Source organism: Microcystis sp. Msp_OC_L_20101000_S702, from assembly GCF_007095705.1.
Lineage (GTDB): Bacteria > Cyanobacteriota > Cyanobacteriia > Cyanobacteriales > Microcystaceae > Microcystis > Microcystis ichthyoblabe_A.
Map to the genome: position 1 here is coordinate 1 of NZ_SFBO01000121.1, position 54,689 is coordinate 54,689.

Here is a 54,689-nt window from a genome sequence, read left to right on the forward strand (position 1 = left end):
TATGGGATAGAGAGGTGCGTAGTTCACCCAAGGAGAATTAATCTCTCGAAGTAAAAGTGAAGGGAATTTCTGAAATGGAATTCAGTCTGTCTATATTTGACTATACTTTTACTAACTATAGTTACTTTAACAAAATAGTCCTAAAAGTCTTTCCCAGTAAACATTTCACGATTCCATAGGCAAAAATTATCACAAAAAGTCGAGAAGATCCAAACTTTTTCAGCAAACCCTAATTAGTTGTCGTAACAATTGTCGTCAGAAGCGGGTAACGCGACTCGAACGCGCGACATTCACCTTGGGAAGGTGACGTTCTACCACTGAACTATACCCGCAAAACTATTCCTAATCATAGCATTGACCCCCCGACGAGAGCAACTGCTCTAGGCTGTTTTTCATCATCGCGCCGGTTTGTCCAGAAACGCTAAACTGTAAAGCTTCCCGATAGACTCGCCGCCGGATGATCAAGAATATTCACCGTCCCACCAGAAGACTCGACTTCCCCTTTGACAAAAGACCATAACCTCTGCTGTAGGAGGGGTTAAGACAATTTCTGATGCTCCGTTACTGGGTACCAATCAACGCCTTCTGTTGCGGAGAAGTCGGTCGAGTTATCTTAGAAAAACGATAACTTCCCTCTCTAATCGCACATTCTACCATATTCAGGTAAATCGTCTCTAAGTCCCCCAATAAAGTCCGAAAACTATTTCTAGGGATCTTCCCTTGATTCTGTTCTTTTCTCTGTTTAGATTGCACCGATTCACTGCGCCTCGGTTTAATCACATTCAGGGAACTATCATCAATTTATTCATCCTCAAATAGTCAAGGAGCTAGAGATTGTTTGCAATGCCATTTGTCGATAATATCACCGGGTAATTTTGAGAAGTTGGCAAGGTTTCTTTTAAAATGCCTCTGAGCTTGGACAGGAATTTAGGGGGTATTTTCTGACAAAGAATCACTATAATTAAATAAAAATGGTACGCTATTTTTTCCCGATCCATCCATGACTAAAACCCGGGGCATTTGCGCTCCACCTTCGCGCCAAGCTTCGATCGCTTCTTTCTGTAAAACTAATCCTCCCCCCTGTTCTTTTAAAGTTTCTGCTAATAGTCTTTGTGCCTCAGCTTTCCCTTTAGCGCGATTGATTTCTGCCTGGGCCTGTTGTTCGGCTTCTTGGGTGATATAAACGGCTCTTTGGGCGCGTTGTTCCGCGATTTGTTTATCTTCGACAGCCCGAGCAAATTCCGGAGAAAAATTCAAATCTACCACACTGGTATCTAAGACTAGAATACCATACTTTTCTAACCGAGTCGATAGGGCATTATCAAAGTCTTCTTTTAACTCACTGCGTCGAGTAATTGCCTCCTCTACTGTTCTTTTAGCGGCGGCAATTTTAAAGGATTCTTGGGTTTGAGGGGCGATAATTTTAGCGACAATATTTTGTAGGGTACCTTGGGTTCTTCTAATTGCCACTACTTGAGTCGGATCAAGACGAAAATTAATCGCAAAACTAGCGGATAAATTTTGTAAATCTTTAGTGGAACTTTGGGCGGGAACTTCAAATTTTTGCACCGTAAGATCGTAGATATCGACACTAGAGACAAAGGGAGGTTTAAAGTGCAATCCCTCCAATAAAACCCCGTCCTTAGCCTTTCCTAAAACACTTAAAACCCCCGCTTGTCCGGGAGTGATAATCACATAGGCATTAAAGGCCGCTAAAATTACAATAGCAGCTAATAATCCCCCGATCAGGGAAAGTAAATTAATAGCATCTTTTTGGTTCATAGTTTATACTCCTTGACGAGGGACTAAAGCGAGAATTTTTGTGGCGATCACTTGATTGACAGGCATCACTGACAGACGATTTCCTGTCCTTACTAATAATAATTCATCGGCGGTAAAATTTTGTTTTAAAATTCCCAGGGGCAGCATTTGGGGAAAAAGGCGATCAAACTCAACTTTAACCGTCCACCAGCGTGGGGAATCTGGAGAGGATTTGGGATCATAGTAGGGACTATCGCGATCGAATTGTGTGGGATCGATCATATCGGTTTCCACTACGCGCATCAAGCCGACAATCGCCGGCGGGGTGGTATTAGAATGGTAAAAAAAGGCTAAATCTCCCCGCTTCATCTGACGGAGAAAATTGCGGGCCTGATAATTTCGCACTCCCTCCCAAATAGTTTGACCATCTTTTTTTAAATCCCCGATACTATAGACATTGGGTTCCGATTTCATTAACCAGTAATTTAAATTCATCATTTATAGTTGTTATTAATTCAAATAAGCTCAAAAATATTTTTAGCCGTTCCTATCAGCCTTGTTGCCATAGGGTTAAATATAATTCACTTTGGCTGCTTTTGTAGTTCTACTCAAACAATTATTGGGAAGAATGTATCTAAAAATACTTTTGTTAGCGGCAATTTTTAAGGACTATGAGCCTTCAAGTCTAGCTATTCTTGGCAACCGTCAGTTTTTCCCTATGGCTAAAAATAATTTATCCTCCACTATTAAATCGCTCAAATAAGCTGTAAAATAAGATACATTGCCCTAAAAATCTCTAGCCAATAAATAGATTATCGGTGTTCCAAGCCACTCGCCGCCGTTTAGCCTTATGGTACACTGTTGTCACTGCCATACTACTGCTTTTTCTCGCTACGGGAATGTATTTTTATGTGCGGCATACCCTAGTGGATCGCATTGATGATACCCTTAAACACATCATTGAGGTGGTAAATCGTTCCCTCGTGATCGAATCGATTCCCCCGAACCAAGGACGTTATCGCGTCGATCCCCTCGCAAGTTTTCCCAGTCAGGGTAAATCCGTGGAGGACGATCATATAGATTTGGAATGGTTCGATCCCCAAGGTAATCTAGTTTGGTCAACTCTGCCCGAATCCTTAGATATTCCCCTCCATCCCCACCGTCAGGGGGAAACTATTCGCTTATCCGATGATCGTCTGCTGCGACAAATAACCGAAAGGGTGGAAATCGATCATTATGTTTTGGGATATCTGCGGGTAAGTCATCCTTGGTTTGAGGTGACAAAACCAATTAGACAGCTATTATTGGATTTAATCGTCGGAATTTGCCTGATGATTGCCAGTGTCGCCGGGATTGGTTGGTTTTTGTCCGGTTTAGCCATTCAACCGGTAAAAGAGTCCTATCAGAGTTTAAAACAATTTACCGCCGATGCTTCCCATGAATTACGCAATCCGATCGCCACTATCCAAACTAACGTGCAAATGGCGATCGCTTATCCTCAAACTGGCGATCAACGCTTGCAGGTGATCGAGCGTTTAACGGAAAGATTGGGCAATTTAGTCAATGATCTGCTTTTTTTAGCCCGTTCTGATAGTGGCATCGTCCAACCGATCGAGCAAGCTGTACCTTTGGATGCTTTATTGATGGAAGTGGTGGAAGAACAGCGTTTAATCGCCGATAAGCAGGGAATTTGCCTCTCTTTGTCGATTGTGGAACCAGACCAAGAGGATTTTTCCTACAGCGATGAAATGTTTACTATGCAGGGAGATTGGGATCAATTAGCCCGTTTATTCACAAATTTAATCTCTAATGCCCTGAAACACGCTTTTTTGCCCGAATCTGAGCCTAAAAATGTGGCAGTGGAATTGGAAAAAAGTAAACGCGATCGACAATCGGTGTTACTGGTGCGCGTCAAAGATAACGGAATCGGTATTCCCGAGGCTGCTTTGTCCCATATTTTCGATCGCTTTTATCGTCTCGATCCCGCACGGCAAAATTCCGCCACTTCCGGGGGAACAGGATTAGGATTAGCGATCGCTTTAGCGATTACCCTCAGTCATCATGGACAAATTAGCGTCGAAAGTCAGATCGATCGAGGAACAATTTTCACCGTCACCCTACCGAAAAGCCATCAACGGGAGAAAAAAACCGAGAAGTCAGAAGCTTAACACCTCTGACTTTTTTTATACCCCCAAGGGAATTCGAATCCCTGTCGCCTCCGTGAAAGGGAGGTGTCCTAGGCCACTAGACGATGGGGGCTTGGATTTCAGACCTTTTTAAATATAACAATAATCTTTCCTAGAGTCAAGGGTTTTAGCAAAAATTTTTTTTATCCCGCCCTTGCACAATAGGATAGTCTAAATGAAGATGTTATCGCCCAAAATCCATGGCTGCCGATCCCTATAAAAGCCGACTGTTTAACCTGATCAACCGTCGCTTGATCCGTCTGAAAGATAACCTCGGCCGCGTTTCCCGTCGCGGTCAAAATGCGATCGCTCTTGCCCTGCAAATAGCCATCTATCCCGTCTATTTACTGATACAATCGCTGCGGGTGACGGCTAATCAATTGGGGAACAGTCTCCAGAAACAATTATCACCCCCCGGCAAAGAGGGGACGGATGCGATCGAAGAATTTCTACAGAGCTTATCCGACCAAGAAACGCCATTTATTGGCATAGCAGCCGATCTAGAGGATCAAGCTTTAGTTTTCGTCACTAACGATCACCAGACCGTTAAAATCACCGATAATCAAACCCAAAGACAAATAGAAAAACAAATTAGGACGGCACTGGCTAACTACGCCCTCGAAAACCGGAAAATTAAGCGATTAAATCCTCAATATCCGCCTTTATTACCGAATTTTACCGATAAAAATCCTGTCTTGCCTCCGATACGTTGGTTTTGGAACCTACTACGCTGGGAACAACAGGGACAAATAGCGATCGCCATAAATCTCTTCCAGGAATCCCATCTCGTCAAAACCCCGACACCACCCTCCTTACCACTGCCTAATTTAAATTCTCAAGCGATTTTAGAAGTTATTGACGAAAAATTAGCAATTTTCGAGGCTAAATTTCTCGCTATCTCCCCCGCAATCCCCAGCAGTGTTAGCCACACCTCTAAACCCCCTTCCGATCTCGTTAACCAGTCCCCGAATCTGGAGAAAAATTCCTCCTATCTCTGGCGACTTTATTGGTTAATTTATGCTGCGATCGAGCATTTCTGGGCAAAAGAGAAGAATAATTTAGAATATAGTGCTGATTCCCCCGCTTTATCGGCAAAATATCCCCTAAGTCTTCCTAATTCTCTGCTGATCACCTTCAAGCAACGTCTCCAGGATTGGCTAGAAAAACAAACCCAAGCGGATCCCTTCACGATCGGCAAACTCATCCAAGCGGCGATCGATCACTTTTTTTCCTCTCGCCAATCCCTGACATTTGCCGCCGTCAGCGAGCAAAATTGGCTAGAATCCGCCGATATCTTGGCTATTTCTCCCCAAGACTCCGAAAAACCCCGCCTTAATCCCGCTTATCCCCTTCCCCAGTCCCCAGTCACCACAGCCGAGCCTAATATCACAAAAAAAGCTTTTAGTCAAGAAAAACAAAATAAATCTTTACAAAAAATCCCCCCAGCCGCCGCTGAAATTACTGCCAGAGAATCTCCCCCCGCCACCCAATTAGATCCCCGCTATGCTAAGGAGATAATTCAACCAATTAACGAGGAATGGTTAGAAACCGAATCAACCCCCGTCGGCTACGTTAAACACCCCTTAGAACGGATTTTAGAGGGATTAGATGCGATCATTTTATGGGTAGAGGAATTGGTTATTAAAATTTGGCGTTGGTTGCGGTATGGTCGACGCATTTCTAAATTACTCAAACGCAAACGCTAAATCGATCGAGCGATTTTGGGTATAGTTGATCGGGTAGTCTTTCTGTTGTGAGAAACTTGAGACTATCTTTAGGGACTTACACCAATTTTCTAAACTAGCGGCAGAGATGGCTAGTTAAAAAAGGCACTCAACTGACCGATATTATCCTATGGGAATGCACCACCGTTTTACTGCTTTTGATAGTCCCTTCGATTAGTCCCAAACCCTATCAAACACCGAAACCAACTTTAAAGTAACCAGAAAACTAGGCTTAGGAAAACAATAATTAAGGGTGATGCTAAATCTGGTTATTTAAAGAATTATTTATTGCTCCTATTGCCTATTGCCTGTCCTGATATGTAGCCTATACTCAACAGATTTAGTATCAGTTATCTTAAGGGTGAGTTACGAAGTCTCTGGTTTTAGGGAACGGGCAACGGGGAACATGAGCCAGTCGTCTAGAGATGAGACAAATTAGGTTACACTTCATCTGTAGAAGAAACGCTGTAACCTAATTCCGATGATGGCTGTACTTTCTGACCTATTTTCGGTTCTGTGCCTGCCAACAATCTTTTAATATTACCCTGATGACGAACAATCACATAGATTCCCCCCATCAAACTAAATAAAATATAGGGGAGAGGTTGACCCAAAACAATCATTAAAATATTGACCACCAGCGCCCCAATAATTGAACCTAAAGAAACAATCCGGAAAAGTGCCAGAATAACTAAAAAACTCGCCAAAGTTCCGCAAGCCACTAGGGGATTCATCACTAATAAAACCCCTAAACTGGTGGCGACGGATTTACCACCACTAAAATTCAAGAAAATCGATTTACTATGACCGATGATTGCTCCCAATGCTGCCCCGATAATTAACCAATAATACCAACTTTCTGGGAGAAGATTGACATCAATAAAATATAGTCCTCGTGCCAGGGCTACCGCCGCCATTCCTTTTAACATATCAATTAATAACACCGTCGCCCCGGCAGTTTTTCCCAGAGTTCTCAACACATTGGTGGCCCCGGTGGAACCGGAACCATAGTCACGAATATCGATACCTTTGCTGTATTTACCGATTAAATAACCCGTGGGAATTGAACCGAGCAGATAGGATAAAAGTAAGATAGTAACACTGATAAGAATCGGAATAAGCATAAATTAAACCCAATTTTTAGCAAGAGCGAGCGCCGTCATCAGTGTATCAGTCCGAAGACAAAAAACACTCACAGGGAACCATAGACGGGAATTGCCGCCCCGCGCAAGTCTTTCGCCCCTTCCCCCGCTAGAAAACAGATCACCTCGGCTAGAGATTGGGGACTTACCCAGTCCTTGGCCTTTGCCTCTCCCATCGCTTCCCGGTTGCTCGGAGTATCGATAACACTTGGTAAAACCACGTTAGCGGTAATATTAGTCTGTTTGGTTTCTTCTGCGATCGCTTGGGTTAAAGCCACTACCGCCGCTTTCGAGGCACAATAGGCGGCCAAATTTGCCCCCGGTTGTACGGCACCACGAGAACCGATAGTGACGATACGACCATAATTATGAAGTTTCATCGAGCGCAAACAGTGTTTACACAGTAAAAAAGTGCTATGGAGGTTTAAATCAAACATTTTTAGCCAATCTTCATAGCTAAACTCCTCCGTCGCCCCCATGGTAAAACCCCCGACTAGATGAATTAAAACATCGACCCGACCGAGATCATCAATTAATCTAGCCACGGCAGTTTCTTGGGTTAAATCCACCCTGACAAAGCGAATACGCTCAAATTCCGCCGCACTCAGCCGAGATTTCAGACGACCTACCTCCCTTTCCTCCCGATAGGTCATGGTTAGATGACCGCCATGGTGTAAAACCGCCGGAGTGACTCCTAAACCCAGTCCCCCCGTACCGCCGGTCAGCAATACCCGTTTATCTTTCATATTGATTGATAGATAGTCGATCGCTCCAATTATAGATGATTTAACGGGACAATTGGGCAATATTACCGCCTTTCTCGCCGGTCTAGGATTCCTTCATCGCTTGTTTTTTCTCCGCCTTCAGGTCGCGACTGCTGGCGGCGGCAATTTCCGCATCCATCAGGGTGCGTCCGGTGGCCGCCAGATAGACATCATCGAGACTAGGACGGGATTGGGCCATGCTAAACACGGGTAATCCCGATTCGGCTAGGGTTTGTTCAATTTTGCTTAAAGGATTGCTATTGGCCGTGACGATGAGATTCAGGGAGTTACCCTGGGCGGTATTAACGATTACTTCCTCGACAAAAGGCAGACGGGATAATAATTCTTTCGCTTGGAAAGCTTCTTCCTCTGGGGAAAATTCCCGCACTTTCAGGGTAATGCGATCGCCACCCAGTTGCTCCTTCAGTTGTGAGGGGGTACCGCGAGCGATGACGATACCATTGTCGATAATTGCCAAGTTATCGGCCAAAGCGTCGATTTCTTCGAGATAATGGCTGGTAATTAATACACTGGTTCCGGCCGCCCGCAATTGTCGCAGAAAATCCCAGACAATCAAACGACTTTCGATATCGAGTCCCACAGTCGGTTCATCCAGCACCAAAACCTCCGGCTGATGCAGTAATCCCGCAGCTAAATCCAGCCGTTTTTTGATGCCGCCGGAATAGGTCCCCGTTTTTTTGTCCGCGTATTCCTCTAATCCTAAAAGATTTATTAATTCTTTAATTCGATCTCTTGACTTTTGAGCGGGAATGTGATAGAGAGCCGCTTGTAGTTGCAACAGTTCCCGGCCGGTGAGCATTTTATCGAGGGCGACTTCTTGGGCAACGTAACCCAGGCGTTTACGGGCGGATTTGGGGTTATTCAGGGCATCGACACCCCCCACCTCGATTTTGCCGCCATCGGGTTTAGCAAGGGTGCAAAGACAGCGGATCGTGGTGGTTTTCCCCGCACCATTGGGACCGAGTAAACCGAAGATTTCTGCCGCTGCCACGGTAAAGGAGATATCTTTAACCGCTGCTGTCTGACCGTAGGATTTTTTTAAGTTTTTGATCGCCACCGCAAGGGTCATAAGCTGATTTTCGCCCACTTGAGCGAGACAATTTTTTTGTTAACTTTCTCGGTCTATTTTAACCCAGATTCCCCACTGCAAAACCTAACACAGCCTTGTTGATCTTTTCCGATCAAGATAAACTTTGACGGGATTTGGCCTCATTCCCAGAGAACCTGCTGCTGTTCCACCGTTGCCTGTTGGCCCGGGCAACTTATTCCGACAGCATTGTTCACGTTAACTTAAATTAACTTTTTTGGCAAAAGTGAATCGGAACAAGGGTTTTTCGCTAAATTGATAATGATTATCATTCTAATTAATAAGAGAAATCATGGTTCTACAGGTCTCTAGGGTAGGATTAGTTTGTGATGCGAATAAAATCCGCAAAAAAAGCCCTACATCTCCATTTATCGCCGTTAGCTTCATTTTATCGCTTTCTTTCGCCCTGGTAACTGTGGCTAAGGCTGAAGAGCCTGCCATTGGTCAGAGTTTGCCCGAATTTTATATCGGGGTGGATAATCAAATCACCTTAACTCGGGGCATCTATGAGGGATTAGCCAATCCTAACTATAACCGGTTAACTCTTCTGGTTGCTCACCGAGAGGGAACCCCTCATTTTCACGGTATCGGCACTTACAGTTATTCCGGACCGTCTAGTAATCCAGTAGTTAATCCTACTAACAGCAATAATCGCATTCCTGAGACTTCTACAGGATTGCCTCCTCTCTCCTTAATTGCGGGAAAAGGAATTTTTCAGAATAGTTTTGTTAGTGCTGCCACTGGGGAGGAATATAGCAATCTACTGATGCAATCAGTGGCAACTATTAATAATTCCTCTGACTTGGGAGAACAAGCTCTTTTTAACAGTTCTGGGGGACGGTGGAATCGGTCTTTAGGTAATGCCAACCTATCCTTACAACTGTTAGAGATTAGTGATGGATTAACAGTAGCTAACTCTTTAGGACAGACAATTTTAGCTAATGCTGGCGATATCTATGCGATCGGTACTGGTGATAACTTCTCCTTTTTACCGAAGTTTCTTGCCTCTCGACCTGGAAAATATTCAGCCAGTTTTAAGCTGGTAGATCTTAGCTTTTCTTGGGGAGAGTCAGGAATTTTCAACCTAGATTTTCAAACAGTTCCCGAACCATCAACTCTGATCGCCTTAATACTGTTCGGGTCAATTGTATTAACTCGATCGAGGAGTAAAAACTAAAACCAATCGGTTTTGGAGAGAGCAAAATTATCCCCAAAACCGCTCCAGATCGAGATCGGCTTTGTTGAAATGGAAAACAGGGATTATTCCCTGAAAAACTGGCAACTTTTTTGACTATAATAACGACAAGATTATCGGTATAGTTTTAAACTATCCTAGGATAAGCCCTATCTCGATCGCAATATATATTTATGAGATTTAGTGAAATTGCCCAAAAATTAAGCCCTTTAGTCTCTGCTCACAGTTTAACTGCCTATCCCGACAGAAATCCCGAAATTAAAGCCATAACTCCCATCGAAACCGCCCTAGTCGATACGATTAGCTATATCGAAGGGGGAAAATTTGCTGCCTTTGTCGCCAAAACTGAGGCTACTGCCCTAATTCTGCCCCTGGATGCCAATTTACAACAACAGGCCGACGAACGCGGCATCCCTTGGTTAGCTAGTGCCAATCCCCGACTTTTATTCGCCCACGCCATCAAATTATTCTATCAACCCTTTCAGCCCCAACCCTACATTCACGCCACTGCCGTGGTGCATCCATCGGCTAAAATCGGCCATAAAGTTGCCATCGGGGCCCATGCTGTGGTAGAAGCGAATGTCATCCTCGGTGATGGGGTGTGCATTCATCCTAACGCCGTTGTTTACCCCGGGGTGCATATTGGTGATCGCACAACTCTCCACGCTAACTGTACCATTCACGAACGGGTACAAATCGGCAATGATTGCGTTATCCACAGTGGCGCTGTTATTGGTGCGGAGGGCTTCGGTTTTGTGCCAGTTCCCGAAGGCTGGTTTAAGATGGAACAATCGGGTATCGTGGTCTTAGAAGATGGGGTAGAAATTGGCTGTAATAGTGCCGTGGATCGTCCGGCAGTGGGAGAAACCCGCATCGGTAGCCAGACTAAGATCGATAATCTCGTCCATATTGCCCATAATTGCCAAATTGGCCAAGCCTGCGCCCTAGCAGGACAGGTGGGCATGGCAGGAGGCGTAAAATTGGGCGATCGCGTTATTTTAGCAGGACAGGTGGGCATTGCCAATCAAGCAGCGATCGGGGACGGTGCGATCGCAACCGCTCAGGCTGGCATTCACAACGATATCGGTGCAGGAGAAGTGGTTTCTGGCTCTCCTGCTATGCCTCATAAACTATTCCTCAAGGTAGCAGCCGCTTACAAGCGTTTACCCGAAATCTATCAAGCGGTTAAGCAATTGAAAAAATAGCCCTATTCAGGAGACAGGAGACAGGAGATTATTTCTATTTATTCTTCCGACACCCCACACCCTCTTTCAAGTCAGTAGGATTATTGATTAGGGATTTTTCGATAATGGGTACAACTTGCAGGCGTAACCCAAGTGCTTGCAAAACCTTAAGAACTGTAGCAAACTCACCGATTACCCCGATTCGACAAAGATTTATAGAGACTCTCCCGTCCCAAACCCGTCTCACGAGCAATATGAGTCATCCCTTGAAAACGAGCAATATCGCCTAATGCTGCCACTACTAAGCTACGATCGCCATCTTCGAGGGCAGCTTCCAGATAAGCAGCGATATCTTCTTTTGTTTTCAAATGATCTGCTGAATCCCAAGGATAAGTCTGAATTGTAGCCATAGAGAACCTCCTATAAGTATTGGGCTAAATCTAATGCTGTTTTGATGTCCCGTTCAAAATCAATCGAATCTAAATTTTAGCCGGCGCTTAAAAGAGGGTGGCTTTCATGCTCCCGTGTTACTATCGGTAATTAGTAATCGGCCAACATAGTGGTGTGAGCTTGTTTACTTATTATCGTTTACTGTTTACTTTCGAGATACTCATGTTGCTCTTGCGTTATGGTATTACCGTGAGTGCGGTGCTTGGGTTGATTTTCTTGGCTGAATCCTCGGTTAAGGCACAAACTCAGTCCGCTGCCGATTTATTGAAGAAACCCCGACCTACTGCCAATCCAGTGTCTCAATTACCTGGTCCCTCGGCGGCACCGGCAACCACGGAAGCGGATCCCAAGGCCCCTAATTATCTTAATCCTAGTGGCAATCCCCTGATTTTTCCCACCAAACCGGATGAGGTGAATATTAGGGTAGTACAACCGATCACCTTAAATCAAGCGATCGAATTAGCTTTAAAAAATAATCAGACCTTACAGACATCGCGGATTAATTTGGAAATCGCTCGCGCCCAATTAAAGGAACAACAGGCGGCCTTATTACCCACGGCCCAAGCGGAAACCAGTCTCACTCAAGATCAATCGGCAGCTGCCCAAAGACAGAATAACTTGGCTCGTCAACAGGGAATCCCAGCCGTTACACCAGAAGATAGTACCAACTTTCAGGGTAGTGTTAGCATCGTCTATGGGGTTTATACAGGGGGTGAACGGGCAGCCCAGATCAAAAGGGCCGAAAAAGTCATCCGGCAACAGGAATTAGAGGTGGAACGAGTCTCGGAACAAACTCGTTTTGATGCCACCGATGCCTATTATGAATTACAGAGGGGTGATGCCCAAGTTGCGATCGCCCAAGCTGCGATCGAAGATGCTAGTCAAAGTTTACGAGATGCTCAATTATTGGAGCAAGCAGGACTAGGAACCCGATTTGCTGTCCTACAGGCGGAAGTTGACCTAGCTAACGCTAACCAAGACTTAACCCGGGCGATTTCTACCCAGCGTATTTCCCGACGGCGACTGGCACAGATATTGAGTGTCGGTCAGCACATCGAGTTAACCGCTGCCGATGAGATTCGCGAGGCGGGAACTTGGGGCTTAAGTCTTGATGATAGTATCGTTTTAGCCTACAAAAATCGCGCGGAATTAGAACAACAACTCTTACAGAGGGAAATTAGCGCAGAAGACCGCTCGATCGCTATTTCGGCGGTGATTCCCCAAGTGGACCTTCTGGGCCAGTATAATGTCCTTAACGATCTCAGTGATGAAGCTGGTTTTGGCGATGGTTTTAGCGTCGGTGGCCGGATTCGCTGGACTTTCTTTGATGGTGGTCGTGCTTTTGCTCGCGCTCGTCAAGCGGAAAGAAATATCGATCGCGCCGATACGGAATTCTCCCTCCGTCGCAATGAAATCCGCCTTCAGGTGGAGGAATCCTACTATAGTTTGATTTCTAACCAAGAAAACATCAAAACTTCGCAAAAAAGCATTGAATCCGCCACCGAAAGTCTGCGATTAGCCCGTTTACGCTTTCAGGCGGGTGTTGGAACCCAAACGGACGTTATCAACTCCCAACGGGATTTAACCGATGCCAGAAGTCGTTATCTGCAGGCGATCGTTGATTACAATAAATCCTTGAATAGTCTCCAGCGATCGATTAGTAATTTACCGGACAATCGTTTGTTTGAAGTGCGTTAATTGTACGATTTATTGATCTGTGGTGTGGGGGGAGATGGACAAATCTCCCCTATTTTAAGGGGTTTCGATGATTCTAATTTGTTGTTCCCGCAATTGCTGCAGGGTGGGAGTTTCCTGTCGCTCTTGCACCTAACGATAGGAATTACTGCGAAACAAAGCTGATCATAAATTGGACGGCTTTTTTTCTAGGCCGCTTGCAGAACATAGAAGGTATAACCATAGAAGTTGCTGAATTTCTCAAAAAGTTTCATCTCTTCTTCGGTTTCACGAATAACCGATGGGCTACTTGGGCTGATTTCCAGCTGCCCGATTCGCTCACGGAGAGGTTGATAATAATTTAGCCACCAAACCTGACTGGGCAGCCTCTGGGTAGAAAGTACCTTAAAACCAGACCTATTAGCCCGAACGATATTCTCAAACTCATTACCCATTGTATGATAGGCGTTTTGCCAATAGGCCACAGCCGGCTCTGGTAGCTCATCAGTAAACCAACTCATCTCCGAGATGACGGCAATCCCGTTGTTAGAAACAAGCGGTCGCCAGATTTTAAGAGCCTGCTCAAACCCAAGATTATAAGCAGCCCCCTCAGACCAAAGTAGATCAACTGAACCCACTGACCAATCAAGTTTAGCCATATCACCATGAATTGGAATGATTAAATGCTCAAGACCAAGCTGTTTTGCTCGGGTTTTGAGTTCGTCGATAAAAACCGATGAGGAATCCACTGCCATGACAGGGCTTTGGTAGTATTGTGCCAGCAGTAAAGCACTGGCACCACTTCCACATCCTAGATCGGCAATTCGTGGCTTGAGGGGCAAAATAGAGAGATTACTCAAAATTTTTAGGGAGAAGTCAGAGTCACCAGGCCCTTTACGGTCAAGTCCACGGTGTAAATCAGTTAAAGCGGCAACATACTCAGTTTGATTGTCTGTAGTCATAGAGATTTTTGCTGGCTCTAATAGCTGAAAACAGCCCATTCCTAGCTTAATCGCTTAGGCGATCGTTCCCGTCAGGGGGGAACTAGGACTAGCATAGGACTTAATCGGCATTCTTCCCGCTAAATAGGCTAAACGTCCCGCTTTTGCCGCCATTGCCATGGCCTGGGCCATCATAGCCGGATTGGCCGCCATAGCGATCGCACTGTTAATTAATAAAGCATCGGCCCCCATTTCCATGGCCCGGGCTGCTTCTGAGGGTGTACCGATCCCAGCATCGACCACCACGGGAATTTGGGACGATTCGATGATAATCGCGATATTTGCCTCATTTTTCAGCCCCTGTCCCGACCCAATCGGCGATCCTAGGGGCATAACCGTGGCGCAGCCGGCTTCCTCTAAACGTTTGGCTAAGAGAGGATCGGCGTTAATATAGGGCAGTACGGCAAAACCTTCTTTAACTAATTGTTCCGCCGCTTGCAAAGTTCCGATCGGATCGGGTAATAAATATTTAGGATCGGGAATAACTTCGAGTTTAATAAAGTTATTGTCTTCCTGTCCCAATAATTTGGCCATTTCTCGTCCTAAACGAGCCACCCGAATCGCTTCTTCGGCCGTTTGACAACCGGCAGTGTTGGGTAACATCCAGATTTTTGACCAATCGATCGCCGCTGCTAATCCCTCATGACCGGGTGCGTTCGTTTGTACTCGTCTAACGGCAACGGTGACAATCTGACATTCACTGGCACTAATACTTTCCTGCATAGTCGTCAGATTGGCATATTTGCCAGTCCCAGTCATCAAGCGGGAGTGAAAGGTTTTCCCGGCAATGGTGAGGCGATCATTCTGGGGCGATAAAAGTGCTTGGGGTTTATTCTCAATAATAGTTAAGGACATAGGTGGAATAGTAACGGGTGATGGTTGATTAAAGCGATCGCAGCTAAAATGGGTCAAAATGGGATTAACTTTGTCATTAATCACCAGGTCAGCAATCAAGGAAGCAGTGACAGGAGCGAGTAAAATGCCGTTACGATAGTGACCCGTGGCTAAAATCAGGTTATCACAGCTACTGCGGCCTAAAATGGGCAATTCATCCGGTGTACCCGGGCGGAATCCCCACCACATTTCCTCGATTTCCCAGTCAGCTAAAGGGGGATAGAGACGGGTAGCACGCGCAAAAAGGGTTTGCAATCCTTGGGGTGTATTGCCAGTTTGCCAGGCGACTTTTTCAGAAGTGGCCCCGATAATTAAACGACCATGGCGACGGGGAACCAGATAGGTTTGGGGACCGAATAAAACCCTAGTTAAGGTCTGGTTAGGGGGCATTTTTACCGCGGCCATTTGACCTTTGACGGGATGGATGGGGAGGGGTAAAAGTTGACTGGCCCAAGATCCCGTCGCTAAAATATAAATTTTTGCTTCTAATTCCCCAATTGAGGTATAAATACTCTTGACTTTTCCCTGCTTTTGCTGTATAGCGTGGACTTCTACCCCTTGGCGAATTTCTACCCCTAAATTTTCGGCCGCTTGTTGCAGCCCAGTCACTAGCTGCCGGTTGTCCACTTGTCCATCGTCGGGATACCACCAACCACCGATCACATCTTTACCTAGTCCGGGTTGGTAGAGGTGAACTGCATTGCTGTCTAACCAAATTTTATTAACTTCCTCGGTAGTAACGGGCTGCTCTAGCTCGTAAATGGGAGCAAGAATACCACAGGGATAGTAACCGCTGTTTATCCCCGTTAAATCCTCGATTTTGCGGCTCCACTCTGGATATAGCCATCGTGATCGCAGACAAAGATCGAGAAACGGGCCCGGGGGAATGCCTTCTGCATGGGGGGCCAACATTCCCGCAGCCGCACGACTAGCGGCCTGAGCTATATCTCGAACTAGGAGGGTAACTTTTGCCCCGCGCAATTGCAAATCGACGGCGATCGCTAATCCGATGATACCACCGCCCACGATCAAAATTTCGCTAGTTGAGTTCTTGACCCTCCCATGGCTAAAAGCGAGGGATTCTTGGTTCAACGACATGGCTTAAAAATCTAAAGGAAATGTAACCTTGATCCTAACTCGCAATTAGTCAGCCGAGAGGAGGGAGAAGTGGGGCTACTGGCATAATTTAAGCTTAAGATAATTTGTAGTCGATCTTTTCTAAGCTTCCCTTTTTCTTTAGAGCATTATGACTTCCCCTGCTGTCGATCGAGTTTATCAAGGTCAATTCGGAGAGTTTACGATTACGGATAGTGATCGCCTAGGGGTGCGTCTCTACCGTCTGGGTTTAAATTTAGCGGCTTTTAGTTTCGCTGTCGCTACAATTATAGTTCTCACCCGACCGCAATTACTGCCCCTGACTAACCTTTTATACATGGGTTTTTGTCTGGGGTTAGGCATCAGTTTATTGACTATCCATATATATTTAATTCCCCTCCATCGTCTCCTGCAATTTTTTTGGCTAATCGGGGCGATTACTTCCCTAATTTTCAGCCTCTATTCTCACCTTTCTCCCCTAGAATTTGTCTATAACCATCCGGTGAGTTTATTGGGTGTTGGCTTTATTTTTGCTAGTCTCACGGGGATTTATTTCAAAGAAGCTTTTTGTTTTAATCGTCTAGAAACCAAGTTTTTAACCCCTCTAGTTCCCACCCTTTTACTCGGTCATCTTTTGGGGATATTGCCCTTAAATTGGGAAAAGGGGCTATTAATTCTCTGGGCGACTTTATTCGTTATCTTTGCTCTGAGAAAATTAAGCCAACCTCTCCCCAACGATATCGGTGATAAATCGGTCTTTGAACATCTTAATCACTGATAAACTCTCCAGAGATTAAAATCTATTCTAAGATACAGTCTTGCGGGTGGGTGAGTGGAACGAACCACTCCAGACACAAAGGACACAAAGATCGATCACTACTATATAAGTTAAACTGATCGGGTTTCAGCTTTTTGTTCTTTGTCTCTTTCTGGTTTATTCTTGGTCAGTAATCAGTAAACAGTAATCAGTGAAAAGATAGTAAGAAACTTATATTTAATACTGTCACTTAAAACTCAAATCTGATAACTGATAACTGATAACTGATAAATGTTACCTATCTGGAGTCCTCGATGGTAGCCGGATTGGTAGTATTGGCAGTCTTGCTGGTGAACATTTGTATTAGACTAAAACCGACAAAAGCGAGTAAAGCTATGCCACCAATAGCAGTAACAATTTTACCCACGAGATTTTCTGTGCGGGGTTGTTCGGGGGCATCCTCGTTGGGATCCTCCGAATGGGCAAAACGATTGTAGAGGAAATCGAGAGCTTCATTGCGGAGTTCGTAGTAACGGGGATCCTCGGTAATTTGGGAACGAACCCGGGGACGAGCAAAAGGCATCTTTAACACCTCCCCGATTTTAGCACTTGGGCCGTTGGTCATCATCACCAAGCGATCGCACAAGAACAAAGCCTCATCGATATCGTGGGTAATCATCAACACCGTTAACTGGTGTTCTTGCCAGATTTTCAGCAATTCTTCCTGTAATTCTTCTTTAGTGATCGCATCTAAGGCCCCAAAGGGTTCATCGAGGATGAGGACTTGGGGACGAATGGCCAGGGCGCGGGCGATCGCAACCCGTTGTTTCATGCCTCCCGATAATTGGGGGGGTTTTTTCTGGGCAGCTTCTGTCAATCCCACTAAGGATAGATTTTCTTCCACAATCTTCACCTTCTCAGCGTGAGATTTTTGGGGATAAACCGAACTAACCCCGATATAAACGTTCTCAAAGGCAGTTTTCCAGGGCAAAAGCGAATAATTTTGGAATACCATCATCCGGTCCGGTCCCGGTTCCTTAACCTCTTTATCCTGTAGCAGCACTTGCCCACGACTAGGAGAAGAAAACCCCGCCACCATATTTAAAAGGGTCGATTTACCGCAGCCGGAGTGACCGATAATGCAGACAAATTCCCCCTCATTGACTTGCAGCTCCACACCGTCTAAAACGGTGTAAACCCCTTCGGGAGAGGGGTATTCTTTGGCAACATTACTAACTAATAAAAAAGGCTGGGTGGTGGTGCTGGAATTCACGGTCTTATCGGTAAAAGTTTGCATATTCGTCCTAGATTTATTTTAAGGTGGGCTTTGCCCACCACAACCATTAATTAGCGACGGGATCATCGAGGAGAACTTCCGAGACGCGATAATCGCGACGGATCGAAAAACGTTCCAGATAGCCGATCGGATCGTCGGGACTGAAAATAAGATGATCAAAGAGGGCAAAACTGTGGCGATCGGGTTCCAAATCGGGAAGGCCCAGGGACCGGCAAGCTTCACCAAACAGATCGGGACGACGGACGCGTTCAATCACTTCCACCCAGTTGCGGGGGAACGGTGCGTAACCCCAACGAGCAAGCTGAGTTAGGGTCCATAGGGCCTCACTGCGGCCTGGACAGTTAGCTTGATCGACGTAAAACTGATTAAATCGGAATAGGGGTTCGGGGGCAGTTCCTAAACCGCGATCGTAACCATCGAGGAAACCGGGGCGGATAATTGCCCTATCCACACCCACATACTGGGGCTGACTGAGAATATTAACGATTTCTTCTCGATTACGCTGATCATCGCAGTATTCACAGGCTTTAATTAAAGCTTTCACCATGGCGATATGGGTTTCGGGATGTTTCGCTGCCCAAGTTTCCTTGACTCCGAGGACTTTTTCCTGGTGTCCGGGCCAAATATCGAGATCGGTGGCGATAACGTAGCCTAATTTTTCGTGAACGGCGTAGGAGTTCCAGGGTTCCCCCACACAATAACCGTCGATCTTACCCGCTTTTAGTAGGGAAACCATCTGAGGCGGCGGAATTACGGCTAAATTGACATCACTATCGGGATCGATGCCGCCACTAGCTAACCAGTAGCGTAACAGTAGATTGTGCATGGAGGCGGGGTGAACCATGCCGAAAGTGGCGATTTTATCGGGACTTTGCTGGAGGGCATCCTTTAAGTCCTCGAGTTTTTCTACCCCCAATTCCCTGTATTTATTGCTGAGGGTGATGGCGTTACCGTTGCGACTGAGTACCAAAGCACTAATCACGGGGACAGAGGGCTTATTTCCAGCCCCAATGGTCATGCTCAGGGGCATTCCCGCCACCATCTGGGCTGCATCGAGACGACCGGTGGCCACTCCTTGGGCGAGTGCTTTCCAGTTGGGTTCCCGTTGCAGGACAACATCCTCTAATCCTTCCTCGGCGAAGAAACCTTTCTCTTTGGCGATAATAATCGGAGCGCAATCGGTGAGGGGGATAAAACCGATGGTGGGATTGGTTTTCAATCTGGTAGCTTGGCCGATCACTGTTACTGGTTCGGTGGGTTGGCCGACTTTCTTCGATCGCTTCTGTTGGTTGAGGAAATAAACGATCTCGTTACGGAGGGAGTAGTAACTGGGATGGTTAACTACTTCTAAACGATGCCGGGGCCGGGGAATGGGAACATCGAGAATCTGACCGATATGGGCCTCCGGACCGGTGGTTAACATCACCACTCGATCGGATAGTAATAGGGCTTCATCCACATCGTGCGTGACCATGATACAGGTAACGTGGCTTTCCTCGACGATTTCCATCAAACGTTCCTGTAAATTGCCTCTGGTTAACGCATCCAGCGCCCCAAAGGGTTCATCAAGTAGCAGGACTTTTGGCCGTAGGGCTAAAGCGCGGGCGATCGCTACCCGTTGTTTCATGCCTCCCGATAATTCTCCCGGTCGTTTGTTGGCGGCATGGCGCAGGTGTACCATATCGATACTATGTTCGATGACACTTTTGCGTTCAGCAGCCGGTAGATGACGCAGCACACGGTTAACTCCCAGGGCGATATTTTCCCGGACGGTTAACCAGGGCAGTAGAGAATAATTCTGGAACACCACCATGCGATCGGGACCGGGACCTTTAATTTCTTTTCCCTCTAAAATCACCCCTCCCACCGTCGGGCGATCGAGTCCAGCGACCATATTTAAGAGGGTGGATTTCCCGCAACCGGAGTGACCGATTAAAGAGATAAATTCCCCTTGAGTAACGCTGAGATCGATATTTTTTAGGGCGATATATTGACGGCCATCGGGGAGAGGGAAAACCTTATCAATGTGATCGACTTCAATAAATGCAGACATTTTCAGTTATCAGTTATCAGTTATCAGTTATCAGTTATCGGTTATCAGTTATCAGATGTGAGTTTTTAGTTTACTGTTTACTTAAAAAGCTCCCCACACCCTGCCCCCACCGAAAAACTTTTTGCCGCAAACCCTATTTATTTTCTTCGGGTACAACTAATTTAGCGATGTAGGCCATGAGGCGATCGAGTAGGAAACCAACAATACCCACATAAATCAGGGCGAGGATAATTTCACTGATCATGGAACTATTCCAAGCATCCCAGATAAAGAAGCCAATTCCCACGCCACCGATCAGCATTTCTGCCGCTACAATCGCCAACCAAGATAAACCGATACCGATTCTTAATCCCGTGAAAACGTAGGGAACGGTGGCGGGAAAAAGAATATTGAAAAAATATTCAACTTTGGATAATTTCAACACTCTAGAGACGTTTTTATAGTCTTGGGGAACCTGTTGTACTCCCACGGCTGTGTTAATAATAATTGGCCAAATTGCTGTAATAAAAATTACAAATATGGCACTAGGTTCGTTATTACGAAAAGCCGCTAGGGAGATGGGTAGCCAAGCTAGGGGGGGAACGGTACGCAGGATTTGAAAAATCGGATCGATCGCATCATAAATTAGGGCGCTGCTACCGATTAAAATACCCGCAGCGATGCCAACAATAGCGGCAAGGGTAAAACCGACGGCCACCCGTTGTAAACTGGCGAAAATTTGCCAGAATAACCCCACATCCGTGCCACCATTATTGAAGAAGGGATTAATAATTAATTCCCAGGTATCGCTAACCACTTTAGTGGGACTAGGGAGGGGAGCATCGGGACTAAAACAGAGTATTTGCCAGATGACGAGGAAAATTAATAAAGCAATCGCCGAAGTTGCTAGTTTGGGTAATTTTTTTTTGAGGTCTTTTACCCATTTCGGACCTTGAGAACGACGAGAAATAGAAACAGCCATAATCAGTTATCAGTTATCAGTTATCAGTTATCAGTTATCAGTGGTTCAGTTATCAGTGATCAGCATCAGTGATCAGTTATCAGTTATTAATTACCAGTTATGAGCAAATCATCTTTAACTGTTGACTGGTTACTGATCACTGCTCACTGATTTAAACCTTTTTAATCTTGAGAGATTTCAGGTAAGCGGTGGGATTTTCGGGGTCAAAAGTAACGCCATCAAAGAAAGTTTCCACACCGCGAGAGGTAGAGGTGGGAATTTGATCAGCCGGAACATTGAGGGCTGTGGCGGCTTCCCTCCAGATATCTTCCCGGTTAACCTTATCAACTAAAGCTTTGATGTCCGTATCGGCGGGAATATAGCCCCAACGGATGTCTTCAGTCACAAACCAAGTATCATGACTCTTGTAGGGATAGGACGCGTTATCAGCCCAGAATTTCATGGCTACGGGGCTATTTTCGATTTTGCGACCATCACCGAAATCGATATTACCTTGCATTCTTCCCAAGATATCGGCGGGGTCAATTTTCAGCCATTCCCGTCCTGAAATAATCTCGCACATTTCCTTAACATTAGCGGGATCGTTGCACCATTGCTGCGCCTCCAGAACAGCCATGGTTAAAGCTTTTGCCGCTTTGGGATTTTTATCCACCCAATCGGCGCGTAAAGCGAAGGCTTTTTCGGGGTGATCCTTCCACAATTCCCCAGTAATCAAGGCCGAATAACCGAGTTTTTTGTTAACTAATTGGGCGTTCCAAGGTTCCCCCACACAGAAAGCCTGCATAGTGCCGACTTTCATGTTAGCCACCATTTGTGCCGGAGGAACAACAATTAGGGATAGATCTTTATTCGGATCGATGCCGCCGGCGGCTAACCAATAGCGCATCCAGAGATCGTGAGTACCACCGGGGAAAGTTACGGCGGCTTTAACTTCTTTGCCCGCAGATTTAGCTTTAGCGAAGGATTCTTTCAGTACACCGCTATCGAGGGCAACTTTTAGATCCATGTATTCATTAGAAATGGAAATCGCTTGACCGTTGGTATTCAAACGCGCCAGAATATACATTGGTACGGGCTGTTTGGTGATTTTGCCCAAGGTCATTAGGTAGGGTATGGGGGATAAAATATGCGCCCCATCGATACCGTTACCCACCGAACCTAATTCGAGGTTATCCCGGGTTGCAGCCCAAGAAGCTTGTTTCATCACTTGCACATCGGGCATCCCGTGTTTAGCGAATAAACCTTTTTCCTTGGCGATAATTAAGGGGGCAGCGTCGGTGAGGGCAATAAAACCTAGTTTAGCGGTGGTGACTTCGGGAGTTTCTCCACTGGCAACGGGGGAAGCTGCAGGACTGCCGGCCGGGGAGGGACTGGTCGCGGTATTATTGGGAGTGGCGCAACCGTGGAGAATTGCTGTTCCTACGGCAGTTGCTCCGGCAGTGAAGATAAATCTACGTCTAGAAAGTTTACTCATGGACTAAAAAATCGTGATTAGAAACTAAACAAAGGTGATGAAACGGTGAAAAATTCTCATTATTTCCCCTAACTGACTGCGGTGATAACCGAGAAAATTTCTTGCAAGTAACTGTTGATTCAGTAAGGAGGCTTTGACTATTTTTATCTCTCGATCGCTTTTGCTTCTCCATCTGGGGAGATTTAGCAGTAGTTTTTGTCTAAGAGATTTTTTCTAGAAGCATAACAGTTTTGAGGAGTGGATAGATAGATAGGGGGAGTTTAGTCATCTGGGCTAGAAAGATCAGTTTATTTCAGGGTTATTACCGAAGCAATTAACTTAAATTTACAGTCTTCAACAGGAAAATTCGTATAGATTGTTACAAAATATTGTCAGCCATGTAATAAAAGCATAAAAATTTGTCTGAAACGCATGGCAGAGCGATGGGGGTTTTTAGCTATCTTGACTCAGTTATCGGATTTGAGTTTGCAGTTCACTGATTACCGGTTACTATTTACCGATTACGGAAAAATCCCCGCAAGTATTAGCGATGCCAGCAGCTTGAGACAATCTCTGTTATGCTTTGGAACTTGCCAAGGGCAAAAGCATATTATTATCGATCGATGCTTCCCTTTTATTAGATGAGTTCGCCGAATTAGAAGGGGTAGTTTTAACTATTGAAGATAAGCTAAGACGAATTTAAACTGGGCATTATTAAGTTAGCTAAAAAGCAGATAACCCTTGCTGTTCCAGTGTTCCAGTATTCTGGTGTTGCCCTATCGATCTAGACTAATTTAGATGCGCGGGCGGCTTATTTTGATTAATGCAGAGGAAATTCGCTATATTGAATTTTGGCAGGATCAAACAGAGGTAACTTAAATGTCGGACAAACAAGAAAGACGATATGATAAATTTAAGCGCGGCTATCAAGCTAAAATTGATCAACCCCCGGGTAAACCGCCCCAGGGTGGTTCTAATGTTAAACCGCCACCAAATCAGGACAAGGAGAAAAATAACCCACTGATTATCTATGCCCCCTTTTACCTGTTCCCTGTTCTAACTGATAACTGATAACTGATAACTGATAACTGATAACTGAATATGGCTTATTCTCGCATTAAAAAACTAGCAAATTATCTACGTCCCCATTGGCAAATAGTAACTGGTGGGGTAGTTGCTTTGCTTATTGTTAATCTTTTGGGTGTTTATATACCGCTTTTAATCCGGGATAGCATCGATGATTTAAGTAAATCTTTTGACTTCCAAAAAATCATTTACTATGTGATTTTTATTATCGCTTTAGCCTCGATTATGTGGTTTATCCGCATGATTTCCAGAGTGCTATTATTCGGGATCGGTCGTCAGGTAGAGTTCGATCTTAAACAAAAAATCTTTCAGCATTTATTAACCCTTGAACCCGCCTATTTTTCTCGACAAACTTCAGGAGATTTAATCAACCGTGCCACTAGCGATGTGGATAATATCCGTCGTCTGGTGGGTTTTGCTTTACTCAGTTTGGCTAATACTTTTTTTGCCTATGGGTTAACTTTGCCCGTAATGTTAGCGATTCATATTCCCCTTTCAGTCGCCGCCATTTCTGTCTATCCTTTGATGTTAATTGCTGTGCAGTTATTTAGTGGTCGTCTGCAGCGGCAACAGAAAAAAGTACAAGAAAAACTCTCGCATCTGAGCGATTTAATTCAAGAGGATATGAGTGGTATTACTCTGATTAAAATCTATGCCCAAGAAGGTAACGAGCGCCTAGCATTTAAACAAAGAAATCGCAAATTATTACAGGCTAATTTAGATTTAGTCCAGACTCGTAATTTTCTTTTTCCCCTGATTGAAGCTTTATCCTATGTGAGTTTATTGGCGTTGCTTGCCCTCGGTACTAGACAAATTATATCGGATAATATCACCATTGGGGACTTTATTGCTCTGTTAATTTTGGCGGAAAGATTAGTTTTTCCCACTGCTTTATTAGGTTTCACTATTACGGCCTACCAACAGGGAGAAGTGAGTATCGATCGCCTAGAAACTATCCTGTTAGCTGAGGCTAAAATTAAAGACAATGCCGATTGTATTCACCTAAAAAATATTCAAGGAAAAATTACCGCCAAAGCCTTGACTTTTTTCTATCCTGATGCTAAAGAACCAGCCTTAAAATCTCTTTCTTTTACCATTAATCCGGGGGAAATGGTAGCGGTAGTCGGTGCGATCAGGTCGGGAAAATCTACCCTTGCTAACGCTATTCCCCGTCTTTTGGATATTGCGGAAGGACAGTTATTTATTGATAATCAAGATGTCACTCAAATTGCTCTTGAAGATCTGCGAAAAGCGATCGCTTATGTTCCCCAAGAAAGTTTTTTATTTAGTACCACCATCGAAGATAATATCCGTTATGGCGATCCGCTGCTGAATTTTTCGGCAGTGAAATCGGCGGCCAAACAAGCGAGAATTGAGGAGGAAATCGAGAATTTCCCGCAAAAATACGGAACTTTAGTGGGAGAACGTGGGATTACTCTTTCCGGGGGTCAACGTCAACGGGCCTCTTTAGCGCGTGCTTTAGCCATCCAAGCACCGATTTTAATCCTTGATGATGCCCTATCTAGCGTCGATAATCAAACGGCCACGGCTATTTTGGAAAATCTCAGCCAAGAAAGCCAAAAAACCGTGATTTTTATCTCCCATCAATTATTGGCCGCTGCCACTGCTGATCGCATTTTTGTCATGGACTTCGGAGAAATTGTCCAGATAGGAACCCACGAGGAGTTAATCGCAGTCCCCGGAGTCTATCAAAATCTCTGGCAACAGCAGCAGTTAGAGTCTAAGGTTTTAGATTAGCCGATAAAATAGGGAATCTGCTAGTTATTACCGGTGAAGTTGTGGACTATCTCAATTATTCCTTAAGACTGTTTAAATGCAGCACAGCAGTTATCTTTTAGCGACAATGAACAAGGAGCAACTTTTAACCGAACCTTTTTTACAATTACCCACCGAAACATCAATACAAGTGATTTGGTTTACGGAATTTTTTGGCACTGGTCATCAGGTGCGCTACGGGGAAAAACTAGAGAAAATGGACCCCGCTCGTACTAGCAAATTAACTAGAGTTAGAGAAGATGCTCAATCGAGAACCCTTGAAGCCTATCAATCTTTAACCGATCGAGAAATCTGGCGACATCAGGCCGAAATTACTGATTTAAATCCGGGGGAAAGGATTCCCTATCAAGTCACCAGTTTTCAGGAAAATAAAGCGATTAGAAGTGATATTTATACTCTTACCCCAAGACCAAAAAAAGGAACTAATCTCAAAATTCTGCTCACTTCCGATCATCAATTAATGCCTATGACTGCCGCTAATTTACAAAAAGTTATTGAAACTATTGGACAGGTGGATGCAGTTTTTTTAGCAGGAGATTTAGTTAATATACCCGATCGAGCTTCCGAATGGTTTGATGATAGTCGCGGTGGGGCATTTTTTCCCTGTTTACAAGGTCGTGCTAATTATCCTCTGACAAAGAATGGTATTCAGACTATTTATAAAGGGGGAGAAATTATTCAAAATGCTCCCTTATTTCCTGCTATTGGTAATCATGAAGTTATGGGCAGATTTTCTACTTCTAGAGGTTTAAATGAACAGTTTAAAGATGCTATTCCTCAATTTATTGCTAAACAACTAGCGGAGGATACAGCAGCAATTAGTGAAAACTGGCTAAAAAATAATGCTTTTAACACAGAAACCTACGAAGAAATTTTTTCTTTGCCTCAAAATAAATATTATTCTCTCACTTTTGGCGATATTCGTTTAGTGGTTTTATATGTTACTAATATCTGGAGAAATCCCAATTTAGAACCCAGTGCAAGGGGAAGATATTACGAAAATCAAATAGACTTAGATAGACCAGAGTGCTGGGGTTATGGTCAGCATATTTTTGAGACAATTGCTCAGGGTAGTCCTCAATATCAATGGTTAGAAAAAGAGTTAAATAGTCGAGAATTTCAAGAGGCTAAATATAAAGTAGTTATGTTTCATCATCCTCCCCATACCCTAGGAGGAAATATCGTGCCACCTTACACCGATCCCGTGCCGACAATTGAACGGGATGCCACGGGAAAAGTTAGATCAGTACGTTATGATTATCCCCAAGAAAATGATTATATTATTCGTGATCTCATTCCCTTATTAGAATCAGCCAAGGTTAATTTGGTTTTTTATGGTCATTCTCATTTATGGAATCGTTTTCTTAGTCCTAAGGGTATGAATTTTCTTGAATCTTCTAACGTTGGTAATAGTTATGGCGCTCATTTAGGTGATAAAAAACGTCCTGTACCTCTCGATAGAAATTATGCGGCCATCGGTAATCCCAATGGATTACCAGCAATTATCCCGAATATTGCTCCTCTAGTGGATTTGGTTAATCAACCTTTACCCTATATTGCCAGTAATGATCTGACGGTTTTTAGCATTTTAGATACAGAAAAAGGAACCGTGAGCAGTTATCGTTTTGATACCCGTTATCCTGACTCCGAGGTAATTAAATTTGATGAATTTGATCTTTTTAGCGTAGGTGAAATATAATAAAATCAAAGAGTGCCGGTTAAATAGATTCTCTTGGGGTTAATTCTATGACTACTGTTACCAGCAATGATATTCAATAATTGAAAGACTTACTCTCGACAATGCGAGAAGAAACCCGTGAGCAAATAAGTTCCTTGCGAGAAGACACCCGCGAGCAAATTGATACGCTAAAGGAAGATAATCGCCAACAACTAGAAACCCTGAGAGAAGAAAATAACAAGCAATTTATTAACCTACACAAAGAAATCACGGAAGTCAAAATTATCACAGCTAAAATTGAAGGAACAATTCAATCCCAAGCAGTATTAACCCAAAAAATTCCCGATTTAGTTGAGCGGTTGACAAGGTTTTTAATTGGGCGATCGCCTGCTCAAGTCGTTCAGTCATAGACAACATCTAGCGTATAGGGCTTAATATATTCTAGCTTTCACGTTGCTGCAGCGATGGCGTACTGCTACCCAGTGCCTTCAGCATCGCACTCTACTTCAACGCTTCGATCGTAACTAAACCACCCTCAATTGCCTGAATTCGCAAATCTTATCCTCGTAATAGCTGCATCCCAATCAACGGAACCGTCTCTGATTCGTTGATGTAAATCTCACGATATTGCCCGTCCCAGATCACAAGCCCGATGTAAACTTCAAACGTGCAGAAAGTCCCATCGCCTAATGTCGCAAGATCTCGACCCTCCCAAATAAACCCTAACCTAGCAATTATGTCAGACGGCAAGGTGAGAAAACCTGAAAATCCTGTATCAATTACAGCATCTACTATCTGCGTTGTTTCATGGTTTCTGACTGCGATCGCCAACGTCGCCTCACACCCTTGATTTACACGACCTTACATCATGGCTTTGTTCTCAGCTTGCGCCAAAGTGATCGACGGCTGAATGCCCAATGCGAACAAACCATGTCTGAGTATCAGGCACTCGTGCAGAAAGTTGCTTCGCTGCGCTTATCAAATCATCCGCTACTTCAAAAGCCCCTGTTTCAATGTCGATCGCCACAATTCCCCCCTGATTTCCCTCCTCGACTTGGGGACGTACCTGAGATTGATAAATCTCATTACCACGTCGAGCAAATTCTTCTTTACTGTAGCGGGGTTGTCGAACTGTCATTGAAGCGACCCTGTGGCGACTTTTGCCCCTCTATTTTAACCAAACATGGGGAATCTTCCCTAACATTCCTCAACTGGTCCCACCAGAGCGGCATCGTACTTAAACTCACAGCTTCAATCCATGGGCATGGTACGTTCCCCAAAATCGATCGGTGGAGCAGTGGGAGTCAGATTAGGAAACGCACCCTACAAGATCGGCGATCGCACTTTTTTAGAATTCATAATTAAATGTCCTAATATCAGGTTCAAATGCTTCCTTTACAAGTTCTTTACTCTTCTCAGAATAGTAACTCTGATATGGTTTTGTATTTGATACATTTAGTTTTGGTAACGAGACGGAGATTCCAATGCGAGAGCATATTTCGTTGAAGTCATTATCTAGGCTTTCATATCTCCCAACAAAGTCAACAAGCAACTCATTGTTCTCATATATAAAATCTTTTTGATATCTAACTTCATTTTCACATCGCCATTTTATATATTCTTCAAAGCTACCTAAATTTTTTGTTAACTCATGCTGATGATGTGTTTCTGATTTCAACGCATATTTGTAGAGTGAAACTTGCCAATCCCATGGGTTTCTGACTACAGCAAATGAAAAATACTCATTGAATTTCTCTGCTCCAAAACTCTCTTTTATTTTGGATGCACTGACATGCGCAGGAAATGGATGAGGATCAAAGAAAGGAGAAGGAAAGCCCACCTTTTTTATCAACCTATGAGCTGTCCACTGCCATGGACTTATTGCAAATGGTCGTAGCACCGTTGTAATACTTGTGCCAGCATTCTTATAAATATGGACGAATATAAACTTGTACTCTCTCGATATCAGCATGCGTATTATTCTCCTCGTGCCTAACTACATATTATAGGTCAACTTTCTGTATAACACTCTCGGCTCTTCTGGTTTCTGTGTGGAAACGAGGTCTATACTGATAGTTTATTTAACAAAATAGTCCTAAAAGTCTTTCCCAGTAAACATTTCACAATTTCATAAGCAAAAATTATCACACAAAGTCGAGAAGAGCCCACTCTCCAGAGTAACGATATGAGTCAACTTTCTGTATATCACTCCATTTGGGCGCAATCGCAAGAAAATTTCCCCATATCACACCCAAAAGCGTGTTAGCCAGATTAGTTTACTGCAAACAATCTCTTTTAAGGAGACTTATCACAGAAGCCTTCTAGAATTCTAGCAAAGATTCTTAGAGCTGACTGCACTTTGTCACAAAATTTTACTATTATTTTGGCACTCTTAATGGTTAGAAGGGAAACATTGATCGCCAAGTCTGGTCAATTTTTGTCCAACGCATTTCAGGAAATGACCTAAATAAGGGGAGCATCTCATTTATGCAAGTGAGTAATTATACTTGTCCCTAAAACTGGTTTCTAGCAAGGCTTTCAAAATAGCTTGACATAAAAACCTGATTTAGAGGTTACAAAGGTGAGATGCTTACACATATTTAACTACCTCTTGCCTATTCTAACCAAGAAATTAATTTTGACCACTACTTATTACTTAATTACTGTTTATTTTGTAATTTTATCACTAATTCGTGGAAAGGTTGCCAATCGTCTTTATAAGTAATTGCTTCCCAAACCGATTCGATTAGCGGTCTAAGTAAAGCAGTTTTAGGATTATAATGCTTTAAAGTGTCGTCAATTTGAGACAAATAATCTGGGGGTGATTGATTTAAGACCAAACTATATAACTCTCGCCAACGTTGCCAATCAGCTTTCGGTAAATCCATATTTTCAAGAATTAGAGAACTATTTTCTCGCCAACCGTAATTAAATTGTTCACTTAATTGATAGAAAAAGTCGTGATAACCGAGGCCAGTTTCTTGGAGAACTTCCACAGTTTTGCTAACCAGTAAAGCGGATTCGGGAGTAAAAATATCCTCAAAACCTAACTTTTTAAGCATCATTTTTTGATAATAAAAATTGTAGTGCTGGTCATAGTTAGCCAAGGCCATATCTAACTCTAACAAGGAGACAACCATGGCCAGGGGAGATTGCAGTAACTCTAGATTTAAACGACAGATAAAAGGCTGATTACCGTAACTATAACGACCACCGTAGTCGAAATAGGCCGCCGTAAATTGGGGGTTATAGGAAGAAATAAAAGCGTAGGGACCATAATCAAAACTTTCCCCAGTAATTGACATATTATCGGTATTGAGAACCCCATGACAAAAACCTGCGGCCATCCATTGGGCTGCTAATTTAGCGGTTCTTTCAATCAAAGCGGCGTAAAATTTTAAATAGCGATCGCTATCTTGGGGATCGATTTCAGGATAATAATAAATAATCACATGATCGAGGAGTCTTTTAATTAAATCACTACGTTTAATATGAAATAAACGCTCAAAAGTCCCGAAACGAATATGAGAATTACTAACTCGAATCATCACCGAAGATCGCGTCGGGGAAGGTTCATCGCCGCGCCAGAGGGGTTCCCCCGTTTCCACCAAACTCAAACAGCGAGAGGTATTCACCCCTAAACCGCGTAAAGCTTCCCCAGCTAAGACTTCTCTAACTCCACCCTTGAGAGTTAACCTACCGTCCGCATGACGGGAATAGGGGGTCCGTCCCGATCCTTTCGTACCAAAATCGTATAATTTGCCATCAATACCCCTAACTTGACCGTAGAGAAAACCGCGACCATCTCCCAAAAAAGGATTATACTCGCCAAATTGATAACCATGGTAACGCAGGGCTAAAAAGGGGGTCAGGGCTTGAAATTTACCAAAAGCCTCGATAAAATGCTCATCTAAGGTTAATTCTGGCTGAATTCCCACCAAAGGTAATAAAGCATCATTGCGAAAACGAAGGATATGACGGGGAAAATCCGCAGCCGCAACTTGATCGTAGTATTGGTCCCCCAAGTCCTGCATGGCGCTTTCGTAAGGGAGACTGAGAAAGGGATTGGTGAGATGGTCTGTCATAGTGGTGGTGTCGATCGAGCGTTGAGGCGATAAAGTGATAAAGATAGCCAAAAATTTTTCTACTGAGACTATCAAACAGCGATGCCCGATTCTATTATGTATCAAGGGGACTATTTTCTTGTCCTTGAGGCCGATCAATCTGAACAATTCCAGACTCCCGACCAGTTGCGGGATAAGTTAAAAGATTTAATCGCCGCAAAACCGGAGATTTGTCCTCGACAATTGGCAAAATTCTCTAGTTTTGAGGAAAAAGCTCTCTATCTGCGCGATAATTACTGCGAGTTAGACCTGGGTGAGGAGGGTTATCTACAATGGTATGTGGTTCGTTTGGAAAAATAAGGAAACCCATTATTAAGTAGTTAGGTGTTAAAAACTGTCAGACACTCCCTTTATCAAGTAGGGCTGTTTTATTCTCCCATCAGAATATCAAAAGTAAAAGCGATCACTGTCTTTGTAAGATGAGGAGTGACCGCCAACTTTTTAAATATATGTTGAGCTTAATAGAAAAACCGAAACAAGTCAAGGACTTTCGGAAAGATCAAGGAAAAAGACACCCTTTATGGATAGTATTAGTAGTAATAATACTGGGAACAATGCTAGGATACTCAGGTTATAGAGAGCTAGGAGAGTTTGCTAAAGTTATCAGTTATCATTTATCAGAGGCTAGTTATCAGTTTACTGTTTACTGGACGGCTACGCCGCGCCTTTGGCAACACTGAAAAAAAGCTCCCCACTTCCCACTCTCCTATTAAACAGGATTGAGAATGACTAACTATTGTATCATCAGTCAGAGCGAGGTAAAATTATAGATTATGGAATCACCGATCGAACGTTTTCGACTATCTCAAACCGCCAAAGATAGCCTCATAAAATTAAAACGCTATACCAAAATTGACCAATGGAATATCCTCTGTCGTTGGGCTTTTTGTCGTTCCCTTGCTGAACCGAGTCTCCCCTCTCCCGTTCCCATTCCTGCCGATAGCAATGTAGAATTATCTTGGAAAGTATTCGGGGGAGAAATGGCCGATATTTTCTTAATTGCCCTCAAACAACGTTGTCATCAAGACGGATTAGGAACCGATAAAGAAACTCTAACTCAACAATTTCGCTTACATTTACATCGCGGTATCGGTTATCTTGCTGGGGATGCCAAGCTAAAAAAAATCGATAATTTAATCGAATTAGAGAGGGAAAATCTGAGAGAATCTTAAACAATAATCATCTATCTTCCCCTCTGTGTTCTTTGTGCCTCTGTGGTTTATTCTTAATCCTTATAATGGTTTAAACTCACCTTAAAAAACTTTTGGTCGGCCTAAAGTAGTGATATAGATAACTGCTTCATCGGAGGGAATTCCTAACACTTCATTAACTTGATCATCAAAAAAACCACCGATACCACTAACCCCTAACCCCAGATGAATAGCTGCTAAATTTAATCTCTGTCCCAAATGACCCGCATCTGCATGAAGATAACGATAGACTCGATCACCGTATTTAGCCACTGCTTTTGACAGATCCGCCGTATGAAAAACCACAGCAGCCGCATCCCGTCCCAAATCCTGACCTAAACAGAGATAATGTAACTCTTGCTGGAAATTTTTAAAGCGAATTTGCCGCAATTCTTGGGCTTTAGGAGCATAATAATAACAGCCTTCCTCTAATCCAGTTACTGCCGAAACAGCGATAAAAGTTTCCAATAAATCTAGATCAAAATAATCGGGATTGGGATCGAGATTTTGGTCGGCATAATCTTGGGGTTGATAGGTAAAATGCAGCAGCGCTCGCAATTCGTCTAAACTGAGACTAGCACCACTATAAGCGCGGGTAGATCTGCGTTTAAGCATCGTACTTTCCAGATCGATTAAATCTTCCCCCCAATTGACGGGACGGGATGTCACGGAAACTTTTAGACAAAAAGGAAAATTATATTTATCTTCCCAATTAGACGGGGTAACAGTTGCTTCTATCTTCTCATCTGTGGCTATGATAGTGGCTCGGTGTAGAGAGTTTAATAATTCCCCCTCGGCAATTTTGGGATAAAGAGTCGTGGTTGCCGAAGGGAGTGCCGTGGTACTAGGGGGGAGATTTTCCCGGATATTGAGCAGATCTGCCAAAGGAATCACCGTCATGACACTTTCTTTCTCGGAATCAAGATAAAGCAATTCATTCATCTGACTATCGTTAAAACCACCGATTAAATGAGCGCGATAGTCATTAATCGAGGCTGATAGCTCAATATTGCCCAATAAATGCCCTGTATCGAGGAAAATACGCCGATAGGCTCGATCCTCGTAGCGCCAAGCGGATCGATAAAAAATGGCACTGGTAACTAAAGCGATATCGGTATTTTCTAAAACAGGATTCCAGAAACAAGCAGATTGTAGGTTCGTCCAGACATCACTTTCCCAGAATAAAAGCAGCGAGTGACTTTGACCTTGATAACTGTAGAGACCGGCGGGTAAAAATTCCGTACCACGGGAGATCAGATAGACCTCGGCGGGGTATAATCCACCAGCAGAGGGTGCGGAACGCAGGTACAAGGGACTACCCATAGTAGCAATTTTGGCAGTTAAACCATAGCTACAGCCCAAAATTCGCGATATACGTCGCCAAAAGTCTCCTTTTTGGGGAACTATTTGACGGGAGAGGTAGGGTTTGAGATCGAAAGTCTGACCGATTTTGTATTCTTTGAAGGGATAGGGTTGTTGACTCCAATCAAGACCTTTACTTTTTGAGGCGATCGTCTGGGGGTCGTATTTGGTACGCTCGTGGTAGTATTGGGCGATCGAGATTGGCTGATCTGGCATGATAAAGATAGGCTGTCTAAGCTTTACTTTTTAGTTTAATATCGATGACCCCCAAAAAATCAACCAGCCAGAGAGTCGATCGGCTAAAAGTAAAGATAATCACCAATTTCACCCACATAAAATCTATGGAAATTATCGCTGTTTTACTGGGAGTTTTCGGTTTAGGGACAGGTGCGGGTTTATTAGTCATCCGTAACTATTACCACATCTGTCAACCGAGTGAAGTTTTAATTTTTGCCGGCAGTCGTCGTCCCACGGCCACGGGCAAAACCATCGGTTATCGTTTGGTAAAAGGGGGCAGCAGTATTCGTTTACCGATGCTAGAACAAGTGTATCGAATGGACTTGACCAACATGATCATCGATCTCAGGGTGGTTAATGCCTATTCTAAGGGCGGTGTGCCGTTGATCGTCACTGGGGTGGCGAATATTAAAATCGCTGGGGAAGAACCGATTATTCATAATGCGATCGAGCGTTTATTGGGCAAGAAACGCAAGGAAATCGAACAATTGGCTAAAGAAACCCTCGAGGGCAATTTGCGCGGTGTCCTGGCGAATTTAACCCCAGAACAAGCAAACTCCGATCAGATTGCTTTCGCTAAAAGTCTCCTAGAAGAAGCGGAACAGGATCTGGAAAAATTGGGTTTAGTTTTGGATAGTTTGCAGATCCAGAATATTTCCGATGAGGTGCGTTATCTGGATTCGATCGGACGGAAGCAAAAAGCCGAATTACAGAGAGATGCCCGGATAGCCGAAGCAAAAGCCCGAAAAACATCGATTATCAAGGATTCCGAGAATCTACGCCTAACCGCTTTGCGTCGTATCCAAAAAGATTTAGAAATAGCCAAAGCTGACGCAGAAAAACGGGTGCGCGACACTCAAACTAAGCGCGGCGCCATGATTGCTGAGGTAGAATCGGTGGTTATGTCCGATTTAGCTAAAGTACAGGCAGAAGTGGCGGTACAAACTGCCCGAATTAAGCAGGTGAAACAGCAATTACAAGCAGATGTGATCGCCCCTGCGGCAGCGGAATGTCAACAAGCGATCGCAAAAGCCCGGGGGGAAGCAGCCAAAATTATCGAACAGGGGAAAGCGCAAGCGGAAGGAACCAAAAAACTGGCAGCCTCTTGGCAAGGAGCGGGAAATAACGCTAAAAACATCTTTTTATACCAAAAATTGGAGTTATTGCTGAAATTAATGGTCGCTAGTGTCCCAGAAGTGCAGGTGCAAACGGTGACGGTAGTGGACGGGGGTGATAGTAATCTTGTCCCCAAAATGACTGCCTTTGCCGAACAATTGCGTCAAGCTACCGGGGTGGATCTGGTACAAATGGCTAATCGCTTAGCACAAACCGAGCCATCTGTCAAGGGTAAAGACACAAATTTTGATTTTAAACAATTGCCCTCTTGAATCAGTTATCAGTTATCAGGAGACAGGAGACTCCGAGACAGGAGACTCCGAGACAGGATTCAATAGATTATTTTATTTATTCTCCCCATCACCCCATCACCCCACACCCCACACACCTTTAGCTAATAGCTGCAAACCAGAGATTGTCCACTAGAATGTTAATCAAGTTTGGAGACCACCACCATGGATGACTTAATTAATGATCCCTCCCCTTCTCCCCAAGACCTAGAAATGACGCGGACTCCCCCCTGGGGAACAGTGACGGTATTGGAGGAAGGTTCCCGGTATCGCATCAATCGCATTGTCATTAAACCCGGCCATCACATGAGTACCCAAATGCACTACCATCGCAGTGAACACTGGATTGTCGTCTCCGGTACAGCGCGGGTAATCTGTGATGAAAAAGAAACTCTCCTCAAACAAAAAGAATCTACATACGTTCCCATGAATACCCGTCATCGGGTGGAAAACCCCGGTTCTATTCCTCTGGTGATGATTGAGGTGCAAAATGGCGAATATTTAGGAGATGATGATATTCACCGTTTTGATGATGCAGAATAGGACAGTTTTCTTCCGTATATACTTTAGTTATTTGCCAAAATCTCGATCGTGGATGAAAAAATTATCCTAGTTACAGGGGCTGCCCGTTCTGGGAAAAGTGAATGGGCCGAATATTTAGCCAAAATCAGCCAAAAACCCGTTATTTATATCGCCACCTCCTCGGTGGATGAAAAAGATCAAGAATGGTGCGATCGCATTGAAAGACACCGGCAGCGACGTTCCCCCCAATGGCAAACCCGAGAAATTCCCCGACAATTAAGCGAAACTATTGATAATAGCCCATTTACTCACTGTTTATTGATCGATTCCCTCGGTACTTGGGTAGCCAATTGTTTAGAAATGTCGGCAGCTGAATGGTTAGAAATTAGCGATCGATTCTTGTATTCCCTCAAAAACGCGGCCGTTGATGTTATTCTGGTAGCGGAAGAAACTGGTTGGGGTGTGGTTCCCGCTTATCCCCTCGGTCGTCTGTTTCGCGATCGTTTAGGCGATCTCTGTCGTAGAATTGGCACAATAGCAGACGCGGTTTATCTAGTTACCGGGGGCCATGCTCTTAATTTAAGTCAATTGGGTCAGTCTTTGTCGATAATTGGGCAATAGAGAAGTTGAGCAACGATTATCAGCGTCAAGTGATTGATTTTTATGCCCGTCGTCACGATTACGATAACGATTTTACGCAAGCTCGCGCCCTTAAATTAGTAAATTATCTCTATTTACAAAAAAAACAATCTGTGCTAGACGTGGCAACGGGAACGGGATTTATAGCGGTCGCAATTGCCCCAAAAGTAAAAAGTGTCATCGGGGTTGATTTCACGCCGGAAATGATTGCCAGAGCCGAAAAAAAGCTAGAAGCATTAAATATCGAGAATATTGACCTAATTAACGCTGATATAGCTGCCATTGACTTTGCCGAGTCTAGTTTCGATCTGATTACCTGTTCTCTGGCGATTGCACTTTTCCCCGATATCCCGCCAGTGCTGGCAAAATGGTATCAATGGTTAAAAAAAGGCGGTTCGATCGCCTATCGGCTGCCGAAATTGCGACTCTAGTGAACAATTATCGCCGAGAAATCGAGAAAAACGCCACCGATCAGGGGGTATGGCAAGATGCAACCACCTTTTTTATCACTGCTAGTAAAAGTTAGAAAAAGATCATGAGTCAAGTTAAAACCATCTCCGGACGAGCTTTACCCTTGCGAGGCAACGATATTGACACCGATCGCATTATTCCGGCTCGTTTTTTGCGTTGTATCACCTTTGAAGGTTTAGGCGAACAAGTGTTCGCCGATGATCGAGCCGCTTTACAGGGGAGTCATCCTTTCGATCTACCCCAGTACCAAGGGGCGAAAATTCTGGTAGTCAATGGTAATTTTGGTTGTGGCTCTTCTCGGGAACACGCACCGCAAGCGATTTTACGTTGGGGAATTCAAGCAATTATCGGGGAAAGTTTCGCCGAAATATTTTTTGGCAATTGTATCGCTAATGGGGTTCCCTGTGTCACTGCTGAGGCTAAAACCATCACCCATTTACAGGATTTAATTGCAGCTAATCCCGAAATTCCCGTCGATCTTTCCTTGACAACCATGACAGTGGAATGGGGGGATTTTGTCGCTACCGTGTCTATGAATGAAGGTTCCCGACAGATGTTAATAGAAGGGGGTTGGGATACCTGCAGACAGCTGTTACAAAATCTCGATCTGATTCAATCTACCGCGCAAAAGTTACCCTATTTAAGTTTCGTCTAGGGAAACAATCTAGGCTGAGGGTGCGTTAGCAATAGATTAACGTACCCCGGCAAGGATTTTGTTGGAGATGCAGCAGCTGTAAATATTAAAAAATCTGCCCTATGACTAATCCTGATAATAATCTCCAAAATATCCAAGAACCGATTTTAAACGCTCCCGAAGATGTGCGAAAAATCATCGATCGCGTTTTAAAATTGGAAAGAGATAAGTTATACCAGCGCAATCCTCGCAATATCAATGATGATGTTTTAACAATTATTAAAGAAGTAATCCAATAATCAGTTATCAGTTATCAGTTATCGGTTTACTGAAAAAACTTCCCCATCATCCCCTCCATATAAATATGAAACTACTATCAATAAAGTTATGTAATTTTCGACAATTTTATGGTAAGACTCCTGAGATACATTTAGCGGCGAGTTCTCGCAATACGACGGTAATTTATGGCAATAATGGGGCAGGAAAAACAACAATTTTAAATGCTTGTACCTGGGTTCTTTATGAAAAATTTACAGCAGCTTTTGCCGAACCAGAGTTATTAGTTAATAAACGGGCAATTACGGAAGTAACCACGGGAACTTCCATAGAATGTTCCGCAGAAGTAAACTTTGAACATGAAAATAAACGCTATCAGGTAAAACGAAAATTTTTCGCCTACCAAGATGTAAATAGTAAGATTAAATACGGTTCAAATAGTTTATATATGCTCTACGCTGGTGATGATGGTAATTGGTACACACCCAATCAACCAGCGGAGGATATTATTAATCAAATTTTACCCGAAAGTTTACACCGTTATTTCTTTTTTGATGGGGAATATATCGATCATCAATTTCGTAGTAGCAGCCAAGGTAAAATCGCCGAGGATACAAAAGAATTATTGGGAGTTAAAGTATTAGATCGAGCGATCGAGCATTTAAAAAAAGCTAAGAAATCTTTACAAGATGAGCTTAAAGATTTAGGGGAATCGGATTTAAAAAAGTTATTAAAACAGGAAAGTAAAATTGAGCAGGATTTCGAGAAATTAAAACAGCGTCAGCAAGATATTATTAGCCAGTTATCCCAGCAAGAAGAATTAAAAAAAGCCGTGACTAATCGCTTACTAGAGTTAAGCGGTGCCGAGGAATTAAAACAGTTAAAAGAAAAATTAGAACAACAGGAAAGAAATCTGCGGCAAGATTTAGTCAGAACTAAGGATAAGTTAAAGAAATTAATTTCTCAGCAAGCTTATCAAGTCTTTTTAAAAGAAATTAATCAAAATTTTCAGCAATTAATCGATCGCCTACGACAACAAGGGGAATTACCCAGTGGTATCAAACAGCAATTTGTCCAACAATTATTAGAGCGGAAAAAATGTATTTGTGGTCAGGAATTACAGGAAAATAGCCAAGCTTATTTACAGGTACAAGATTGGATGAATAAAGCAGGAATGGCCGATGTAGAAGAAGCAGCCATTCGCTTATCTTCCACAGTCAAAGAAATGGATAAAAAAGTCTTAGATTTTTGGCAAGAAGTGGATAATTATCAAGCTAATATTCACCAGTGGCGCTTAGAATTATCTTTAGTAGAATCAGAATTAGATGAAGTGCGGGATAAATTTCGCCATTATCCCGATGAAGATATTAAAAATCTGCAATCTCGCTTAGATGCGATCGAGGATTCCCTAAAAGATTTACGCTTGGAACAGGGCAGCAATAAAAATCAACTAGATATCTATGAGAAAGAGTTAGAATCCCTGCAAAAACAGGTACAAAAACAGCAACAAAAAGAGGAAAAATCTAATTTAGGACAACGACGTATTTTAGCGACTCAAGAGGCAATTAATCGCATTAGTGAGGTAAGACAGAGATTAGAAAATCAGTTTCGTTTGTCCTTAGAAAAACGGGTACAGGAAATCTTTAGCTCAATTTCTTTTACTCCCTATATTCCCCGTATTAGTCCCGATTACGAGGTAAGACTATTAGAAAATACCACAGGATTCGCAATTCCCGTGGCAGCTTCTACCGGAGAAAATCAGATTCTTAGTTTATCTTTTATCGGGGGAATTATCGATCGAGTGCGAGAATGGAGTCAGAAAAATACTTTGATGGGAATTGATAGCAGCACTTTTCCTCTGGTGATGGATTCCCCTTTTGGTAGTCTTGATCATATCTATCGTCGGCAAGTCGCGATCGCTATTCCTAAATTAGCCAATCAGTTAGTTGTTTTAGTGACAAAAACTCAATGGAGAGGAGAAGTAGAAACCGAGATTTCTCCCTATATTGGTAAAGAATATGTGTTAGTTTATAATTCTCCGAAAGCAGATTGTCAAGAGGATTTAATTAATCTTCATGGTGTTGATTATTCTCTGGTTAAACGCAGTCCTAATAATTTTGAATATACGGAAATTATCGAAGTTAATCGATTTTCCTCCTGACTGCTAAATTCTGTTGTTATAACTAAATTTTAACTTCTAATAAAACGATCAATTGCTGTGTTCATTACCCCAACGCGACTGGATAATTCCACAAGTTCCGTGGTGACAATATTATAATCCCCTAAATATTTCTGGAGATTAGTTCCCTCTTTTTGATGGCCAATTTCCACTAACCTTTCCTCTCGCAATTCTTGCAAATGATCGAGGATATTTTCTAAAGTATCTTCGAGGGGAGGTAAGGGAAAAGGAGGATTATTTGCTTGCAAAGCTTGGGTTAATTGCGTCAAAGCTTGGGTTATTTGTTGCGTGAACAGACTTAGATTAGGATGGGGAGGACTACCGCGATATTGTTCCAATTCCGTCAATAAAACTGTCACCCCGCGACCAAAACGAGGAATATAATTACTTAAAGTGATTGCCGGTTCCATTTGTGGAAAGGGTGTGCTAGGATCGTCAATTAATCGTTGTAAGGCCGTTTGCATAGTTGTATTTGCTCGTCGAGCTTTATTGCGATAGGAAGATAAAATTGCAGTTTGATAGGATGATTCTCCTAAATAAACTGCCATAACTGACTGAAAAAATATTTGATTAGCTTCTAATGCTTTAATGGCAGCGAGGGAAAAACGTTCATCTTCATTAACCCGTAAAAAACCGAAGGAAAGTACAAAGGCTAAAGCACTACCGATTAAAGTATAAACTATTCTGATATACTCTAAATTAATCCCGTCATTGCTGGCATCGAGACGACTGATAATTAAAGCAAAAATTGTGATAAAAAATACTGCCAAACTATAGTGAAATCGCACTAAAGCTAAAGCGATCGCTATAGAAATCACCCCAATAATTTCTAACCAGATCGAATTATCTATAATTGGCAACAATGCCAAAACAAAAAACGAGCCTAAAATCGTGCCAAACACCCGATTAAAAAAGCGTTGAAAAGTCAAGCTAAAATCTGGTTTTAACACAATAACTAAGGTTAAACCAATCCAAAAACTATGGGTAATTCCTAGCTTATGGTAAATCAAAACTCCTAGCGCACTTCCCAAACCTAAGCGTAAACCATGGCGAAATAGGGGCGATTCTAGATTAAAATTAGATTTTAATGGTTCCCACCAAGCTTTTTCTTGACCGTACTCTTTTTCTATCCCTTCAAAGTTCCGCTGCCAGGGATTTTTTTTATCGGAAAAGTTCTCGCTTTGCCGCAAATGTTGCGCTGTTTCACTGGCTATTTTTAGCTGTTTAAATAATTTTTTTAAACGATTATTTAATTGGGAAATTGCCACATAACTGCTATAATCATCCTGGGCATTTTCTAAAACTTTAGCTTGCAGGTTTTTTTGCTGCTCGATCGCCTTGAGTAATAGCTGCAAGCGCTCACAATCCGGTCGTTTATTTCTACCCAAAATTAACCCGGCAATATCTTCGCTAATTTCCGCCACTTGCACGAGAATATCTTCTAATAAAATACCCACCGTGGTCAGTTGTGGCAAGGGATGAAGATGAAGCAATTCTCGCAGCGCAATCAAGCTGGTATTAATGCGATCGCTATCTTCGATCAAGACGATTAACAATTCCCGCAGCTCATTCTTTCCCCAACGTCCCCGACGCGTCAAGGTGACAGTTTTCCTCGAACGGAGCAACAGCTGGCGAATTTGGTCAAAATATGGCTCCTCATGAGCATTAGAACGAGAGTGTAAAGGCAAAGAACGGAGATAGGTGGCGATACCCTGAAAATTTTCCGCCGTTACCTGACGTAAAGGCTGATTAGGGCGAAAAGGCCAGATAAACAGGGCTAAAAAAATTGTCCATCCCCCTCCCAACACAGCGATTCCGGCCCGTTGTAAAGCGACGACCATATCTCCCGATGGCAAAGAAACGGCAAAAAGCAGCAATAAACTAATTACTACCCCAGCTAACGCCCCATTTTCCCCGTAAACCGTCAAATAACCCGCTAGAAACAACCCACAAAAAACTATCACTACGGTCAATCCTAGCCAAGCACTGGCTAATGTGCCGATAATCAAAGCTAAAGCCATCCCGATAGTCGTAGCGACTAGGGTTTTCGCTCTCAGGCAGTAAAGTCCCCCCACATCCGCTAAAATCAAGGTTTGAGCCGCTAAACCGACCATTAACCCCACTTCTGACCGATCTAAAATATCACCGATAATAATCGGCACTGTGATGGCTAATAAAGTCCGAATCCCCCGCTCGATCTCGATATCGCCACTGGGACGCAATAAAAAAGCAAATCGCTGAAGTAGCATATAGCACTTATCTTAATGGTGAGGTATGAGGTTTTCGTTTTCGGGAGTCAGCATTCTCCGAGTCACCTGATTAGGGAAAGATTTCTCTCCTGTCTCCTGACTTGAAAGAGGGTGTAGGGTGTAGGGTGTGGGGTGTAGGGAAGGAAACCTCTTTCATCTGTGGGGGTGAAAATTTTTTCATCGGGACTGACTCCTAACTCCTTAATTCTGCTGTGTTAGGGCAGCCAACGGGGTTTAAAACCAGGGTTGAGTTCTTGAGGTAAAATTTTCGGGATGCTATTGGGACTGAACTGATCAGGAAGCGGTAATAACCAGAGACGACCATCGGCAATACTCGACCCCTCCCCAGTGACTAAATCATTTCCGACTCCAAAAGGTATGGTTGCTAACTGATCAAATAATAAAGCCACGCCATCGGGAGACATACTCATCTGCACGTCACGATAATTAGGTAAGGCCAGCAGGGGGATCATTTTACCCGTTTTTAGCTCAATAATCGCTAAAAATGGTTCTTCTTTCACCTTGCCATCGCTGCCCATAACCAGATCGCTTTTCAGACAGTAAAGGGTTTTTTCCTGTCGCGGTTCAAATTCACAGCTAATAATCGGATTAGCTGTTCTTAATAGTAGTCTTGACTCTCCCTGATCATTGAGCAAAAATAGCGATCGCTGATTATCTGGTTCCGATTTCACCATGAGTTTTTGGCGACCATCCCGGGAAAAAGCGAGTATTTTCTCGTAGGTGGGCAAAAATTGCGGTTTTCCCCCTTGCACATCCAAAGGAATCACCGCTACCCCTCCCGTTTGACTGACAACCGCTTTTTTACCGTCGGGAGATAGTAAAAAAATATCCCCTTGTATTCCTAACGGTCGCGATTGTCCATCATCCCTGATTACCCATAAACTGGCATCCCCCGGATTCCCGTGATTGATTCTCTGCACCATTAGGGTTTTGCCGTTATCTGAGAGATTAAATCGCAGATTTTGATAGGTTTTCGCGTCTAAAAACCTTTCTATACGACCACTAGGCAAATTTTGACTATTTTCGTCATGATTTAAACCCGTGGTAATTGTGTAAAGTTGCTGTTTTGGGGTATCTCGTCCTAAGTCAGAGCGATCAAAGGCCGAGAATAAAATTCTATCCCCCCTCGGATAGATTTGAAAATCCGTGACCACTAGATCCCCAGGGGTAAGGATGGTTTTTTTCAGTTCTGTGACCTTATTTGCCCCCTGAATGATATTACAGACGATTAAACGGCCTCTTTCCTCTTGGTTGACTCCAATATAGGCAAAAGCTCGATCGTGGCTGTAAAATTCGCCGATAAAGTCCTCACCTTGGGCAATGGGTAACTTTACTTGATATTTCTTGCCGTAGATGGGCAATTCCGTCAAAGTATAGGTCAAGCGATCTCCGGCCCAGCTAATTTTACCCGGTAAGGGAGGATTGATCACCAAGCTGGTTTCTATATCGGAACGGTCAATCGGTCGATTAAAACTTAAAGTAAAATAATTGTCCCTAACGCCGATTTTTCGCCCTTGCCAGCTAAAATTCTCCCCTCGGGTCGGGACTTGATTTCCCTGGATCAAAATCGACGATATCGCGGCAATTAAAGCCAAAATACTCGCTAAAACTAAGCGATCAAACCAAGCTAATCTTTTCATCAGTTATCAGTTATCAGTTATCAGTTATCAGTAGTCGGTCGTCGGTCGTCAGGAGATTGCTTTTATTTATTCTCCCATCTCCCCCCTCTACAATAATTACTCGCCACCAGAAACACCTTGCGCCTGTATCATACTTTGTGCTTTTTGTCAAAAAAACTTTTTTTTTGCAATAAAACTACATAAAAAAAAGATCATCGTTGTGGGTGAAATTGACTAATTTACCCGTCTTAAATAGGATCACCTTCTAGGTTTGACAAGGGTTTCAACCATTGCTGGCTAAAAAAGCACAGAACAACCCATTCTGAAATTTTATCAAATCGCTGTAACCATTGGAACATCGTTGTTAAATAAAAATCTTTCTCAATTAATTCTTAAGAATTTATAAATATTGCGGAATGTTAATTTAAATATTCTCAAGTTTTTACGGTCAATAAATAATTTTTACTTATCTTTGTCCAAAATTGGGTTAGAAGTCAGTTATCAGTTATCAGTTATCAGTTATCAGTTCACTGAGAAAACTCCCCACACCCCACACCCCACACCCCACACCCCACACCCCACACCCCACTTTCTTATCAGCTTTAGTAATGATTGTCATCGGTTTTTTCAATCGAATAAATAAAAACGCCCCCAAAAAGGAAGCGTTTTTTAACTTATCATGAGGACTTAGCAAAATGTGTGCAGAGTTAGAACGCGGATGTTGGATGGGGATCCAGCATCTGTTTATTTTTAACCATCGATCGCCGGCACTGTCAAGGCCATGGGAATAGCATCACCGGAAGCTAAATCGAGGGGGAAGTTATACGTTCAAGTGTATTTACAGCCCCGGCAATGGTGTCCCTTTTTTGGGTTTATTTATTTCAAAAATTATCTCTTTATTTGTATATTTTTAAACTTGTATAAAATTGATTTAAGTTTTGTAAAAAGTAGTTGACAAAATCCAATCTAGATGGAATAGGACTCTATCCTTAAGGTTGACAAAATGTGGTAAGGTGGAGTGAGTAATAAAACTGATCACTAACCTATTATCAGTGACAACTGCCAAATTCACCAGAGAAGGCTAAATATAACTATGTCCAAACGGTTTAAATTCGACTCCTCCGAGATGATTTATCTCACCGATAAACTGATGAATGTGGCCAGCAATCGTTACTCGATCGTCGTGCAGGTCGCTAGACGGGCCAAGCGGGTCCGCTACGATACCGTAGAAAATATCGACGACCCGATGATTAAACCCGTCCAACGGGCCCTGATGGAAATGACCGACGAATTAACCGAACCGGAATTATTACGCGATTAATCCCCTAAAATTGCTGGGGAGCAACCCCTAAACTTCATCGGGGTTGATACCCAGCGCTCTTAGTCTTTCCGCTAGTCGTTGGGCTTTTTGTTCCGCTTCCTGTTTGGCTAAACCTGCTTGAGCGGCGATCAAACGTTCTTGAGCGGCGATCGCACTTTCCTCTCGATACTGGGAAGAAGGCGATTTTTATTGTAGGAAAGGTTAACCATAGCGATTGTTTTGACTAGGGAAATTACCAAGTATTCGGTTGAAAGTCGGCATCATTAATAATAGCCACCGTATCCCCGGAGGGTTTAATCACAAATAGACCTTTTTTATAAGCATAGCGATCGATTCCCTCGTTGATTTCAATTCCTGCCACTGCACCGTAGGCTCGATAGTTTTGATAATGGGGAAAAGCGATTTTAAAACGAGTCAATTTTTCAATAAATTCATCTACATCATCTTGAGATAATCTCGATTTACATTCCACCACCACGAGATCGGTATCATCCACCCCTAGGATATCAATTTCCATGGCGATGCCCTGACGTTTGACTCTAGCACGGGGATAAACTTCCTTAATATCAATGCCTTTTTCCTGAAAAAGCCGTAAAACCGCCGGTTCTACCAACTCTTCCACAAATCGACCCCAGCGAGTGGTCAGACTATCTACCGCTTTGCTGGTTCGTTCTACGGTGCGTTTCAGTTCTGTCATCGAGCGATCGCTTTCTAGTTTAGATTCGGCCAGGAGGTTCTCTATTTCGACTCTATGGCGATCATATTCCGCCTTGGATTGGGCAACCAGGCGATCATATTCCGCCTTGGATTGGGCAACCAGGCGATCATATTCCTCAGCCCGGCGATCATATTCCGCCTTGGATTGGGCAGCCCGGCGATCATATTCCTCGGCCCGGCGATCATATTCCGCCTTGGATTGGGCAGCCCGGCGATCATATTCCTCGGCGGAAGCGCGGAATAGCTGGTAAATATCCTCAAGAGTTACTGGTTCACTCATAGACTTGCCTCTAAAACACCCCTGATCATTTTAGCGATTCCGTCGAGAAGCCGGACGAGAGCCAGAGAGCAAAACGGAAATAAATATTAGGAATTATTTAAAAGACTTGACAAATGTGCGGGGGGGTAGTGTTTTTCTGGAATTTACTTGGTTCCAAAACTTGCATAATCCTTACAACGCTCAAAGAGCTTGATTTTAGATGAAACTAACGATTATGGGCATTTTATCTGGGGTTGCCTTTGCGAATCTGGGCATCTCTGGCATTGCAGAAGCTTTTCAACTGATTCCTTCTGGTCTTAGTCCTGGTAATCAGTATCGCTTGGTATTTGTTACGGATGGCACGATTCAAGCAACAAGCACTGACATAAATACCTACAATACCTTTGTTGACAATGAGGCGCACACCTCAACAATATTAAATGACGCTTTTACGAATGTAGGAATCGACCCTGTTAGTATTACTTGGAAGGTGATCGGTTCGACAGCTAGTGTGAATGCGATCAACAATACCTCAACCAATACAGTTGACACGAGTGTCCCTATCTATGGTCTAGATGGCAAACTGATCGCCTTCGGTAACTCCGACCTGTGGGATGGCGATATCTGTCCCCATATACCGGCGGCTGGCATCATTTGTCATGATGGTGGTATTTCGATGTCGCAATCTGGTCATTATTTATTCGGTGATGTGTGGACGGGGACTTTATCTTCGGGAGTTGCTTGGTCGGAACCTGGTTTAGGTCCACTTGGGTCGGTACCAGTAACTATCGGATCGAGCTATGGAACGAACGTAACTTGGATTCGTTATGGGAGCGATTTTGGTCCAGGGTTTAACGGTCCGGTAGCATTCCGCCCTTTGTACGGAATCTCTTCGGTGCTGACGGTTCCCACCCCGACTGCGACCACTCCAGAACCTTCTAGCCTTCTCGGTTTTATCACCTTGGGCGGATTAATGCTAGGGGGTACCGTCCGCAAAGCGCGGAAGTAATACCTACAAGGGAGAGGAGGCGAGGGTTTCCTCTCTCGAAGCGGAGGTTTTCGATACTTTATTTGGTATCATCAAGTAAGAGAAGCTTGATTTATGTTGGTACAGAAATGATGAATCAAAAAATTACTGCTATTTTCAATGGAGAAGCTTTTTATCCTACTGAAACCTTTAATCTTAAGCCGAATACTAAAGTAAAATTGACAATAGAAACTCAATTAATTGATGAAGAGCAATTGCAAATAATGGCAGATGATCAGGATATTTTAGCAGAAATCGCTACCATTAATGGCTCTTCGGTTTGTGTTATGCAATTGACGGGGGTTATAAGGGATGGAACTCTTATAGAGAAAGGCATTTAGCGATTTTTGTCAATTGTTTTTTATCTAGAGCGAACTAATCAATTAAGTCTCTTGCCAGATAAGGATTTAGTCGATTTATGCCCCCCTATCGAACCATACCAAGTAACGAAGAGCCCCATTAATCAGGAGTTTATGGTCTCTGAAATGGACGGTTTGTAGAAAATGACTATCGCAAGAGGTGAAATTTATTTCGTTAATCTTAACCAGATTCAAGGAAAAGAGCAAGCAGGAACTAGACCAGTTTTAGTATTATCTATTGATGTGATCAATCAGTTACCCTTAGTGGTGATGGTAGTGGTGGGGACGAAAGGAGAAAATATTCGCCAAGATTATCCGACTAATGTTCGCGTTTCGACTGATGAAAGTGGGCTTCCTTTAGAAACAGTCTTTCTTGGTTTTCAAATTCGTTCAATTGATAAAAATCGTTTCCCCTCGGCACCAGTTGGGAAACTATCCGAAGAAAAAATGCAAGAAATTGAAACGGCAGTCCGGTATTGCCTAGTATTGTAAGGAGATTTTATATTTTTGGTACGGCGTTTATCCATAGCTCCTGCAAGCGTGGTATTTCATTGATGCCAATTCTAGCAGATAGCCTCGAGGCGCTCTGACCAAGGTAGTCCTGGCAGCGATAACCACAGCGCGCAACTTCCGCAAGAATGCTAATATAAAAAAGCTATTGGCTAATTTTTTCCTATTTTAACTCGCAATATGCTCCCGTCTAATCTCGATCGCATCGTCGAACGCCTCAAACGTCGTACCGATCCTAAGCAAAAATACGAACAATTACTAGCTTTTGCTAAAAAACTAGAACCAATACCAGAATCTGCCAAAATACCCACTAATAAAGTCCAGGGCTGTGTATCCCAAGTTTATATCACTGCCGACATCGAAAATGGCCAGGTTTGGTACAAAGGCGATTCCGACGCGCAATTAGTCAAAGGTTTAGTTGCTTTGTTAATCGAGGGGTTAAATGGACTGACTCCCTCGGAAATCCTGCAAGTCACCCCGGATTTTATCGAAGAAACCGGTTTAAAAGTCAGTCTTACCCCTTCCCGCGCCAACGGATTTTATAATATTTTCCAATTAATGCAGAAAAAAGCTCTCGGTTTTCAGTTGGGAATGTCCGCTTAGATGTCTAGTTTTCTGGTTCTGGTTCCTTTGATTCGGGAATCTCGCAGTTTTGGAAACGAGTATCCACCAGCGAACGCGTGCAACCCCAATTACTCGGTATTCCCGACGGCCAACCCATCCGCAAAGCTTCCGGACAGATGGCCATCACCGTTAGCTGACAGTCAATTAACTGAAAACCCTCTTTCTCACACTGTTTGAGACTGTGTTTGAGAATGGAATCATTGTTAAATTCGATGGTTTTATTACACTGAATACAGACCAAATGATGATGGTGGTGGGGATAGGGTTGATTGAGTTCGTAGTGTTTATGACCCTCGGCCAATTCCAACTCCCGCAAAATTCCCATCCGCGACATTAGTTTAACACTGCGGTAAATCGTCGATAAACTAATTCCTTCCCCCCGTTTGTCCAGTAATTCCTGCAATTCTTCGGCACTGAGATGATTGCCTTTCGGTAAATTCTGGAAAACGTGCAGAATTTTCTCTCGCTGGGGAGTTAAGCGCCACCCCCGTGCATTGAGTTCCGCTTTCAGGGAGGAGGCAGTGTAGGCAGACATAAGCGATCGACTCTCAATAAAAGCTATTTAATTGACAATGATAGTCGTTTCGGCGAGCCATTGGCAACAGTTTTCAGTAGTTGAAAATTCTCCCCCCATTCAAGTATGAAAAATTACTATGAAATCCTCCAAATTCCCCGTAATGCCAGTAATAATCAGATAAAAGCCGCTTTTCGTCGTCTGGCCCGGCAATATCACCCCGATTATAATCCCAATGATCCAGAGGCAGTGACAAAATTTCGCGAAATTGAACAAGCTTATCGGGTTTTGAGCGATAAAGACAAAAGAAAAGAGTATGATCGCAGTTTATCCCCAGAAATACCCACTTTTAACCGTAGTGCCGAGGATTTTTATCAACAGGGATGGCACTACGCTCAAGAGAAAAATTATCAACTAGCGATCGCATTTTACCAGCAAGCGATCGCAATTAATCCGCAATTTTGGCAGGCCTATCTGCAGCGGGCGGAAGTTTACTACCATAATCAGCAGGATCGGCAAGTTTTAAGCGATTGTCGGCAAGTTTTGCAGTTAAAACCCGATTGTTCCCAAGCTTACTATTACCTCGGTTTATCCCGTCAACGACTCGGTTACACCCAATCCTCCCTAGAAGCTTATGGCAAAGCAATCGCCATTGACCCAAATAATCCCCAATTCTGTTATCAAAGAGGATTGGCTCTAGAGGAACTCTCGGAACTGCCAGCAGCACGAAAAGATTTCCAAATAGCAGCCAAGAAATTTAAGCAACAGGGAAATTTTCGCCGCTATCATGCCATTGCTAATAAGTTAAGAGACTCTCATAAAAGTTATCGACAACGGCAATCAATCAAGTGGTCAAAAACTCTTTTTATTGTTTTTAATTTGCTGAAAATATCTTTTTTATCTTTGCTCAAACCCAAGACCGGTCTAGCACAGTCTTTTTTAAAGCTTAACCGTAATCAGGCTTTGGCTACAGGGGTATTTGCGGCAATAATCAGCAGTTTTTTTATCGCTTTGACTTGGCAAAACTGGACAGTTAAATCCGAGTTTTTACTGTTATTAGGCTGGGCAGTATTTCCTTTTATTATTCTGACTTTATCTAGTTGTTTGGGCAGAAAATTAACTAATAAATATGGTAGTATCGTCGGGGATATATTTTTAGGTGGCTTAATAATTTTGCCCTTTTCCCTCGTCATTTGGCTCACTTCCTATTTATCCATAAATGGCGATATTATCGGCGCAATTATCGGTGTAACTGGCGGTTATCTAACCGGAATTCTCTACTATGGTTATCGCCATTTATCCAATATTTCTTCGCCGATATCTTTACTTTTACTCCCTTTTGTGCTAGGTTTTCTTACGGTTAATATCTGGGTAGTTTATTATTATCTCTAAATCTTCTGGGGTATTACAGTTAAATAAAATCTCGGAATTATCGATAATTAATTCCTCCACCACAGCGGCATTTAACCACTTTTGAAAAGAAGTGCCTCCCTGCTTAATATAAGTCTGCAAAGATGCTAAACAACGACGATGATAAAAAGCACAGAGAGGCTCCCAACGATTGCCGCACCGAGGAACCGAAGCCATAGCATTTTCTGGTACAGTGGCTAATAATCTTGACCATTCTTGAATAATTGAAGACCTGAGTAAAGGTAAATCACAAGGGAGTAATAAAACCCAATCGGTTGATACAAAAGTTAATCCCAAGGCAAAGGCCAATAAAGGCCCCCTAGTGGGGAGAGGTTCCTTGATTATTTGGCAGCATTGGGGAATGATCAGTTCATAACGTTCTGGCCAAGGCGTAATCACAGACACTTGTACTGCACAATCTTGGGCAATTAAACAGATATTCTCTAGAAAAGAGACACCCTGAAAAGATAACAATGCTTTATCTCGTCCCATGCGGGAACTTTGACCACCAGCCAGAATTAACGCCGTTAAAGCGGGAAAATCACTCATAATAACCAGTTTTAAAGGATAAACCACAGAGGCACAAAAAACACAAAGAAAAAGACAGAAAGAACAAGAGAGCCTACAAATCTAGGCAACTTGCTCAAACCTATGCTAGTCTCTTGACAATTAATAATGTCTCCCTAAATAAGCAATAGATGAATTCCCATTTAATCAAAGTTCCCTTTGTTGATTTAACTTGGCAAAATCAGCCCCTACAAGCAAAAATTACCAAGGCAATCCAAACAGTTATCGACCGGGGAGATTTTGTTTTAGGCCAAGCTTTAGCCGAATTTGAAACCGCCTTCGCCCAAGCTTGCGGAGTCGAGTATGCTGTGGGAGTAGCTTCTGGCACTGCTGCTCTTGCCCTGGCTTTACAAGCTTACGGCATCGGTGCCGGGGATGAAGTGCTAGTCCCCGCTAATACCTTTGTCGCCACCCTCATGGGTGTTATTCAAGCGGGAGCCAAACCGATTTTAGTTGATTGTCACCTCGAGACGGCCTTAATTGACCTTGCGGCGGCCGCCCAAAAAATTACCCCCAACACCCGCGCCATTCTCCCAGTACACCTGTACGGACAGATGGTATCACCCCAACAATTACAGGATTTTGCCCGCAGCCATAGTCTGATTATCTTTGAAGATGCGGCCCAAGCCCATTTAGCCAGTAGAGAAGGTTATCGCGCCGGCAGCATCGGTGTGGCGGCGGGGTTTAGTTTTTATCCCAGTAAAAATTTAGGCGCTTTTGGCAATGGCGGAATGTTAGTGAGCAATAATCCTGAAATTAGCCAAAAAGCCCGCAGTTTAAGAAATTATGGCGCACCAAGCAAGTATTTCCACACCGATATCGGCACTAATAGCCGTTTGGATAGCATACAAGCCGCCATTTTAAACATTAAATTACCCCATCTGGAAGGCTGGAATCAGACCCGTCAGCGAGCGGCAAGACAATATGATCGGCTGTTGGCTCCTTTAGCCGATAAGGGCATTTTACCCATAAGAGACGAAACCGAGACTGGTCATGTCTATCATCTCTACGTTATTCGCCTCCTCCCCCATTGTCCCGTTGATCGCCAACAACTACAAGAACAATTAACTGCCGTCGGTATTCAAACTGGCATTCATTATCCGATTCCTTGTCATCTACAACCGGCCTATCGCTACCTGGGTTATCAACAGGGAGACTTTCCCAATGCAGAGACTCTCTGTGAAGAAATTGTCTCTCTCCCCATGTACCCCGGCATCCGGGAGGAGCAAATTGCCATCGTGGTTGAACAGATCACTGCGATCATCGGGTAACATAAATTCAGAATTTGTCACTAAATCGCTCTGTCCTATGGGTATTAGTCCTTCCTTATCCACCGTCTCCCAGAAAAATCGGCAATCTTGGCTGATGATCGGTTTCTTGGCGGTTATCTATGGTCCGGTGATCTTTCACTGGTACGATGGTTGGCTGAATAAATCGATCAGCACCGAACACGAGTACTTTAGCCACGGCTTGATCGGCCTTCCCTACGCCGCCTATATTGTCTGGCAGAATCGCAAAAAATGGCAACGCCTCGAAGATCGCTCCCACCCCCTCGGAGCGTTTTTGTTAACCCTAGGAGCGATTTTGTATCTCCTCGGTTCCTCCCTTTGGGTTAGTATGTCTTTTCCGATTATTTTAGCGGGAATCTGTCTCTGGTTAAAAGGAAGGGAAGGTTTTAAATTACAGGGAGTTCCCCTACTTTTAACAGCCTTAGCGACTCCTAATCCTATCCCCTACCTGATCGCTCCTTATACTCTACCCCTACAGGTTTTTATTGCTGCTTGCTCTGGTTTTATTCTCCAGCAAGCGGGCCTAGATGTCTCCGTTGACGGTGTCTATATAGCGGTAGAAGGTAGGATGGTGGAAGTCGCTCCCTACTGTGCGGGGCTGAAAATGTTATTCACCAGTCTCTACTTCACGCTGCTGCTGCTCCATTGGACTGATACCATCAAAAACGGCCGTAAAACCCGCTTTATGCTCCTCAGCGCCTTTGGAATTAGTGTCGGAGCTAACATCATTCGTAACGCGCTTTTAGCTTGGTTTCACGGCACAGGACAGGAGGAAAACTTTACATTATTCCACGATGGCTGGGGGGGCGATTTATACTCCGTCTTGATGTTGTTACTGATCTTTTTGGTCTTCCAAATCATGCAGTATCGCGAGGTAGTCAGGAAACAGTCCCTGGCTCAAGAGGAAGTTAACCAGGATGATTAGTCGAAAAATTCCGGACGAGGTAAGTTTAGTGTTAGATAAAATCAAAAAAAAGCTACCGGGTAATTATTTACTGCTGTTGTGCTTGCTGCTGATTTTGATTTTAGGGGGTATCTTACCCAATTTAATTTCTGGCCAGTGGTCTTGGCTGGATCAACCGAGAATCGGTAATATTCAGAAAATGCTGGCCCTACAAGAATCGGGAATCAAGTTCTCTGACCTGAAAACCACCGACCGGAGCCAAGCTGAAATCGCTGAGAGAAAATGGTCGGTACAAGTGGTGGAAAGTCCTGAAGGCAAGAGGATCACCGTGCTTTTAAAGCCACAGGTTTACTATAAAAGTCAACCGGGAGTAGAATGGTCAGATATAAGTTCTATTAGTCGTTGGAATCAGGGGGAAACAACCGAGCTATCAATTCCCACCCAGTCAGGAGGAAAGGCCACGGCTCGATTCTATCGGGCTTGGACACAAAGCACTTTTGCCGTGGTGCAATGGTACGCTTGGCTAGGTGGTGGTCATTACGATCCCTCGGTGTGGTATTGGCTTGACCAATGGGCGCAATTAAAAAGACAAAGAGTACCCTGGATAGCCGTTTCCTTGCTGATTCCCTTAGAACCGATGAAAGAACTGCAAACTCTCACTCCCTTTGCTCTCAATCTCGCCACGGAAGTGCAGAGTTACTTAGAACAAAATGTCTTAAGTCAATTAACTTCTCTGCCTGAGACCAAAAAAGAAAAGTAGTTTTTCTGCTCCCAACTATCTGTTTAAAAAAAACTAGCTCAAGGCACTTTTCTAGTCGTTAATAGCTTCTTTGTTCCTCTCCCACTAGATAACTCTCAGAAAATAAATTGATATATCTGTTTGACATCCTCACCGCCGTAAACGGACGGTGATTCCCAAACCTCACGATTTAGGTTTCTGCTTCTTTCCCTTGCGGGGTTCCGCACCTGCCTTAACAGATTTACTCTGTTCTGGTCTTA

General features: G+C 43.5%; 53 protein-coding genes, 2 tRNA genes and 1 pseudogene. 30 read left to right on the forward strand and 26 right to left on the reverse strand.

What is annotated here, in order from left to right; translation table 11 throughout:
* Positions 1 to 260: 260 nt before the first annotated feature.
* From EWV60_RS12965 to EWV60_RS12985, 5 genes are all read right to left on the reverse strand, one after another.
* Positions 261 to 332: transfer RNA gene (locus EWV60_RS12965), tRNA-Gly, on the reverse strand.
* Positions 333 to 342: 10 nt separating this feature from the next.
* Positions 343 to 465 (reverse strand): hypothetical protein, encoded by a 123-nt coding sequence (locus EWV60_RS12970; protein WP_256380580.1) that lies wholly within the window; start codon positions 463 to 465, stop codon positions 343 to 345.
* A gap of 96 nt (positions 466 to 561) precedes the next feature.
* Positions 562 to 753, reverse strand: a complete 192-nt coding sequence (locus tag EWV60_RS12975; protein ID WP_223210997.1) for a transposase — start codon at positions 751 to 753, stop codon at positions 562 to 564.
* 174 nt (positions 754 to 927) lie between these two features.
* The gene (locus EWV60_RS12980; RefSeq protein WP_287232646.1) at positions 928 to 1,782 is read right to left on the reverse strand and encodes a prohibitin family protein; all 855 of its coding nucleotides are present in this window, start codon (positions 1,780 to 1,782) and stop codon (positions 928 to 930) included.
* Between the two features lie 3 nt (positions 1,783 to 1,785).
* Positions 1,786 to 2,259: an EVE domain-containing protein gene (locus tag EWV60_RS12985; protein ID WP_069475107.1), complete on the reverse strand. Its 474-nt coding sequence runs from the start codon at positions 2,257 to 2,259 to the stop codon at positions 1,786 to 1,788.
* A gap of 88 nt (positions 2,260 to 2,347) precedes the next feature.
* Here EWV60_RS12985 and EWV60_RS12990 point away from each other — a divergent pair, with 88 nt between their 5' ends.
* A complete protein-coding gene (locus EWV60_RS12990) occupies positions 2,348 to 2,524 on the forward strand; it encodes a hypothetical protein (RefSeq protein WP_287232649.1) in 177 nt (58 codons plus the stop codon).
* Positions 2,525 to 2,579: 55 nt separating this feature from the next.
* Positions 2,580 to 3,929, forward strand: a complete 1,350-nt coding sequence (locus EWV60_RS12995; RefSeq protein ID WP_002792654.1) for a sensor histidine kinase — start codon at positions 2,580 to 2,582, stop codon at positions 3,927 to 3,929.
* A gap of 18 nt (positions 3,930 to 3,947) precedes the next feature.
* Here EWV60_RS12995 and EWV60_RS13000 read toward each other — a convergent pair.
* A tRNA-Glu gene (locus tag EWV60_RS13000) sits at positions 3,948 to 4,020 on the reverse strand.
* 127 nt (positions 4,021 to 4,147) lie between these two features.
* Here EWV60_RS13000 and EWV60_RS13005 point away from each other — a divergent pair.
* Positions 4,148 to 5,653 carry a hypothetical protein gene (locus EWV60_RS13005; RefSeq protein WP_287232652.1) on the forward strand — a complete coding sequence of 502 codons (1,506 nt, stop codon included), beginning with the start codon at positions 4,148 to 4,150 and terminating at the stop codon, positions 5,651 to 5,653.
* 458 nt (positions 5,654 to 6,111) lie between these two features.
* On the opposite strand, the gene plsY is transcribed toward EWV60_RS13005, so the two are convergent.
* The 3 genes from plsY to EWV60_RS13020 form a co-directional block, all read right to left on the reverse strand.
* Positions 6,112 to 6,795: a glycerol-3-phosphate 1-O-acyltransferase PlsY gene (gene plsY, locus EWV60_RS13010; RefSeq protein WP_002736324.1), complete on the reverse strand. Its 684-nt coding sequence runs from the start codon at positions 6,793 to 6,795 to the stop codon at positions 6,112 to 6,114.
* Positions 6,796 to 6,863: 68 nt separating this feature from the next.
* On the reverse strand, positions 6,864 to 7,559 hold the full coding sequence (gene fabG, locus EWV60_RS13015) for a 3-oxoacyl-ACP reductase FabG (protein ID WP_016516142.1): 696 nt from the start codon (positions 7,557 to 7,559) through the stop codon (positions 6,864 to 6,866).
* A gap of 82 nt (positions 7,560 to 7,641) precedes the next feature.
* Positions 7,642 to 8,667, reverse strand: coding sequence for an ABC transporter ATP-binding protein (locus EWV60_RS13020; protein ID WP_271937775.1), 1,026 nt, complete (start codon positions 8,665 to 8,667; stop codon positions 7,642 to 7,644).
* A gap of 310 nt (positions 8,668 to 8,977) precedes the next feature.
* Between EWV60_RS13020 and EWV60_RS13025 the strand changes: the two genes are divergently transcribed.
* Complete coding sequence (locus tag EWV60_RS13025) at positions 8,978 to 9,862, forward strand: all3515 family Zur-repressed PEP-CTERM protein (RefSeq protein ID WP_287232655.1); 885 nt, start codon at positions 8,978 to 8,980, stop codon at positions 9,860 to 9,862.
* 191 nt (positions 9,863 to 10,053) lie between these two features.
* A complete protein-coding gene (lpxD, locus tag EWV60_RS13030) occupies positions 10,054 to 11,085 on the forward strand; it encodes a UDP-3-O-(3-hydroxymyristoyl)glucosamine N-acyltransferase (protein WP_287232657.1) in 1,032 nt (343 codons plus the stop codon).
* A gap of 164 nt (positions 11,086 to 11,249) precedes the next feature.
* Here lpxD and EWV60_RS13035 read toward each other — a convergent pair whose 3' ends face one another.
* Positions 11,250 to 11,474, reverse strand: a complete 225-nt coding sequence (locus tag EWV60_RS13035; RefSeq protein WP_287232658.1) for an addiction module antidote protein — start codon at positions 11,472 to 11,474, stop codon at positions 11,250 to 11,252.
* Between the two features lie 202 nt (positions 11,475 to 11,676).
* Between EWV60_RS13035 and EWV60_RS13040 the strand changes: the two genes are divergently transcribed.
* A complete protein-coding gene (locus EWV60_RS13040; protein WP_287232660.1) occupies positions 11,677 to 13,212 on the forward strand; it encodes a TolC family protein in 1,536 nt (511 codons plus the stop codon).
* A 185-nt stretch (positions 13,213 to 13,397) separates the two neighbouring features.
* Here the strand turns inward: EWV60_RS13040 and EWV60_RS13045 are convergent, their stop codons facing one another.
* Both EWV60_RS13045 and thiO read right to left on the reverse strand, forming a co-directional pair.
* The gene (locus EWV60_RS13045) at positions 13,398 to 14,150 is read right to left on the reverse strand and encodes an SAM-dependent methyltransferase (RefSeq protein ID WP_249264885.1); all 753 of its coding nucleotides are present in this window, start codon (positions 14,148 to 14,150) and stop codon (positions 13,398 to 13,400) included.
* Positions 14,151 to 14,204: 54 nt separating this feature from the next.
* Entirely contained in the window at positions 14,205 to 16,181 is a 1,977-nt protein-coding gene (gene thiO / locus EWV60_RS13050) for a glycine oxidase ThiO (RefSeq protein ID WP_287232662.1), read from the reverse strand.
* A 148-nt stretch (positions 16,182 to 16,329) separates the two neighbouring features.
* Between thiO and EWV60_RS13055 the strand changes: the two genes are divergently transcribed.
* Entirely contained in the window at positions 16,330 to 16,956 is a 627-nt protein-coding gene (locus tag EWV60_RS13055) for a DUF2301 domain-containing membrane protein (RefSeq protein ID WP_002737508.1), read from the forward strand.
* 277 nt (positions 16,957 to 17,233) lie between these two features.
* Here the strand turns inward: EWV60_RS13055 and EWV60_RS13060 are convergent, their stop codons facing one another.
* The 4 genes from EWV60_RS13060 to EWV60_RS13075 all read right to left on the reverse strand — a co-directional run bounded on the left by EWV60_RS13060 (position 17,234) and on the right by EWV60_RS13075 (position 22,720).
* Complete coding sequence (locus EWV60_RS13060; RefSeq protein WP_287232663.1) at positions 17,234 to 18,232, reverse strand: nitrate ABC transporter ATP-binding protein; 999 nt, start codon at positions 18,230 to 18,232, stop codon at positions 17,234 to 17,236.
* Positions 18,233 to 18,278: 46 nt separating this feature from the next.
* Positions 18,279 to 20,285, reverse strand: a complete 2,007-nt coding sequence (locus EWV60_RS13065) for an ABC transporter ATP-binding/substrate-binding protein (RefSeq protein WP_287232665.1) — start codon at positions 20,283 to 20,285, stop codon at positions 18,279 to 18,281.
* A gap of 133 nt (positions 20,286 to 20,418) precedes the next feature.
* Entirely contained in the window at positions 20,419 to 21,246 is an 828-nt protein-coding gene (ntrB, locus tag EWV60_RS13070) for a nitrate ABC transporter permease (protein ID WP_103112161.1), read from the reverse strand.
* A 151-nt stretch (positions 21,247 to 21,397) separates the two neighbouring features.
* Complete coding sequence (locus EWV60_RS13075; protein WP_287232667.1) at positions 21,398 to 22,720, reverse strand: CmpA/NrtA family ABC transporter substrate-binding protein; 1,323 nt, start codon at positions 22,718 to 22,720, stop codon at positions 21,398 to 21,400.
* 858 nt (positions 22,721 to 23,578) lie between these two features.
* Here EWV60_RS13075 and EWV60_RS13080 point away from each other — a divergent pair.
* The 4 genes from EWV60_RS13080 (at position 23,579) to EWV60_RS13095 (ending at position 27,670) form a co-directional block, all read left to right on the forward strand.
* The gene (locus tag EWV60_RS13080) at positions 23,579 to 23,770 is read left to right on the forward strand and encodes a hypothetical protein (RefSeq protein WP_002755630.1); all 192 of its coding nucleotides are present in this window, start codon (positions 23,579 to 23,581) and stop codon (positions 23,768 to 23,770) included.
* Between the two features lie 30 nt (positions 23,771 to 23,800).
* Positions 23,801 to 25,543, forward strand: coding sequence for an ABC transporter ATP-binding protein (locus EWV60_RS13085; RefSeq protein ID WP_287232669.1), 1,743 nt, complete (start codon positions 23,801 to 23,803; stop codon positions 25,541 to 25,543).
* 76 nt (positions 25,544 to 25,619) lie between these two features.
* Positions 25,620 to 27,281, forward strand: coding sequence for a purple acid phosphatase family protein (locus EWV60_RS13090; protein ID WP_287232672.1), 1,662 nt, complete (start codon positions 25,620 to 25,622; stop codon positions 27,279 to 27,281).
* A gap of 101 nt (positions 27,282 to 27,382) precedes the next feature.
* Complete coding sequence (locus EWV60_RS13095; protein ID WP_002755636.1) at positions 27,383 to 27,670, forward strand: hypothetical protein; 288 nt, start codon at positions 27,383 to 27,385, stop codon at positions 27,668 to 27,670.
* 148 nt (positions 27,671 to 27,818) lie between these two features.
* Here EWV60_RS13095 and EWV60_RS13100 read toward each other — a convergent pair whose 3' ends face one another.
* The 4 genes from EWV60_RS13100 to EWV60_RS13115 all read right to left on the reverse strand — a co-directional run bounded on the left by EWV60_RS13100 (position 27,819) and on the right by EWV60_RS13115 (position 31,345).
* The gene (locus EWV60_RS13100) at positions 27,819 to 28,091 is read right to left on the reverse strand and encodes a clan AA aspartic protease (protein ID WP_287232674.1); all 273 of its coding nucleotides are present in this window, start codon (positions 28,089 to 28,091) and stop codon (positions 27,819 to 27,821) included.
* 49 nt (positions 28,092 to 28,140) lie between these two features.
* Positions 28,141 to 28,398: a hypothetical protein gene (locus EWV60_RS13105; protein ID WP_287232677.1), complete on the reverse strand. Its 258-nt coding sequence runs from the start codon at positions 28,396 to 28,398 to the stop codon at positions 28,141 to 28,143.
* A gap of 210 nt (positions 28,399 to 28,608) precedes the next feature.
* Positions 28,609 to 29,232, reverse strand: coding sequence for a sulfotransferase family 2 domain-containing protein (locus EWV60_RS13110; protein ID WP_287232679.1), 624 nt, complete (start codon positions 29,230 to 29,232; stop codon positions 28,609 to 28,611).
* 688 nt (positions 29,233 to 29,920) lie between these two features.
* A complete protein-coding gene (locus tag EWV60_RS13115; protein WP_043997144.1) occupies positions 29,921 to 31,345 on the reverse strand; it encodes a protein adenylyltransferase SelO in 1,425 nt (474 codons plus the stop codon).
* An 81-nt stretch (positions 31,346 to 31,426) separates the two neighbouring features.
* On the opposite strand from EWV60_RS13115, the gene EWV60_RS13120 reads away from it, so the two are divergent.
* From EWV60_RS13120 to dndE, 3 genes and pseudogenes are all read left to right on the forward strand, one after another.
* The gene (locus EWV60_RS13120; protein ID WP_002773081.1) at positions 31,427 to 31,684 is read left to right on the forward strand and encodes a CRR7 family NDH-1 assembly protein; all 258 of its coding nucleotides are present in this window, start codon (positions 31,427 to 31,429) and stop codon (positions 31,682 to 31,684) included.
* Between the two features lie 149 nt (positions 31,685 to 31,833).
* Positions 31,834 to 32,007, forward strand: a pseudogene (locus tag EWV60_RS13125) (transposase family protein); the annotation flags it as partial.
* A 150-nt stretch (positions 32,008 to 32,157) separates the two neighbouring features.
* On the forward strand, positions 32,158 to 32,556 hold the full coding sequence (dndE, locus tag EWV60_RS13130) for a DNA sulfur modification protein DndE (RefSeq protein ID WP_002735106.1): 399 nt from the start codon (positions 32,158 to 32,160) through the stop codon (positions 32,554 to 32,556).
* Positions 32,557 to 32,637: 81 nt separating this feature from the next.
* On the opposite strand, the gene EWV60_RS13135 is transcribed toward dndE, so the two are convergent.
* Positions 32,638 to 34,152, reverse strand: coding sequence for a SagB/ThcOx family dehydrogenase (locus EWV60_RS13135; RefSeq protein ID WP_287232682.1), 1,515 nt, complete (start codon positions 34,150 to 34,152; stop codon positions 32,638 to 32,640).
* Positions 34,153 to 34,277: 125 nt separating this feature from the next.
* Here EWV60_RS13135 and EWV60_RS13140 point away from each other — a divergent pair, with 125 nt between their 5' ends.
* The 7 genes from EWV60_RS13140 (at position 34,278) to EWV60_RS13170 (ending at position 40,282) form a co-directional block, all read left to right on the forward strand.
* Entirely contained in the window at positions 34,278 to 35,561 is a 1,284-nt protein-coding gene (locus EWV60_RS13140) for a flotillin family protein (protein WP_287232684.1), read from the forward strand.
* Between the two features lie 183 nt (positions 35,562 to 35,744).
* On the forward strand, positions 35,745 to 36,122 hold the full coding sequence (locus tag EWV60_RS13145) for a phosphomannose isomerase type II C-terminal cupin domain (protein ID WP_016514790.1): 378 nt from the start codon (positions 35,745 to 35,747) through the stop codon (positions 36,120 to 36,122).
* Positions 36,123 to 36,170: 48 nt separating this feature from the next.
* A complete protein-coding gene (cobU, locus tag EWV60_RS13150) occupies positions 36,171 to 36,722 on the forward strand; it encodes a bifunctional adenosylcobinamide kinase/adenosylcobinamide-phosphate guanylyltransferase (protein WP_002755665.1) in 552 nt (183 codons plus the stop codon).
* Positions 36,723 to 36,727: 5 nt separating this feature from the next.
* The gene (locus EWV60_RS13155) at positions 36,728 to 37,171 is read left to right on the forward strand and encodes a class I SAM-dependent methyltransferase (protein ID WP_016514791.1); all 444 of its coding nucleotides are present in this window, start codon (positions 36,728 to 36,730) and stop codon (positions 37,169 to 37,171) included.
* Between the two features lie 104 nt (positions 37,172 to 37,275).
* A complete protein-coding gene (leuD, locus tag EWV60_RS13160) occupies positions 37,276 to 37,866 on the forward strand; it encodes a 3-isopropylmalate dehydratase small subunit (RefSeq protein WP_002773071.1) in 591 nt (196 codons plus the stop codon).
* A 101-nt stretch (positions 37,867 to 37,967) separates the two neighbouring features.
* Positions 37,968 to 38,144 carry a hypothetical protein gene (locus EWV60_RS13165; protein ID WP_002737666.1) on the forward strand — a complete coding sequence of 59 codons (177 nt, stop codon included), beginning with the start codon at positions 37,968 to 37,970 and terminating at the stop codon, positions 38,142 to 38,144.
* Between the two features lie 65 nt (positions 38,145 to 38,209).
* Positions 38,210 to 40,282 (forward strand): AAA family ATPase, encoded by a 2,073-nt coding sequence (locus tag EWV60_RS13170; protein WP_287232688.1) that lies wholly within the window; start codon positions 38,210 to 38,212, stop codon positions 40,280 to 40,282.
* A gap of 29 nt (positions 40,283 to 40,311) precedes the next feature.
* Here EWV60_RS13170 and EWV60_RS13175 read toward each other — a convergent pair whose 3' ends face one another.
* Together EWV60_RS13175 and EWV60_RS13180 are read right to left on the reverse strand one after the other, a co-directional pair.
* Positions 40,312 to 42,549, reverse strand: coding sequence for an FUSC family protein (locus EWV60_RS13175; RefSeq protein ID WP_287232690.1), 2,238 nt, complete (start codon positions 42,547 to 42,549; stop codon positions 40,312 to 40,314).
* Between the two features lie 215 nt (positions 42,550 to 42,764).
* On the reverse strand, positions 42,765 to 44,210 hold the full coding sequence (locus tag EWV60_RS13180; RefSeq protein WP_287232692.1) for an Ig-like domain-containing domain: 1,446 nt from the start codon (positions 44,208 to 44,210) through the stop codon (positions 42,765 to 42,767).
* Positions 44,211 to 45,282: 1,072 nt separating this feature from the next.
* On the opposite strand from EWV60_RS13180, the gene EWV60_RS13185 reads away from it, so the two are divergent.
* Entirely contained in the window at positions 45,283 to 45,510 is a 228-nt protein-coding gene (locus tag EWV60_RS13185; protein ID WP_002737694.1) for a DNA-directed RNA polymerase subunit omega, read from the forward strand.
* Between the two features lie 232 nt (positions 45,511 to 45,742).
* Here EWV60_RS13185 and EWV60_RS13190 read toward each other — a convergent pair whose 3' ends face one another.
* Entirely contained in the window at positions 45,743 to 46,507 is a 765-nt protein-coding gene (locus EWV60_RS13190; RefSeq protein WP_287232694.1) for a DUF3782 domain-containing protein, read from the reverse strand.
* A gap of 199 nt (positions 46,508 to 46,706) precedes the next feature.
* Here EWV60_RS13190 and EWV60_RS23260 point away from each other — a divergent pair, with 199 nt between their 5' ends.
* The 4 genes from EWV60_RS23260 (at position 46,707) to EWV60_RS13210 (ending at position 48,985) form a co-directional block, all read left to right on the forward strand.
* A complete protein-coding gene (locus tag EWV60_RS23260; RefSeq protein ID WP_353734396.1) occupies positions 46,707 to 47,495 on the forward strand; it encodes a PEP-CTERM sorting domain-containing protein in 789 nt (262 codons plus the stop codon).
* A 107-nt stretch (positions 47,496 to 47,602) separates the two neighbouring features.
* Positions 47,603 to 47,854, forward strand: a complete 252-nt coding sequence (locus EWV60_RS13200; protein ID WP_287232697.1) for a hypothetical protein — start codon at positions 47,603 to 47,605, stop codon at positions 47,852 to 47,854.
* A 162-nt stretch (positions 47,855 to 48,016) separates the two neighbouring features.
* A complete protein-coding gene (locus EWV60_RS13205; RefSeq protein WP_043997143.1) occupies positions 48,017 to 48,364 on the forward strand; it encodes a type II toxin-antitoxin system PemK/MazF family toxin in 348 nt (115 codons plus the stop codon).
* Positions 48,365 to 48,562: 198 nt separating this feature from the next.
* Positions 48,563 to 48,985 carry a SufE family protein gene (locus EWV60_RS13210; RefSeq protein WP_002755684.1) on the forward strand — a complete coding sequence of 141 codons (423 nt, stop codon included), beginning with the start codon at positions 48,563 to 48,565 and terminating at the stop codon, positions 48,983 to 48,985.
* A gap of 4 nt (positions 48,986 to 48,989) precedes the next feature.
* On the opposite strand, the gene EWV60_RS13215 is transcribed toward EWV60_RS13210, so the two are convergent.
* A complete protein-coding gene (locus EWV60_RS13215; RefSeq protein WP_002737956.1) occupies positions 48,990 to 49,541 on the reverse strand; it encodes a ferric uptake regulation protein in 552 nt (183 codons plus the stop codon).
* 105 nt (positions 49,542 to 49,646) lie between these two features.
* On the opposite strand from EWV60_RS13215, the gene EWV60_RS13220 reads away from it, so the two are divergent.
* On the forward strand, positions 49,647 to 50,912 hold the full coding sequence (locus EWV60_RS13220; RefSeq protein ID WP_287232699.1) for a J domain-containing protein: 1,266 nt from the start codon (positions 49,647 to 49,649) through the stop codon (positions 50,910 to 50,912).
* Here EWV60_RS13220 and EWV60_RS13225 read toward each other — a convergent pair.
* On the reverse strand, positions 50,865 to 51,479 hold the full coding sequence (locus EWV60_RS13225; protein WP_287232700.1) for a molybdenum cofactor guanylyltransferase: 615 nt from the start codon (positions 51,477 to 51,479) through the stop codon (positions 50,865 to 50,867). The genes EWV60_RS13220 and EWV60_RS13225 overlap by 48 nt on opposite strands.
* A 149-nt stretch (positions 51,480 to 51,628) precedes the next feature.
* Between EWV60_RS13225 and EWV60_RS13230 the strand changes: the two genes are divergently transcribed.
* The 3 genes from EWV60_RS13230 to EWV60_RS13240 are packed head-to-tail and all read left to right on the forward strand — an operon-like array spanning position 51,629 to position 54,450.
* Entirely contained in the window at positions 51,629 to 52,768 is a 1,140-nt protein-coding gene (locus tag EWV60_RS13230) for a DegT/DnrJ/EryC1/StrS family aminotransferase (protein ID WP_287232702.1), read from the forward strand.
* 37 nt (positions 52,769 to 52,805) lie between these two features.
* Complete coding sequence (gene crtB / locus EWV60_RS13235; protein ID WP_287232703.1) at positions 52,806 to 53,711, forward strand: cyanoexosortase B; 906 nt, start codon at positions 52,806 to 52,808, stop codon at positions 53,709 to 53,711.
* Positions 53,704 to 54,450 carry a cyanoexosortase B system-associated protein gene (locus tag EWV60_RS13240; RefSeq protein ID WP_002792562.1) on the forward strand — a complete coding sequence of 249 codons (747 nt, stop codon included), beginning with the start codon at positions 53,704 to 53,706 and terminating at the stop codon, positions 54,448 to 54,450. The genes crtB and EWV60_RS13240 overlap by 8 nt, the downstream gene beginning before the upstream one ends.
* Positions 54,451 to 54,689 lie beyond the last annotated feature (239 nt).

Excerpts from the sequence above, each read along its gene's own strand:
- EWV60_RS13115 (WP_043997144.1), bottom strand. The coding sequence starts at position 31,345 with ATGACAGACCATCTCACCAATCCCTTTCTCAGTCTCCCTTACGAAAGC.
- crtB (WP_287232703.1), top strand. The coding sequence starts at position 52,806 with ATGGGTATTAGTCCTTCCTTATCCACCGTCTCCCAGAAAAATCGGCAA.
- EWV60_RS13040 (WP_287232660.1), top strand. The coding sequence starts at position 11,677 with ATGTTGCTCTTGCGTTATGGTATTACCGTGAGTGCGGTGCTTGGGTTG.
- dndE (WP_002735106.1), top strand. The coding sequence starts at position 32,158 with ATGGAATCACCGATCGAACGTTTTCGACTATCTCAAACCGCCAAAGAT.
- EWV60_RS13205 (WP_043997143.1), top strand. The coding sequence starts at position 48,017 with ATGACTATCGCAAGAGGTGAAATTTATTTCGTTAATCTTAACCAGATT.
- EWV60_RS13090 (WP_287232672.1), top strand. The coding sequence starts at position 25,620 with ATGCAGCACAGCAGTTATCTTTTAGCGACAATGAACAAGGAGCAACTT.
- EWV60_RS13060 (WP_287232663.1), bottom strand. The coding sequence starts at position 18,232 with ATGCAAACTTTTACCGATAAGACCGTGAATTCCAGCACCACCACCCAG.
- EWV60_RS13080 (WP_002755630.1), top strand. The coding sequence starts at position 23,579 with ATGTCGGACAAACAAGAAAGACGATATGATAAATTTAAGCGCGGCTAT.
- EWV60_RS13120 (WP_002773081.1), top strand. The coding sequence starts at position 31,427 with ATGCCCGATTCTATTATGTATCAAGGGGACTATTTTCTTGTCCTTGAG.
- EWV60_RS13135 (WP_287232682.1), bottom strand. The coding sequence starts at position 34,152 with ATGCCAGATCAGCCAATCTCGATCGCCCAATACTACCACGAGCGTACC.
- EWV60_RS13190 (WP_287232694.1), bottom strand. The coding sequence starts at position 46,507 with ATGAGTGAACCAGTAACTCTTGAGGATATTTACCAGCTATTCCGCGCT.
- EWV60_RS13140 (WP_287232684.1), top strand. The coding sequence starts at position 34,278 with ATGGAAATTATCGCTGTTTTACTGGGAGTTTTCGGTTTAGGGACAGGT.
- EWV60_RS13225 (WP_287232700.1), bottom strand. The coding sequence starts at position 51,479 with ATGAGTGATTTTCCCGCTTTAACGGCGTTAATTCTGGCTGGTGGTCAA.
- EWV60_RS13220 (WP_287232699.1), top strand. The coding sequence starts at position 49,647 with ATGAAAAATTACTATGAAATCCTCCAAATTCCCCGTAATGCCAGTAAT.
- EWV60_RS13170 (WP_287232688.1), top strand. The coding sequence starts at position 38,210 with ATGAAACTACTATCAATAAAGTTATGTAATTTTCGACAATTTTATGGT.
- EWV60_RS13175 (WP_287232690.1), bottom strand. The coding sequence starts at position 42,549 with ATGCTACTTCAGCGATTTGCTTTTTTATTGCGTCCCAGTGGCGATATC.
- EWV60_RS13110 (WP_287232679.1), bottom strand. The coding sequence starts at position 29,232 with ATGCTGATATCGAGAGAGTACAAGTTTATATTCGTCCATATTTATAAG.
- EWV60_RS13200 (WP_287232697.1), top strand. The coding sequence starts at position 47,603 with ATGATGAATCAAAAAATTACTGCTATTTTCAATGGAGAAGCTTTTTAT.
- EWV60_RS13075 (WP_287232667.1), bottom strand. The coding sequence starts at position 22,720 with ATGAGTAAACTTTCTAGACGTAGATTTATCTTCACTGCCGGAGCAACT.
- lpxD (WP_287232657.1), top strand. The coding sequence starts at position 10,054 with ATGAGATTTAGTGAAATTGCCCAAAAATTAAGCCCTTTAGTCTCTGCT.
- EWV60_RS12985 (WP_069475107.1), bottom strand. The coding sequence starts at position 2,259 with ATGATGAATTTAAATTACTGGTTAATGAAATCGGAACCCAATGTCTAT.
- EWV60_RS13085 (WP_287232669.1), top strand. The coding sequence starts at position 23,801 with ATGGCTTATTCTCGCATTAAAAAACTAGCAAATTATCTACGTCCCCAT.
- EWV60_RS13215 (WP_002737956.1), bottom strand. The coding sequence starts at position 49,541 with ATGTCTGCCTACACTGCCTCCTCCCTGAAAGCGGAACTCAATGCACGG.
- EWV60_RS13005 (WP_287232652.1), top strand. The coding sequence starts at position 4,148 with ATGGCTGCCGATCCCTATAAAAGCCGACTGTTTAACCTGATCAACCGT.
- leuD (WP_002773071.1), top strand. The coding sequence starts at position 37,276 with ATGAGTCAAGTTAAAACCATCTCCGGACGAGCTTTACCCTTGCGAGGC.
- EWV60_RS13025 (WP_287232655.1), top strand. The coding sequence starts at position 8,978 with ATGGTTCTACAGGTCTCTAGGGTAGGATTAGTTTGTGATGCGAATAAA.
- EWV60_RS13055 (WP_002737508.1), top strand. The coding sequence starts at position 16,330 with ATGACTTCCCCTGCTGTCGATCGAGTTTATCAAGGTCAATTCGGAGAG.
- ntrB (WP_103112161.1), bottom strand. The coding sequence starts at position 21,246 with ATGGCTGTTTCTATTTCTCGTCGTTCTCAAGGTCCGAAATGGGTAAAA.
- thiO (WP_287232662.1), bottom strand. The coding sequence starts at position 16,181 with ATGTCGTTGAACCAAGAATCCCTCGCTTTTAGCCATGGGAGGGTCAAG.
- EWV60_RS13095 (WP_002755636.1), top strand. The coding sequence starts at position 27,383 with ATGCGAGAAGAAACCCGTGAGCAAATAAGTTCCTTGCGAGAAGACACC.
- EWV60_RS13045 (WP_249264885.1), bottom strand. The coding sequence starts at position 14,150 with ATGACTACAGACAATCAAACTGAGTATGTTGCCGCTTTAACTGATTTA.
- EWV60_RS13105 (WP_287232677.1), bottom strand. The coding sequence starts at position 28,398 with ATGACAGTTCGACAACCCCGCTACAGTAAAGAAGAATTTGCTCGACGT.
- EWV60_RS13165 (WP_002737666.1), top strand. The coding sequence starts at position 37,968 with ATGACTAATCCTGATAATAATCTCCAAAATATCCAAGAACCGATTTTA.
- EWV60_RS13065 (WP_287232665.1), bottom strand. The coding sequence starts at position 20,285 with ATGTCTGCATTTATTGAAGTCGATCACATTGATAAGGTTTTCCCTCTC.
- EWV60_RS13240 (WP_002792562.1), top strand. The coding sequence starts at position 53,704 with ATGATTAGTCGAAAAATTCCGGACGAGGTAAGTTTAGTGTTAGATAAA.
- EWV60_RS13185 (WP_002737694.1), top strand. The coding sequence starts at position 45,283 with ATGTCCAAACGGTTTAAATTCGACTCCTCCGAGATGATTTATCTCACC.
- EWV60_RS13210 (WP_002755684.1), top strand. The coding sequence starts at position 48,563 with ATGCTCCCGTCTAATCTCGATCGCATCGTCGAACGCCTCAAACGTCGT.
- EWV60_RS13180 (WP_287232692.1), bottom strand. The coding sequence starts at position 44,210 with ATGAAAAGATTAGCTTGGTTTGATCGCTTAGTTTTAGCGAGTATTTTG.
- EWV60_RS13230 (WP_287232702.1), top strand. The coding sequence starts at position 51,629 with ATGAATTCCCATTTAATCAAAGTTCCCTTTGTTGATTTAACTTGGCAA.
- fabG (WP_016516142.1), bottom strand. The coding sequence starts at position 7,559 with ATGAAAGATAAACGGGTATTGCTGACCGGCGGTACGGGGGGACTGGGT.
- EWV60_RS13035 (WP_287232658.1), bottom strand. The coding sequence starts at position 11,474 with ATGGCTACAATTCAGACTTATCCTTGGGATTCAGCAGATCATTTGAAA.
- EWV60_RS12980 (WP_287232646.1), bottom strand. The coding sequence starts at position 1,782 with ATGAACCAAAAAGATGCTATTAATTTACTTTCCCTGATCGGGGGATTA.
- EWV60_RS23260 (WP_353734396.1), top strand. The coding sequence starts at position 46,707 with ATGAAACTAACGATTATGGGCATTTTATCTGGGGTTGCCTTTGCGAAT.
- EWV60_RS13145 (WP_016514790.1), top strand. The coding sequence starts at position 35,745 with ATGGATGACTTAATTAATGATCCCTCCCCTTCTCCCCAAGACCTAGAA.
- EWV60_RS13020 (WP_271937775.1), bottom strand. The coding sequence starts at position 8,667 with ATGACCCTTGCGGTGGCGATCAAAAACTTAAAAAAATCCTACGGTCAG.
- plsY (WP_002736324.1), bottom strand. The coding sequence starts at position 6,795 with ATGCTTATTCCGATTCTTATCAGTGTTACTATCTTACTTTTATCCTAT.